Genomic DNA, 57671 nt, shown 5'->3' with positions numbered 1-57671 from the left:
CCATCCCCTCAAGCTTGTTCCCTTCAATCTGCAAAAGCAGCTGATGGAGAGTTTACTGGCCCGGGTTTTCAAAGAGGCTATCGAAGATGGCGATTTCGAGTTTCTGGCAGACAAGTGGCTGAAAGTCGAAGTCTCTGATCTGGAGCTGTGCTGGTTTATCAGTGAGCAGAATGGCCAGCTGGTGGTAGCTCGCGAGTGTGACAAGGCCGATGTCTGCTTCAGCGGTACCGCCAACGACCTGATCCTCATCGCTGGTCGCAAAGAGGATCCGGATTCGCTCTTTTTCCAGCGCAAGCTGAAGATAGAAGGGGATACCGAACTGGGTCTTGAGGTGAAAAACTTGATGGACAGTCTGGATCTCGATGGCTTGCCGAGCCTGATGAAGTATCCCCTGATGGATCTGGCGACGTTTATCGAACGCGCCCGCACCGAGTCAGCGCAGGCTCCGGTGCAGACGGCGCCGGGCGGGATCCCGTCTTAAGTGGACAATCACCCCATGGGCATGGCGACGATAATGGTGCCGTGCCCAGAGGCAACGACAGGCCCACAGACAGGGCACCAAGGCGATGAGTGCCGCAGGGGCGGACAGCTGTGACATGGCCAGCCCCGCAGCCAGCCAGATGAAGGGCTGCGCTTCATACAGCCACTCCGGCTGCAGCCAGCGTTTGCTCGGAAAGATAATCAGGTCGGTACGCCGGTAGCTGGAGCGCATCATCCAGGTCACCGCTCCGGCGATAAACAGCAAGGCGCCTGCAAACCAGAGCAGGGGCTGATCACTCAACGTAATAATGGCAATGGCTGCCAGCAGGTAGAGGCTGGGCAATCTCTCATAGATAAAGGGAGGAAGCATGGCGTTGTGTCTCCTGTGCCGTTTATCGGATATCCATCAAGTTTAGTCCCCCCCTCTCACTTCCCTCATGCTGGTTTGTTATACAAACGGGTGGTTTTGTTCTGAAATGGCTCGGCTTTTACGGTGCCAACATCGTGTTCTCTTATGTTACAATTGCGCGCCATTTTTGACTGAAGATTGACTGGGCATGTTGGATCAGATTCGTATCGTTTTGGTAAACACCTCTCATACCGGCAACATGGGGTCTGCGGCCCGCGCCATGAAGACCATGGGGTTGACCCAGCTGGTATTGGTTGATCCGCAAGCCTTGCCGGATGACAATGCCTTCGCCCTGGCGGCTGGTGCCTGCGATGTGCTTGCCAATGCCCGTATCGTCCCGACACTGGACGACGCGATCGCCGATTGTGGTCTGGTGATTGGCACCAGCGCCCGCTCGCGAACCCTGAGCTGGCCCATGCTCGATCCCCGTGAGGCCGGCGAAAAGTCGGTGGTTGAGGGGATGCAGCATCCGGTCGCGTTGGTGTTTGGTCGTGAGCGCACCGGTCTCACCAACGACGAATTGCAAAAGTGCCACTATCACATGGCCATTCCGGCCAATCCTGATTACAGCTCTCTCAATCTGGCCATGGCGGTGCAGACTCTCTGCTACGAAGTGCGGATGCGCTGGCTGCAGGGGCAGGCCGCCGAGCCTGAAGATGAGATGGCCTATCCGAGTGCCGCCCAGCTGGAAGGGTTTTATCAGCACCTGGAACAAACCCTGATGAAGACCGGTTTTATTGCTGATGACCATCCGGGTCATGTGATGAGCAAGCTGCGTCGCCTGTTCAATCGAGCTCGGCCGGAAGCGGCGGAGCTCAACATTCTGCGCGGTATTCTGACCTCGGTGCAGAAAGCGCGCGTACCGGATTAATCCGACTGATTTACTCAACCATATACTTGACTGATTTGGTCGGGTATGTGATCATGTGCCCCATTAAATTGCTTCGCAAGACGGTAAGGCACATGAGACTGACTTCAAAAGGACGTTACGCTGTAACCGCCATGCTCGACGTGGCGCTGCATGCAGAGCAGGGGCCCGTCCCCCTTGCCGATATTTCCGAGCGCCAGGGCATCTCGTTGTCCTATCTCGAGCAGCTCTTTGCCCGCCTGCGTAAACATGGTCTGGTGAGCAGCGTGCGTGGCCCGGGTGGTGGTTATCGCCTCGGGTTGGCCCCAGGCGAGATTTCGGTTGGTCAGGTGATCACTGCCGTCGATGAGTCGGTCGATGCAACCAAGTGCCTCGGCAAGGGCGGTTGCCACGGCGGTACCCAGTGCCTGACGCATTCCCTGTGGCGCGATCTGAGCGAGCGGATCTCCAGTTTCCTCGGGGATATCACCCTGGCCGAGCTGGTACGCCAGGCCGATGTGCGCCGCATTGCCGGCAAGCAAGATGAACAAATGAAGACCGTGTTGTCCCTGGTTGATCGGGCAGAACACGGCGATGTGAGCTTGAAAGTCCAACTATAAACGTGCTTTCCACAGCGGGACTCTGTATGACCCGGACTGTGACGGAGAAAAACATGAAACTGCCTATTTACCTTGATTATTCGGCAACCTGTCCGGTGGACCCGCGTGTCGCAGAAAAAATGATGCAGTGTCTCACCATGGATGGCCTGTTCGGCAATCCGGCTTCCCGTTCTCATCGCTTTGGCTGGCAAGCCGAAGAAGCGGTGGATCTGGCCCGTAATCAAGTGGCAGATCTGATCGGTGCCGATCCCCGCGAGATCGTCTTCACTTCCGGTGCGACCGAATCCAATAACCTGGCCATCAAGGGTGTTGCCCACTTCTATGCCAGCAAGGGCAAGCACATCATCACCTCCAAGACCGAACACAAGGCGGTGCTCGATACCTGTCGCCAGCTGGAGCGTGAAGGGTTCGAGGTGACCTATCTTGAGCCTATGCCAAACGGCCTGTTCACTATCGAGATGATCGAGAATGCCATGCGTGATGACACCATCCTGGTCAGCATCATGCATGTGAACAACGAAATCGGTGTGGTTCAGAACATTGCCGCCATCGGCGAGTTGTGCCGTTCCCGCAAGATCCTGCTGCACGTGGATGCCGTTCAGAGTGTGGGCAAGATCCCGGTAGATGTGGAGGCACTGAAAGTGGATCTGCTCTCCGTCTCTGCGCACAAGGTGTATGGTCCGAAAGGGATCGGTGCACTGTTTGTTCGCCGTAAACCCCGCGTTCGTCTGGAAGCCCAGATGCACGGTGGCGGCCACGAGCGCGGCATGCGTTCCGGTACTCTGCCGACCCACCAGATCGTCGGGATGGGCGAAGCTTTCCGCATCGCCAAAGAAGAGATGGTGAGTGAAGGCGAGCGCATCTTGGCTCTGCGCCAGCGTCTGTGGAATGGCATCAAGGATATTGAAGCCGTCTACATCAATGGCGATCTGGAGCAACGTGTTCCGGGCAACCTCAACGTCAGCTTTGCCTATGTGGAAGGGGAATCCCTCATCATGGCGCTGAAAGATTTGGCGGTCTCTTCCGGTTCGGCCTGTACCTCCGCCAGCCTGGAACCCTCCTATGTGCTGCGCGCACTGGGTCTGAACGACGAGCTGGCACACAGCTCCATCCGTTTCAGCATGGGTCGCTTCACCACCGAGGAAGAGATTGACTACGCGGTCAAGCTTATTCGTGACTCCATCGGTCGTCTGCGCGAGATGTCCCCACTGTGGGAGATGTACAAAGACGGCGTCGATCTGAACACGGTCGAATGGGCTCATCACTGATCCACCGGGTCAGTGAGCAACAGAATTAGCAGGAGTGAGATATGGCTTACAGTGAAAAAGTAATCGACCACTACGAGAATCCTCGCAACGTCGGTGGTTTCGACAAGAATGATCCCAGCGTTGCAACCGGCATGGTCGGTGCGCCCGCTTGTGGCGACGTGATGAAGCTGCAATTGAAGATCAGCGACGAAGGCATCATCGAAGATGCCAAGTTCAAGACCTACGGATGCGGTTCTGCCATCGCCTCCAGCTCCCTGGTGACCGAATGGGTCAAGGGCAAGACCCTGGACGAAGCGGCTGGCATCAAGAACACCGATATCGCTGAAGAGTTGGCCCTGCCACCGGTGAAGATCCACTGCTCCATTCTGGCTGAGGACGCCATCAAGGCCGCCATCGCCGATTACAAGCAGAAGAAAGGTCTCTAAGCGCCGGAGAGCAGTATGGCTATTACCATGACAGATGCCGCCGCGGCACGGGTTTCCTCTTTTCTGGCTAACCGGGGCAAGGGCATTGGCCTGCGCCTCGGCGTCAAAACCACCGGCTGCTCCGGTCTGGCCTACGTGCTTGAGTTCGTTGATGAACTGACCGATGAGGATCAGGTGTTTGAGCAGCAGGGCGTCAAGATTATTGTCGATGCCAAGAGCCTGATCCATCTGGATGGCACCGAGCTGGATTTCGTCAAGGAGGGCCTCAACGAGGGCTTCCAGTTCAATAATCCCAACGCCAAAGGCGAGTGTGGTTGCGGCGAAAGCTTCAGTGTCTGAGATGTTTGACGTCAATGATCCTTCGTCTGTGGTTGAGCGGGTCGCCCATGACCCGTTCAACCACATCTCATTTGCCAGGGGCGAGTGAGGTTGTGGCGAACGTTTCCAAGAGGTTTGCATGAATCATTTCGAGCTGTTTGGGCTAGTTGAAGGCTTCGAGCTCGATACCCGTCAGTTGGCTGATACCTACCGCCAGCTGCAAACCCAATTCCATCCTGATCGTTTTGCCACCGCCCCCGAACGGGAGCAGCTGGCTGCTGTGCAACGTGCCGCCCAGATCAATGAAGCATTCACCACCCTCAAGGCGCCGCTACGCCGTGCAGAATATCTGCTCTCCCTGCGTGGCACCGATATCCGTGGTGAACAGCAGACCCTGCAAGATACCGCATTTCTGATGCAGCAGCTGGAGTGGCGCGAGCGTCTGGCCGATCTGAAAGATGACGCCGACCCTGAGCGCGCCATCAAGGATTTTCGCAGCGAGATCAGGCATGATCACCAGATGTTGATGCAGCAGCTGACCGAGTCTCTTGCCGCCGGCAAAGATCTCGTTGCCGCTGATTGCGTTCGCAAACTCAAGTTTGTCGACAAGCTCCTCGAAGAGCTGGAACGATTCGAAGACTCGCTTCTCGAGTCTTGATCCTTTAACGCTGGAAGTTTCATTACCCATGGCATTACTGCAAATCGCCGAACCCGGCCAGAGCGCTGTTCCTCATCAGCACAAACGTGCCGTCGGCATCGATCTTGGCACCACCAACTCTCTCGTCGCTGCGGTTCGCAGTGGTCACGCCGATACCCTTTGCGATGAGCAAGGGCGCGACCTGCTCCCGTCAGTGGTGCACTATCAAAACGACGCCATTCGAGTCGGAATTGATGCCAAGCGCGAAGCGGCGCTCGATCCTCACAACACCATCGTCTCGGTCAAACGGATGATGGGCAAGGCGCTGGCCGATATCGATACCCGCCAGCAGCCCTACCAGTTCATCGCTGCCGACAATGGCATGCCGCAACTGCAAACCCGTCAGGGGCTGGTCAATCCGGTACAGGTCTCGGCCGAAATTCTCAAAAAGCTGGCCGAACGTGGCGCCCAGACACTCGGGGGCGATCTCGATGGCGTGGTCATTACCGTGCCCGCCTATTTCGATGATGCCCAGCGTCAGGGCACCAAGGATGCGGCCCGTCTGGCCGGTCTGCACGTGCTGCGGCTGCTCAACGAGCCGACCGCGGCTGCTATTGCCTATGGCCTTGACTCCGGTCAGGAAGGGGTGATCGCGGTTTACGATCTGGGGGGCGGCACCTTCGATATCTCCATCCTGCGTCTGCACCGCGGTGTGTTTGAAGTGATGGCGACCGGCGGCGATTCCGCCCTCGGCGGTGATGATTTTGATCACCTGCTGGCGGACTGGATCAAGGAGCAGGCGGGCCTCTCCGGTGAGCTGGATGCCCATCTGCAGCGCGAGCTGCTGGATGTGGCCGCGGCCGTCAAACACGGCCTGACCGATGCCGAGCAAGTGGCGTGCACCTTTGCTGGCTGGCAGGGTTCAGTGAGCCGCAGCCAGTTTGATGAACTCATCACCCCGCTGGTGAAACGGACCTTGCTGGCTTGTCGCCGCGCCCTGCGCGATGCCGGTCTCGAGCAGGTGGAAGTGCTGGAAGTGGTGATGGTCGGTGGCTCCACCCGGGTGCCGCTGGTGCGTGAACTGGTGGGCGAGTTCTTCCAGCGTACGCCGCTGACCAGTATCGATCCTGACAAGGTGGTCGCCATTGGCGCCGCCATCCAGGCCGATATTCTGGTGGGCAACAAGCCCGATGCCGAGATGCTGCTGCTGGACGTTATCCCCTTGTCGCTGGGTCTGGAGACCATGGGTGGTCTCGCCGAGAAAGTGATCCCGCGCAACACGACCATTCCGGTTGCCCGCGCCCAGGAGTTCACCACCTTCAAGGATGGTCAGACCGCCATGGCCATTCACGTGGTACAGGGTGAGCGCGAGTTGGTGGCCGATTGCCGCTCCCTGGCCCGCTTTACCCTGACTGGTATTCCGCCGATGGCAGCCGGCGCCGCCCATATTCGCGTCACCTTCCAGGTGGATGCGGATGGTCTGCTCTCGGTCAGCGCCATGGAGAAATCTTCCGGCGTGCAGGCCGAGATCCAGGTCAAGCCCTCTTACGGGCTGGCGGAGCAGGATATCCTCAACATGCTGAGTGCCTCCATCGAGAACGCCCAGCAGGATATGGATGCCCGCATGCTGGCCGAGCAGCAGGTTGAAGCCGACCGGGTGGTCGAGAGTCTCAATGCGGCGCTGGCCGCCGATGGCGATGCCCTGCTCAATGCTGCCGAGCGTGCCGAGATTGATGCCGCCATCGCCCATCTGCTGACCATACGCAACAGCGGCGCAACCCATCAAATCAAAGAAGCCATTGAGGCAGCCGATGCTGTCAGTGGCGAGTTTGCAGCCCGCCGGATGGACGCCTCCATCCGCAAGGTGCTGACCGGACAAAACGTCAACAAGGTGTAATATGCCAAAACTGATCATTCTTCCTCATCCCGTACTCTGTCCGGATGGCGCCGCCCTCGAGGGGCAAAGCGGCGAGACCATTCTGGATGTGGCGCTGCGCAACGGTATCGAAATCGAGCACGCCTGCGAGAAATCCTGTGCCTGCACCACCTGCCACTGCGTTGTGCGCGAAGGTTTCGACTCGCTCGAGCCGAGCGACGAGCTGGAAGACGACATGCTGGACAAGGCGTGGGGGCTGGAGCCGGAATCCCGTCTCAGCTGCCAGGCAAAACTGGCGGACGAGGATCTGGTGGTGGAACTGCCCAAGTACACCCTGAACCTTGCCTCTGAACGCCATTAATTACACATGAGTGAATTGCACGTGCAGCATCCTGTGGTGCTTCAGTGATATGGTGGAAGGCCGTGACCCTCGTGGGCACGGCCTTTTTTGTATTCGTTATTCTCTCTTTGCCAATAAGCTCTTTCCCATAAAGAGTGCTTATACATAGTGCCAGTAAAAAGGAAGCAAACACGATGGCTGACATGATGAAGGTAGCGTTATCCACCCAGGCTGCGGCCGCCTATTGGGGCGAGGGCGCCCAGCTCAGTTTCAATGGCGACGAGGCACTGATCCATCTTGGTGCCGCCGGTCAGGAGAAGGATGTTCTGCGCACCGTTCAGCGCGCCGCCCGTCGCCTCGAATCGAGCGGGATCAAGCGGGTGACGCTGGTCGGTGAAGGCTGGGATCTGGAGCGTCGCTATGCGTTCGCCCAGGGGTTCTACGCCGCCAAGGGAGCGCGTGAACTGGATTTTGGCCAGCAGAGCAACGCGGAAGCCCGTGAACTGGATGCGCTGCTCAAGGCGGCTCGCTGGGTACGTGACATCACCAATGGCTGTCCGGAAGAGATCTACCCCATGAGTCTGGCGGAATCGGCCCTGTTGCTCATTCGTGGTCTGGCTGGGGATCAGGTTACTGCCCGCATCACCGCCGGTGAAGCGCTGCGCGAGTCCGGCCATATCGGGATCTGGTCGGTTGGCCGTGGCAGCGAGCGCGAGCCTGTGCTGCTGGAGCTCGACTACAACCCGACCGGTGATCGCAATGCGCCCGTGGTGGCGGCGCTGGTGGGCAAGGGGATCACTTTTGATTCCGGTGGCTACTCCATGAAGTCCTCTGACAACATGCTGCCGATGAAGTCCGATATGGGCGGCGCGGCCATGGTGACCGGCGCGCTGGCGCTGGCTATCAGCCGCGGTCTGAACCAGCGGGTGAAGCTCATTCTCTGCTGCGCCGAGAACCTGGTCTCCGGCCACGCCTTCAAGCTGGGCGACATCCTCACTTACAAGAATGGGGTTTCGGTCGAGATCCAGAACACCGATGCGGAAGGTCGTCTGGTGCTGGCCGATGGCCTGATGGCGGCCTCCGACAGCGGTGCGGCTTATATCCTTGACGCAGCCACCCTGACCGGCGCCGCCAAGATGGCGCTGGGGCGCGACTACAATGCGGTGTTTGCCCTCGATGAGACCGAACAGCTGCGTGCGCTGGCCGCCGCCAAGGTGGAAAACGAACAGGCGTGGGCGCTTCCGCTGGAGCCCTGGCATGCCAGCCAGCTCACCTCGGCCTTTGCCGAGCTGGGCAACGTCGCCTCGGCAGAGGGCACGGCCGGTGCCACCACGGCTGCTGCGTTCCTTTCCCGCTTCGTGCGTGATGAGGGCAAGGGTTGGGTGCACCTGGATCTGGCAGCCTCCTATCAGAAATCGGGCAATGATCTCTGGGCGACCGGCGCCAAGGGGCACGGTCTGCGTACCATCGCCCGCTGGCTGCAGGAGGTAACCGCATGAATGTCTGGTTAAGTCGTGAATTTGCACCGGCCGAGTGGGGGGAGGGGGCGCTGCTCTCCCACCGTGCCGATGGCATGGTGATCCATCTGGTGACGGCCACGCCACTGGCCGATATTCAGCAGGGAGCACGGCGCCTCTGTCTGCAGGGGATCCAGAAAGTGACCCTGGCCGGACACTGGGAGCGCGAGCAGCAGTGGGCTTTTGCCCAAGGGCTGCAAACCCCCAAGGCGGAGGTGCAACTGCAGTGGGCCATGTCCTCGGAAGAGGACAGAGAGGAGCTGGAAGCTCGCTGGCTCTGTGGCCGCTGGGTGCGCGAGATGACCAATGCCACCCCGGAGCAGTTGGGCCCGCTGGAGCTGGCGGTGGAAGCGGCCTCCTTTATTACCGAGCTGGCGCCGGACAAGGTGAGTCATCGCATTTTGAAAGGCGAAGCGCTGCAACAGGCGGGCTGGGTCGGCCTTTACCAAGTGGGCCGCGGCAGTGCGCGCGAACCGGTATTGCTGGAGCTCGACTTCAACCCGGAGCGTGACCCCAAGGCGCCGGTGGCGGCAGCGCTGGTGGGCAAGGGGATCACCTTTGACTCCGGCGGCTACTCCATGAAGAGCTCCGAGGGGATGCTCACCATGAAGTGCGACATGGGGGGCGCGGCGATTGTCACCGGTGCGCTGGCGCTGGCTATGCTGCGCGGGCTCGACAAGCGGGTGAAGCTGATCCTGTGCTGCGCCGAGAACCTGGTCTCCGGCCACGCCTACAAGCTGGGCGACATCCTCACCTACAAGAACGGCACCACGGTCGAGATTGTGAATACCGATGCCGAGGGGCGGCTAGTACTGGCCGATGGCTTGCAACTGGCGAGCGAGTCCGGCGCACCGCTGATCATCGATGCCGCGACCCTGACCGGCGCAGCCGTGATGGCGCTGGGTGGGCGCTACAATGCTCTGTTCGGCCTCGACAAAGGGTTGGTAAGCCGCGCAATGACCTATGCCGATGCTGAGCATGAGCCTGCCTGGCCGCTGCCGCTGGAGCCTTGGCACCGCCAGCAGTGTCCCTCCCATTACGCCGACACGGCCAACAGCCGTCCGGTGAAGGGTGGCGGGCCGGGTGGCGCCTCCAACGCGGCGGGTTTCCTCTCCCGTTTCGTTGCCAACGAAGGGATGGGCTGGTTGCATATCGATCTGGCCGCCTGCTTCAGTGACAACGGCGATGCTCTCTGGGCGCCGGGAGCCAATACCCTGGGGATGCGCACCATAGCGCGGGCCCTGCTGGCTGAAGCCAAATAGGCGAGACAAGGCACCTTCGGGTGCCTTTTTCATGTTGTTCGAATTGTGAACAAAAGATGGGGTTTTGGCGGCTTAAGGTAACTATCGTGCGCAAGCGCACATATTTTCCGGCTCTGCTCGGTCAAGATGAGTGTGGATGTTGATTGCAAGGGAGTGATGTTTAATAAAAAGTTGCTTGTTTGTGTGTTTTTCCGGTTTTTGTTTACGTATAATCGCCAGCGAACATGGATTCTAACAATAAAACTCTGTAGTTAAGGAAAGATATCAATGGCCATCGAACGTACCTTCTCTATCGTTAAACCGGATGCTGTCAGCAAGAACCTGATCGGTGCCATCTATAGCCGTTTCGAAAGCGCAGGCTTGAAAGTGGTGGCATCCAAAATGCTGCACATGAGCAGTGAACAGGCTGCCGGTTTCTATGCCGAGCATCAGGGCAAGCCTTTTTATGACAATCTGGTCAGCTTCATGACCTCTGGCCCTGTCATGGTGCAGGTGCTGGAAGGGGAAGACGCCATCCGTCGCAATCGCGAGATCATGGGTGCTACCAACCCGAAAGAGGCGCTGGCTGGTACCTTGCGTGCCTGTTATGCCGAGAGCATCGATCGCAACGCAGTGCATGGCTCCGATGCACCGGCATCCGCGGCCCGCGAAATTGCCTACTTCTTCTCTGACAACGAGATCTGCCCGCGCGGCTGATTTTTGTGGATGATGACCCAAGGGAGCCTAGGCTCCCTTTGTTGTTTTCGCCGTTTACGCAATATCCCTCTATTCTCCAGGTGGAAAGCCAGACCCATTATTTGTACAATGCCGCCCCCTGACGTCGTCAGCCAATAATTGATGAAGTGTTTGAACTGAGGCCATTGATGAGCGAAACAAAAATCAACCTGCTGGATCTTGATCGGGATGCCATGCGTGCCTTTTTCGTCGAACTGGGCGAGAAGCCATTCCGGGCAGATCAGGTCATGAAGTGGATCTATCACTTTGGGTGTGATGATTTCGATCAGATGACCAACGTCAACAAGGTGCTCAAAGAGCGCCTCAAGGCGATCGCCGAGATCAAGGCGCCCGAGATCAGCCGCGAGCAGCGCTCTGCCGATGGCACCATCAAGTGGGCTCTGCAGGTGGGCGATCAGGAGGTCGAGACCGTCTACATCCCGGAAGATGACCGCGCGACCCTCTGCGTCTCCTCTCAAGTTGGCTGTGCGTTGGAGTGCAAGTTCTGCTCCACGGCTCAACAAGGCTTCAACCGCAATCTGAAAGTCTCCGAGATCATCGGTCAGGTGTGGCGTGCGGCCCGCGTGGTCGGTGGCAAGCGTCCCATCACCAACGTGGTGATGATGGGGATGGGCGAGCCGCTGCTCAACCTCGCCAATGTGGTGCCCGCCATGCGTCTGATGATGGATGACTACGGCTTTGGCATCTCCAAGCGCCGGGTGACCATCTCCACCTCTGGCGTGGTACCTGCGCTGGACAAGCTGGGTGACCAGATCGACGTGGCGCTGGCTATCTCCCTGCACGCCCCGAACGACAAGCTGCGTTCAGAGATCATGCCGATCAACGACAAGTACAACATCGAGGAGTTCCTCGCCGGTGTCCGTCGTTACCTGGCCAAATCCAATGCCAACGGTGGTCGGGTGACCGTCGAGTATGTGCTGCTCGATCATATCAATGACGATATGCAGCATGCGCACGAGCTGGCCAAGGTGCTCAAGGACACGCCGAGCAAGATCAACCTGATCCCGTTCAACCCCTTCCCGGGCAACCCTTACGGCAAGCCGAGCAACAGCCGTATCGATCGCTTCTCCAAGGTGCTGATGGAGTACGGTTTCACCGTAATTGTCCGCAAGACCCGTGGTGATGACATCGATGCCGCCTGTGGTCAGCTGGTGGGTGACGTGATTGACCGTACCAAGCGAACTATCAAAAATCGGATGCAACAGGATGGGATTTCCGTCAAAATGGTTTAAATGCTAAGCCATTGTATAGACAGGGAATGGATACACGTACATTGATCGTAGTGGCAGCGCTCTGCGCGCTGCCAGGCTGTGTGACCGAGACCACTTACGCTGGCCAGAACTCGACCCAGCGTGAAGTGGGTCCTGACCTCAAGGCGGCTGCCCAAACCCGCCTCGACCTGGGTATCCAGTACCTGCGTCAGGGCAATGCTGAGCAGGCCAAGTTCAATCTTGACCGCGCCCTCCAGTATGACCCCTCCAACCCCCAGATCCAGATCGGTTTTGCCTACTTTTACCAGAAGGTAGGAGATTTCAAGGCAGCCGAGACCCATTACAAGAACGCCCTTGCCATGGATCCGTCCAATGCTGACGCAATGAACAACTATGGTGCCTTCCTCTGTGATCGCGGCAGGTATGCCGAGGCAGATCAGGCGTTCAACCAGGCTGTTACTCAGCCAGGCTACGTAAAAATTGCCGATACCTATGAAAATGCGGCACTTTGTGCGCTGCAAAATCGCAGAAATGATAAAGCAGGCGAGTACTATCGCCTGGCCTTGGGGTATAATCCCCGCAATCCAGGGTTATTGCTGGACTTGGCCGAGCTTTCCATGAAAGATGGCAAGCTGCCTGATGTGCAGTCCTACCTCGCCCGTTTTGCCGATGTGTCAGACGAGAACGAGGAGAGTCTCTGGTTGAGACTTAGGCTGGCGCAGGCGATGGACAAGCCGGCATTACTTCACCAATTCGGGACTGAGCTGGTAAGGCAATATCCCACTTCGCAACAAGCCAAGCGTTATTTAGCCAATGACTATTGAACAGCAACACGATTTCCAAGACGACTCCCAGGCAGTAGGCCCAGGCCAATTGCTGCGCAACGCCCGTGAACAGCTTGGCTGGACACGAGAACAGGTTGCGTCCCGCATTCACCTTCGTCTGACCCTGATCGCCGCTATCGAATCGGATACCTACGACAAGCACACCTCCCATACCTTTATTCGGGGCTATCTGCGTACCTATGCCAAGCTGGTCGGGATCCCCGACGAGACCATTCTGGCTGCTTACGACAAGCTGGGTCTGACTCCTCCCGACAATATCGACATGCAGAGCTTCTCCCGTCGCTCCCGTCAGCAAGCCAACGACAGTCGGCTCAAGGTGGTGACCTGGCTGGTGATCCTGGTGTTGATTGCGCTCTCGGTCGCCTGGTGGTGGCAGAGTACTTCCCGTCGCTCCGCCGGTGATGAAGCGCTGGCTGCCACCGAGATGAGTGCAACCGGTTCGACTCCGGCTGAACCTGCCATCACGCCGCCCGATGCAATCAACACCGCTCCGGTGGAAGGCGCTACCATCGCACCGGCCGCCACGGACGTGGCTGCCCCTGCAGTTGTCTCCGATGCGACTGCTACCCTGGCGCCTGCTTCTGCGGCTGTTGCCCCGAGCGCTGTCAGCGCGGCTGTCGGCACTGCGACCGATGCAGCGGTATCCGGCGCCAATGGCACCGAATCTGAAGAGGCTGTCGTTGATCCGGCGACTGCGCCGCAACTGAAGATGAGCTTCACCGCCGATTGCTGGCTGGATGTGAAGGATGCCAACGGCAAGACCCTGTTCAGTGGTCTGAAGAAGGCCAACGACGAGCTGGTGCTGGAAGGCGCCGAGCCCCTGAAGTTCATCATTGGCGCGCCCATGGCCGTCAAGCTTGACTACAAGGGTCAGTCGTTTGATATGAGCCGTTACAACAACGGTCGTACAGCCCGCTTCTCACTGCCGCAGGAGTAATCTGTTTCCCATGTCTTCTCACGAATCACCCATCATTCGTCGTAAATCCAGACAGATCATGGTTGGTAATGTACCGGTTGGGGGCGATGCCCCCATTACCGTGCAGACCATGACCAATACCAAGACCACAGATGTCGCCGCCACCATCGAGCAGATCCAGCGGATCGAGCGGGTCGGTGCCGATATCGTCCGTGTCTCCGTGCCCACCATGGAAGCGGCGGAAGCCTTCCGGCTCATCAAACAGCAGACCCGCATCCCCATCGTTGCCGATATCCACTTCGACTATCGCATCGCCCTGAAAGTGGCCGAGTACGGTGCCGATTGCCTGCGTATCAACCCGGGCAACATCGGCAACGAGCAGCGGGTGCGCTCGGTGGTCGATTGTGCACGCGACCTCAATATCCCGATCCGTATCGGGGTCAATGGCGGGTCGCTGGAGAAAGATATCCAGGAGAAGTACGGCGAGCCGACCCCAGAGGCGCTGGTAGAGTCCGCCATGCGTCACGTGGACTATCTCGATCGTCTCGATTTCCAGGATTTCAAGGTGAGCGTCAAGGCCTCCGATGTGTTTCTGGCAGTCGGTGCCTATCGCCTGCTGGCCAAGCAGATTGAACAGCCGCTGCACCTTGGCATCACCGAAGCGGGCGGTTTCCGTGCCGGCGCGGTGAAGTCTGCCATCGGTCTGGGCATGCTGCTTACCGACGGCATCGGCGATACCCTGCGTATCTCGCTGGCGGCGGATCCTGTGGAGGAGGTGAAGGTCGGTTTCGATATCCTCAAGTCCCTGCGTATTCGCTCCCGTGGCATCAACTTTATCGCTTGCCCATCCTGCTCACGGCAGGAGTTCGATGTGATCGCCACCGTCAATGCTCTGGAAGAGCGGCTCGAAGATATCATCACCCCGATGGATGTCTCCATCATCGGTTGCGTGGTGAATGGCCCGGGCGAAGCACTGGTCTCCGACCTTGGTCTGGCGGGTGCCGCCAACAAGAGTGCCTTCTATGAAGGGGGCCAGCGGGTCGATCGGCTCGACAACAAGGATCTCATTCCAACTCTGGAGCGACGCATTCGCGCCCGCGCCGCCATGCTGGATCCCGCCAACCGGATCCCGATGGACAAGGAGTGAGCGAAACGGGGCCACATTGGGTGGCCCTTTTTCCAGGTGACTGATTTTAAATCCCGCATCCGGATTCCCTGATTTTACCTTGGGGGGGAAAATCCCTATAATGCGGCCAAATTTTACCTCTTTTTCTCGAGTATCAACGTGGCAAAACAGATCCAAGCTATTCGCGGTATGAATGATTGCCTGCCGGAGCAGAGCCCGGTATGGCAGAAGGTTGAACAGATCCTGCGCCAGGTCGTTGCCAGCTATGGCTACAGCGAAGTGCGCATGCCGATTGTCGAGCAGACTCATCTGTTCAAGCGCGCTATCGGTGAAGTGACCGACGTGGTCGAAAAAGAGATGTACACCTTTGAAGACCGCAACGGCGACAGCCTGAGCCTGCGTCCGGAAGGGACCGCCAGCTGCGTCCGTGCCGGTATCGAACACGGTCTGCTCTACAACCAGGAACGCCGGATGTGGTACATGGGCCCCATGTTCCGTCACGAGCGTCCCCAGAAGGGCCGTTATCGCCAGTTCCACCAGTTCGGTGTCGAGCTGTTTGGCATCAACGGGCCGGACATTGACGCTGAGCTGATCATGCTGACTCACCGTCTGTTGCGTCTGTTTGGCATCAGCGAGCATGTCACCCTGCAGCTCAACACCCTGGGTCAGAGCGCCGAGCGTGCCGCTTACCGCGATGCGCTGGTGGCCTATCTGGAGCAGTACAAGGAGCAGCTGGACGAAGAGAGCCAGCGCCGCATGTACAGTAACCCGCTGCGGGTGCTCGACTCCAAGGATGAAAAGGTGCAGGCCATTTTGGCGGGTGCCCCGCGTCTGTTCGACCATCTGGGCGAAGAGAGCCTGGCCCACTTCGAGGGGCTCAAGCGCCTGCTCGAGTCTGCCGGTATCAAATACGAAGTGAACGAGCGTCTGGTGCGTGGTCTCGACTACTACAACCTGACCGTGTTCGAGTGGGTCACCAGCAGTCTGGGTGCCCAGGGCACCGTCTGTGCCGGTGGTCGTTACGATGGTCTGGTGGAGCAGCTGGGCGGTCAACCGACCCCGGCCGTGGGCTTCGCCATGGGCATGGAGCGTCTGGTGCTGATGCTGGAAACTCTCGAGCTCAACGCCGATATCCGCCCGGCGGTGGATGTCTATCTGGCGATGGTGGGCGAGGGGACTGAGCAAGCTGGCTTCCAGCTGGCCGAGCGTCTGCGCGATGCCCTGCCGGACCTGCGCCTGATGAGCCACTGCGGTGGTGGCAACTTCAAGAAACAACTCAAACGTGCCGACAAGAGCGGCGCGGCAATCGCCCTGATCCTTGGTGAGACCGAGGTGCAAAACGGGGAGATCACTATCAAATATCTGCGTGGTCAGGCCGAGCAACAGACCGTCAAGGTTGACGCCGCCATTGCCCTGCTGGCAGCCAAAGGAGAGTAAGCTGTGGAAGTCTATACCACCGAAGAACAACAGGTTGAGGTTATCAAGGAGTGGTGGAAAGAGAACGGAACCTCGGTGATTGCCGGGACCGTGATCGGTCTGGTCGGTCTGTTCGGCTGGCGCTATTACAACCAGCACCAGCAAGAGACCATGGAGGCCTCCTCCCACTCTTACAACCAGGTGATTGAGCAGCTGGCCAAGGGCGATGCCGCCGGTTTCGAGCAGGCGCAGCAGTTTGTTACCGCCAACAAGGGTGACTCCTACGGTGAACTGGCCGCGTTGCAACTGGCTGCCGCTGCCGTCAAGGCGGGCAAGCTGGATCTGGCTGCCGAGCAGCTGGAGCTGGTGGCGACCACGGGTGACGAGAGCATTCGTCCCATCGTGGCGCTGCGTCTGGCCCGTGTACTGAATGATCAGGGCAAGGCAGATGAAGCACTGGCCAAGCTGGCGACCATCCAGAATGACGCCTTCAAGGCGCAGGTAGCCGAAGCCCGTGGTGATGTGCTGCAAAAGCAGGGCAAGACCGAAGAGGCTCGTGATGCCTATCAGGCGGCGGCCGATGCCGGCGGCCTGCAGGGTAGTGCCGAGCTCAAGCTGAAAATGGACGATCTGGCCCTGCCGGCCGTTGCGACTGGTGAGGCACCGGATGCGTAATCTATTCAAGATGGTGGCGCTGGGGGCTGCGGTCTCCTTCGCTCTGCAGGGTTGCTCCCTGTTCAGTTCCGAAGAGGATCTCAACCCGATGGCGCCGCTGCCCAAGGTTGAATCTGCCTTCACTGCCGACACCGCATGGTCATCTACTGTGGGTGATGGTATCGGTGACTTCTACTCCCAGCTCAAGCCGGTGGTGGAAGAGGATCGTATCTATGCGGCGGCCCGCGACGGCGATGTCAGCGCCTTTGACCGTGCCAGTGGCGATCGCCTCTGGACTGTCGATCTGGCAGACCTGCCGGTTAACGCCGACAAACGCAGTGCCCGCCTCTCTGGTGGTCTGGTCTCCCGTTACGGCAAGCTGTTCCTCGGCTCCGAGAACGGGGTGGTCTACGCCCTGAACGAAGAGAATGGTGAAGTGCTGTGGCAGACCAATGTGCCCGGCGAAGTGGTGGCAAGCCCCGCGGTGGAAGATGGCCGCGTGGTGGTGTTGACCACCTCCGGTCGCCTGATCGCCCTCGACACTGATGAAGGCAAGATGCAGTGGTCGCTCTCCGAAGAGCAGCCGCCGCTGACCCTGCGCAGTGCCGGTGCACCGGTGATCACCAATGGCGCCGTGATTTACGGTCGTGCCGATGGCAAGGTGGGCATCGCCCTGCTGAGCAATGGCCAGCCTGTGCGCCAGTCCAAGGTGGCTGATCCGCGCGGTGCTACCGAGCTGGACCGCATGGTTGACGTCGATGCCAGCCCGCTGATCGCCGGTGATGAGCTCTACGCCATCGCCTACAACGGTCAGTTGATGGCGCGCAAACTGATGACCGGCGATGAAGTGTGGAAGCGCAAGTATTCCGGCTATCGCGATCTGGCGATGACCGGAAATGCCATCGTGCTGACCGACAGTCGCAGCCACCTGTTTGCCATCGACCGTCGCAACGGTCTGGAGCTGTGGTCCAACACCCAGCTGGAAAATCGTACCGTCACTGCACCTGTCATCTTCGGTGACTATGTGGTGGTGGGTGATGTGGAAGGATACCTGTATTGGCTTGATCGTACCGACGGTACCATCAAGGCGATGCAGCAGCTCGATAGCAGTGGTCTCTACGCCGCCCCGCTGGTAGATGGCGAGACCCTGTATGTGCAGAGCCGTGACGGCAAGTTGTACGCCCTCAAGCGTCCTTGATCGTCAGATAATGTGAATATCCGGCTCCTGGTCTTCGGACCCGGAGCCTTTGTCGTCTTGAGAATGAGGCTTTTATGACTCCTGTAGTAGCCCTGGTGGGCCGCCCCAACGTGGGGAAATCCACCCTGTTTAACCGCTTGACCCGTACTCGGGATGCCCTGGTTGCCGATTTTCCCGGTCTGACCCGGGACCGTAAATACGGTCAGGCGAAGTTGGGCGAGCTGGAATTTATCGTGGTCGATACCGGCGGTATCGATGGCACCGAAGAGGGGATCGAGCTGAAGATGGCCGAGCAATCTCTGCTGGCCATCGAAGAAGCGGACGTCGTGCTGTTCATGGTGGATGCCCGTGCCGGCCTGACCGCGGCGGATCAAGCCATTGCCGAGCACCTGCGCAAGGCTCACAAGAAGGTATTTCTGGTGGCCAACAAGACCGACGGTATCGACGGTGATTCCGCGGTCTCCGAGTTCTACGGTCTGGCGCTGGGCGAGGTCTACCAGATCGCGGCCGCCCACGGTCGTGGCGTACTGAGCCTGCTGGAACTGGCCCTGGCTCCCCATCTGGAGACCCTGGTCGACTCCGCTACCGATGAAGATGCGCAGGATGAGGAAGAGGAGGACTTCGACGAAGAAGCCCTGCTGCGCATGGTGGCTGCCGGTGAACTCGATACCAAAGAGGACACCAAGGAGACCCCGTTCGCCGACCTGCCCATCAAGTTCGCCATCGTTGGTCGTCCCAACGTCGGTAAATCTACCCTGACCAACCGCATGCTGGGTGAAGATCGGGTCATCGTCTATGACATGCCCGGCACCACCCGTGACTCCGTTTACATTCCGATGGAGCGTGACGAGCAGAAGTATGTGGTCATCGACACCGCCGGTGTACGTCGTCGTGGCAAGGTGCACGAGACGGTGGAGAAGTTCTCCGTTATCAAGACCCTGAAAGCCATCGAAGATGCCAACGTCTGCCTGCTGGTGATCGACGCCCAGGAGACCATCACCGATCAGGACTTGAGCATCCTTGGCTATGTGCTCCACGCCGGTCGCTCCGTGGTGCTGGTGGTGAACAAGTGGGATGGTCTGGATCAGAAGGTGAAAGAGGATGTGAAGAACGAGCTGGATCGTCGCTTGGGCTTCATCGACTTCGCTCGCGTCCACTTCATCTCCGCCCTGCACGGCAGCGGTGTCGGCCATCTGTTTGAATCCATTCAGGAGGCTTACCAGTCCGCCACCCGTCGTACCAGCACGGCCATGCTGACCCGCATCATGCAGATGGCGCAGGAAGATCACCAGCCGCCGATGGTCAACGGTCGCCGCGTCAAGCTCAAGTATGCTCACGCCGGTGGCTACAACCCGCCGCGCATCGTGATCCACGGCAACCAGTTGAACGACTTGCCGGACTCCTACAAGCGGTATTTGATCAACTACTTCCGCAAGTCCCTCAAGATCATGGGCTCGCCGATCCGGGTCGAGTTCCAGGAGTCGGTCAACCCGTTTGAAGGGAAGAAGAACACCATGACCCTGAGTCAGGAACGTCAGCGCAAACGCCTGCTGAAGATGAAGAAGAAATAAGCCCTTGCGGCTGCCCTCACCGGCAGCCGCTTTGTTATCCTCGCCATGTTAAGGTGAGGAATAAGGGGAGGGGGATCTGCCATGGAACAAGACCATGGCAGATCCACTTTCGAGGAGTTGATTATGGAAGCCCTGTTTTGCCCGTCATGCCAGGCTGAACTGGATACCCGCAGCAAGGAGCAAACCTGTGGCCAGTGTCAGGCCAATGTCCGCGTCACGGCCATCTGCCCCACCTGCCAGCAGGAACTGGAGCGTCTCAAGGCGTGCGGCGCGGTGGATTACTTCTGCAACCACTGCAACTCGCTGATCTCCAAGCGGACGGTACAGTTCAAGGCGGCGCTGGTGTAAGACGATAATCAGGTGAGAAAGAAGATAAAAAAACCCGGCGAATGCCGGGTTTATGCTGTGTGCTCTGCAATAAGCAGGGTATAGGATCGATTTCTGCGCCACAGGTTGCGCTTGATGTCATTAAGCTTGAGTTTGCGTCTGGGGCTCCAGCTGCACTTCGCTTTTCTGACCAGACTGATTTTTCTACGTTTTTGCATCTTGGTCTCCTCCCAACTCAGGTGGCCATCCAGGCCTTGGGTCATTGATGGAGCCCATCCGAAATTGCTGTTATTTAATCTCTCAACATAATGAAAACAATGCGATTTCGGATAGGCTCCGATGTGAATCGATGGTAACAGAGAAGTTTGCGTGAAAACAGCCGAATAATGGCTGGTTAGCGCATGGTGATCTGATTGACCACTTCGGCGATGGCGGTGGGGCGCTCGGCCAGCTCGGGCTCGCTGTCGTTGTCGAGACTCTCCCGCTGATGTGCCTTCTGCTGCTCGTTGTCGAGCCAGAGCAGACTCTGGTAATACTGGCGCACGTTGTTGACATAGTTACGTGCCTCGCTGCCACGGGCATAGCCATAACGCACCTTGCGGTGCCAGCGCGCTTGCTGCAGCAGCGGCAGCACCTCTTTCACGTCGCTCCAGGCGTCAGGATTCTTGCCGAGCTCTTTGGTCAGGCGGCGGGCATCCATCATGTGGCCGTAACCGATGTTGTAGGCGGTGAGGGCAAACCACACCTTCTCGTCATCGGGCACCGAATCCGGCACCTTCTCCATCATCTGTTGCAGATAGAGGGAGCCACCCTTGATGCTCTCTTCCGGATGAAGCCGGTCGTTGACTCCCATCGCCTTGGCGGTGGGCTCGGTCAGCATCATCATGCCGCGCACGCCGGTGTAAGAGCGGGCCTGCGGGTCCCAGTGAGACTCCTGATAGCTGATGGCGGCGAGCAGACGCCAGTCGATATTCTTGGCGTGAGTCTGGAACAGCGGCTGGTACTTGGGCAGCAGGCTCTTGGCGCGCTTGAGGAAGGTGCGGGTATCGACAAAGTCGAAGTTCTGCACGTGGCCGAAGTACTTCTCGTCCAGCTTGGCGATGGCACCATCCATAAAGCGCTGACCGAAGAAGTCGATCACGCTGGCATAGAGGCTGTCATCGGGCAGCTTGCTCATGGCCCAGGCAACGGTCTGCTTCTGGGCCAGGGTCAGCCCCTCGGTGAGCTCCGGGTAGTAGCGCTGGGTACGGGCCAGCACGGTATCCTGCACCACCGTGTAGTCAATCTTGCCATCCACCACCTGCTTGAGCAGCTCCTCCACATCGGCGTTGTCGCTGGTGCTCCAGGCTAGTTTCGGATTTTCTTTGCTCATCTCTTTGAGCAGGTCTTCCCCGGTGGAGCCGGCGGCCACCACCAGCTTGCCCTTGATATCGTTCAATGAGGCCGGCTTGGGTTTGCCGTTGCGGTAGACCAGTTTGGGGGAGACCTGGTAGAAGCCCGGGCCGAAGCGAAACAGCTCGCGCCGCTCGGGAGTGACCATGATGGCGGCAGCCGCCAGATCGAGTTTGCCCTTTTTCAGCAGGGTGACAAGTTGATCAGTAGTGTCGACCGGGATGATGGTGAGTTTCACCCCCAACCAGTCGGCATAATTTTGCGCCAGCTCGTAATCGAACCCCTGGGCGAGGTCGTCACGCTGGTAATAGGAGGTGGGACCATAGATGGTGCCAACCCGGATCTCGCCTCGCTGGCGGATCTGCTCCAGCTGGCTGGAGGGGCTATAGAAGTCGCAGCCAACCAGCGTCAGCGTCAACAACAGCCCGATAAACAGTCGAAAAATGCAGCGCAAGTAGGTGAGTACCTTTGTTGAAAAAATCGGCATTTGTCAAAAAAGAGGCACCTTTATACCAGAGAGTGTGCGCAGAGTCACACTGCACGAAGTGAGAAAAACGTTTGTCCGCTGTGAGCCAGATCCCTATAATACGCGCGTCTCAATTCCCCCCCACTTTAAAACTTGGTGAGAAAGGTCATATGGATATCTTGCGTGGTGCCCCAGCACTGTCTGATTTTCGTGTCCAAAAACTGCTGCAACGCTTCGCACAGATGAGAAATGAGAGTGGAGTAGAGAGCGGAGTAGAGATAGAGGATGTCTATGCCGAGTATGTGCACTTTGCCGAGCTGACAAGCCCCCTCTCTCCCCCCGAGCGAGCGACCTTGGGCCAGCTCTTGCGCTACGGCCCGACCATCCCCGAACACACCCCCAGCGGTCAGCTGTTTCTTGTTACCCCCCGCCCCGGCACTATCTCCCCCTGGTCTTCCAAAGCAACCGACATCGCCCACAACTGCGGCCTGAAACAGGTCAAGCGGCTGGAGCGTGGTATTGCCTACTACCTGACCATCAAGGGGCTGGGTGAGCTGAGTGCCGCCCAGCGCAGCGCCATTGCCGCCGTGCTCCATGATCGAATGATGGAAGTGGTGTTTGCCGAGATGAGCGAAGCCGCCGCCCTGTTTGCTCACCACGAGCCGCGCCCCTTCACCCAGGTGGATGTGCTGGGCGGTGGTCGCGCAGCCCTGGCCGAAGCCAACGTGGCGCTTGGTCTGGCGCTGGCCGACGACGAAATCGACTATCTGGTGGAGAACTTCACCAAGTTGGGTCGCAACCCCAACGACATCGAGCTCTACATGTTCGCCCAGGCGAACTCCGAGCACTGCCGTCACAAGATCTTCAATGCCGACTGGACCATTGATGGCGAACAGCAGCCCAAGTCGCTGTTCAAGATGATCAAGAACACCTTCGAGCAGACGCCGGATCATGTCCTCTCTGCCTATAAAGACAACGCCGCCGTGATGGAAGGGAGCCTGGGTGGCCGCTTCTTCCCGAGCCCGGCCAACGGCGAATACCAGTATCACCAGGAACAGGTCGACATCCTGATGAAGGTGGAGACCCACAACCACCCGACCGCCATCTCCCCGTTCCCGGGCGCAGCTACCGGCTCCGGCGGCGAGATCCGCGACGAGGGTGCCACCGGTCGCGGTGCCAAGCCCAAGGCGGGTCTGGTCGGTTTCTCCGTCTCCAACCTGCGCATTCCCGGCTTCGAGCAGCCCTGGGAGCAGGATTTCGGCAAGCCGAGCCGCATTGTCAGCGCCTTTGACATCATGCAGGAGGGGCCGCTCGGCGGCGCCGCGTTTAACAACGAGTTCGGCCGTCCGGCCATTCTCGGCTACTTCCGTACCTTCGAAGAGGAGGTGCCGAGCCACAACGGCGTCGAGGTGCGTGGCTACCACAAACCCATCATGCTGGCTGGCGGCATCGGCAACATCCGCACCGAACATGTCCAGAAAGGGGATATCCCGGTCGGTGCGGCGCTGATCGTGCTGGGCGGCCCGGCGATGAACATCGGTCTGGGTGGTGGTGCCGCATCCTCCATGGCCTCCGGCCAGTCAGCCGAAGATCTCGACTTTGCCTCGGTGCAGCGTGATAACCCCGAGATGGAGCGCCGTTGCCAGGAGGTGATCGATCGCTGCTGGCAGCTGGGTGACGACAACCCTATCGTCTTTATCCACGATGTGGGGGCGGGCGGTCTTTCCAACGCCATGCCGGAGCTGGTCAACGACGGTGAGCGCGGTGGTCGTTTCGATCTGCGCGCCATCCAGAGCGATGAGCCGGGCATGAGCCCGCTGGAGATCTGGTGCAACGAATCCCAGGAGCGTTACGTGCTGGCGGTAGCGCAGGACAAGCTGCCGCTGTTCAAGGCGCTGTGCGAGCGTGAGCGCGCCCCCTATGCCGTGATCGGTACCGCGACCGAAGAGAAGCATCTGACCCTCTCTGACAGCCACTTTGACAATCAGCCCATCGATCTGCCGCTGGACGTGCTGCTCGGCAAGGCGCCCAAGATGCACCGCGACGTGGTGACTCTGCCTGCACAAGGCAAAGCGCTCCAGCTCGATGGCATCACTTTGAGTGACGCGGCCGAGCGGGTACTGCGCCTGCCGACCGTGGCGGAGAAGTCCTTCCTTATCACCATCGGCGATCGCAGCGTGACCGGTCTGGTCAATCGCGACCAGATGGTTGGCCCCTGGCAGATCCCGGTGGCCGATTGCGCCGTCACCGCTGCCACCTACGACAGCTATCACGGCGAAGCCATGTCCATGGGCGAGCGTACCCCGGTGGCGCTGCTCTCCCACGCCGCCTCCGCTCGCATGGCGGTGGCGGAAGCGCTCACCAACCTGGCGCCGGCTCATATCGGGTCGCTGAAGCGGGTCAAGCTCTCCGCCAACTGGATGGCCGCTGCCGGTCACCCGGGGGAAGATGCCGGTCTCTATGAGGCGGTCAAAGCGGTAGGTGAGGAGCTCTGCCCGGCCTTGGGCATCACCATTCCGGTGGGCAAGGACTCCATGTCCATGAAGACCCGCTGGCAGCAGGATGGCAAGGAGCACAGCGTCACCTCGCCGCTCTCCCTGCTCATCTCCGCCTTTGCCCGGGTCGAGGATGTGCGCAACACAGTCACGCCACAACTGCGTACCGATCTCGGTGAAACCGACCTTATCCTCATCGACCTTGGCAATGGCAAGCAGCGCCTCGGCGCCTCGGCGCTGGCGCAGGTCTATCGCCAGCTGGGTGATAAGGCGCCGGATCTCGACAATCCGGTCCAGCTCAAGGGCTTCTTCAACGCCATTCAGGCGCTGGTGGCCGATCGCAAGCTGATCGCCTACCACGACCGCTCCGACGGCGGCCTGTTCGTCACCCTGACCGAAATGGCGTTTGCCGGCCACTGCGGCCTCGACATCCAGCTCGATCGCATCGGCGGCGAGCTGCTGCCGGCGCTGTTCAACGAAGAGCTGGGCGCCGTCATTCAGGTGCGTCGTGAAGATAAAGAGGCGGTGATGACCCTGCTGGCCGGTCACGGTCTGGCGGCCTGCTCCCATGTGCTCGGTACCGTGCGCGAAGGGGACCTCATCACCCTGCAGCGGGGCGGTCAGGAGGTCTATCGTGCCAGCCGTACCGCACTTCGCACCATCTGGGGTGAGACCAGCTGGCAGATGCAGCGCCTGCGCGACAATCCCGAGTGTGCCGACAGTGAGCACGCGGCACGTCAGGACGCCACAGATCCGGGTCTGCATGCCAAGCTGACTTACAACCCGTCCGAGGATGTGGCAGCCCCTTACATTGCCCGCGGGGTCTCCCCCCGTCTGGCGGTGCTGCGCGAGCAGGGGGTCAACTCCCATGTGGAGATGGCGGCGGCGTTCGATCGTGCCGGTTTCGCGGCGGTCGATGTCCATATGAGCGACATTCTCTCCGGTCGCATCAAGCTGGAGGAGTTCCAGACCCTGGTGGCCTGTGGCGGCTTCTCCTACGGTGACGTGCTGGGTGCGGGGGAAGGCTGGGCCAAGTCCATCCTGTTCAACGACAACGCCCGCGAGCAGTTCCAGCGCTTCTTCGAGCGTGGTGATACCCTCTCTCTGGGTGTCTGCAACGGTTGCCAGATGATGTCCAACCTGCGAGACCTCATCCCGGGTGCCGATCTCTGGCCGCGCTTTGTGCGCAACCGCTCCGAGCGCTTCGAGGCCCGCTTCAGTCTGGTTGAGGTGCAGGAGTCCCCATCGGCCTTCTTCGCCGGCATGGCAGGCTCGGTGATGCCCATTGCCGTTTCCCACGGAGAAGGGCGTGTCGAGGTGCGCGATGCCGCTCACCTGAGCGCACTGCAGCAGAGCGGTCTGGTAGGGCTGCGCTTTGTCGACAACCGCGGCAGCGTGACCGAACAGTACCCGGCCAACCCGAATGGCTCGCCGGATGGTATCACCGCCGTGACCACTACCGATGGCCGTGCCACCATCATGATGCCGCACCCGGAGCGGGTGTTCCGCACCGTGGCCAACTCCTGGCACCCCGACAACTGGGGCGAGGACGGCGCCTGGATGCGGATGTTCCGCAACGCCCGGGTTCGTCTGGGTTAATAGAGACAGCACCAGCGCATAAAAACAGAAACCGGCCAATTGGCCGGTTTTTTATCCGTGTCGTTACGGCTTGCCGAGCGGTTGGGGGATAAAGTCTCCCCGGTCGAGGATCCGCAGACAGGCATCCACCACATCCGCATCGAGCTGATGGCCGCGCATCTGGATGATCTGCTCCCTGGCCTGGGGAATGCCGAGGGCGGCGCGATAGGGGCGATCCGAGGACATGGATTCGACGATATCGGCGACGGTGAGGATGCGGGCCTCCAGCAGGATCTCATCCCCCTTGAGTCCCAGCGGATAGCCGGAGCCATCGAGATACTCGTGGTGCTGGTGGATCATCCGGGCGATGGGCCAGGGGAAGTCGATATCCTTGAGCACCAGATAGCCGATGGCGGGGTGTTCCTTGACCAGCTCGAACTCCAGTGGCGTGAGGCGTTCCGGTTTGGTGAGAATTTCAGCCGGTACCTGGATCTTGCCGATATCGTGCACCATGGCGCCCAGATAGATCCCCCGCAGCCGCTTCTCTTCCAGCCTGAGCTCCCGGCCGATGGCTTGGGCCAGCTTGGCCACATGTTTCTGATGGCCAGCGGTATAGGGATCGCGCTGCTCCAGCACGGCGGCGATGGCACCCAGCGCATCTTCCAGTGCCAGCTCCAGCTGGCGGGCATGGAAGATCTTCTCCTGTTGCGAGCGCAGATAAGCCTGCTGGGTATGGCGCGCCTGCAGGCCATAGGTGAGGTAGTCGGTCAGCTGGATGAAGAGCTGCTCCTCCTCCTGGCTGAACAACCGCGGCTGGTCGCTGTGAATGATCAGCGCACCGGCCAGATCCTCCTGCAGTGGCAAGGGGATCAGCAGGCGGGAACGCAACGGGTGGTGGCCGGTATGGGGCCGCTCGTGGAAGATCACCTGATTGAGACGCCGCTGGTGGAGGATGGCCTGGGTGAGGGCCTCATCGTTCAACCACAGCGTTTGTTCCGAGGCATCGGCACTGCCTGCCTGCGCCACGATCCTCGGCGGTTGGGCGAGTTCGGGCTGGCCTTGCAGCACTGCCACCAGCGGAAAACGGTCATCGACGGCGATGGCATCGCAGATATCCTGCAGCAGTTGCGGCTCATCGCCCGGTTTGAGCAGGGCGTGGTGGGCGCGGCTGATCGCCTGCTGGGTCCAGCTGTACTGTTGCAGTTTCTCCTGCTGCCACTTCTGCTCGGTAATGTCTTCGAAGAAGACGCCGACCCCCACGATACTCCCCGCCTCATCACGCAGGGGAAACTTGGTGGTGCTGAGCCAGCGGGCTTCTCCCCCCTTCAGATAGGGCTCTTCGATGTGCTGGTGTATCCCCTCGCGCATGACTCGGGCGTCATCCTCCCGATAGCGTTGTACCAGTTCGGGGGGAAAGAAGTCGCAGTCATTCTTGCCCACCAGTGCCTCTGGGGAGAGGGCGAGATCCGCCGCCAGCAGGCGGTTGCCCGCAATGTAGCTGAATCGGGTGTCTTTGAGCAGCACCCGATAGGGAAGCTGATCCATCACCTGGGTCAGCAACAGCGCCGAGGAGGGGAGCGCATCGGTCAGTGGGTGGGGGAGTGCACAGGAGGTGAGAAGTTCGGACATCTTATCCCGCCTTGTCTGTAAGTTGACTGATGGGAGGGCCGAAGTGGTAGCCAGTCTGCCAGAGCACGATACAGCTGTTGACCACTTTTTCATCGTAATGGATCCCGGCATAGCGGGTCAGTTCGGCAATGGCGTCACTCAGGGGCATGGCCCGGCGGAACGGGCGATGGGAGGTCATGGCGATCAGCGAGTCGGCCACCCGGATAATGCGCGCCTCCAGGGTAATGGCGTTGCCCGCCAGCCCCTGCGGATAGCCGCTGCCATCGAGGTTTTCGTGGTGCTGCAGCACTATGGTGGCGATGGGCCAGGGGAAGTCGATCTGTTTGAGAATATCGTGGCCGGCCTGGGGGTGCTGCTTGATCAGTTCGAACTCCACCGGCCGCAATTCACGTGGGCGGGTGATGATCTCGGTGGGGATCTGCAGCAGGCCGATATTGTGCACCATGGCCGCCAGTCCTAGCGCATCCAGCCGCTCTTGCCGCAGTTGCATGGCCTGCCCGATGGCCAGTGCCAAATCGCGCACCCTCAGCTCATGGCCCGCACTGTTGCGATCCTTGTGGCTGATGGCGCTGGCGAGGGCACTGATGGTCTGGAACAGCAGCTCACGCTGGTGGCGCTCGCTCTCCTTGAGGCGGGTGATGTCGACCAGGGTGCCGATGATGCCGGCAACCATCCCCTGATGGTCATAGAAGAGATCCTTGAAGCAGATGACCTGATAGCGCATGCCATTGCGATCATGCAACTGCTGTTCGATGCACTGGGGCTGGCGACTTCGCAGCAACTCGGCTTCCCGCATGCTGTAGGCCTCGGCAAGCCCGACTGGCAGCAGCTCCTCGACCCGTCGACCCAGCAGCGCCTCCTTGCCGATGCCGATCACCTGATTGAAGGCCTGGTTGCAGCCCAGAAATCGCCCTTCGATATCTTTGTAGAACACCGGGATCGGGATAGCCTTGAGCAGGGATTCGTTGAAGTGTTTCAGATCCTTCAGTTCGGCCTGCTGACGCAGGGCGAGCAGCTCGCTGTCCTTGCACAGGGAAATGGCGCGGGCCAGGTTGCCGAGCACCGGGCTGAACAGATGACAGACCGGTACGATCTGCTGATGTGGCTGGGGGGCGAGCAGCAAGATGAGATAACCCCCTTCAACCTTGAGCCGATAGGCAAATTGGTAGGGACGGCTGCCTGGCAGGGGAAGCGTCTGTTGCAGCAGGCAGTGCTCCTCCTCGCTGACCCACCCAGGCAGTGGCAGGGTGGTGCCTGTGTGCTGGCGCAGCTGCTCGTCGCCGATCACCTTGAGCTGCTTGTATCCCTCCCGTTGTTGCTGCAATACCGCGCCAACCGGCGTGGCGCAGTGATGCATGAAGCGTTGCAGTACCTTGGTGAGCAGCGCATCCAGCGTGACTTCACGCCCGATGCAGAGCGCCAGATCGCAGACGATGGCCATGGCGTGGTCGTTGTTCATATCACTGCCCCGTTACAGAGAATGGCGCCGTTATGAAATTGGGGGTAATCCCCATGGCGCACGCTGCCAATTTCGCCAAGGGAGAGGGCTCCTGCCAGATCGCCGGCCCCCGAGTGGGTCAGCAGGGTGCGCAGCTCGGTCACCGTCTGCTGGTCGAAGTGCAGCTGGCGTCCTGCGCAGTAGTAGACCTCCAGCAAGTGTGCCCGGGTGAGGGTTTGTTGCTGGTTGAGGCGCCTGGCCAGTGAGCAGGCATGTTCGGTGGCACTCTCCGGTGCCTTCAGCAGGGTGAGGATGCTGTGCTCCGCGACCTCGCCGGCGCAGAGCAGGGCGCCGTCATCGTTTGCCTCGACGGGGATCCTGACAATCACATCCCCGTTGGCCCGCAGCAGGCCCAGTGGCATGTGCACCACGAAACGGTAGAGCTCCTCGCGTACCATAGTGTGCTGGAATTGCTGGCGGATCAGCCCCTGATATTTTTGAAAGGCCGGTTGCCAGTCGATGTAGGCAATCTTGTTCGCTTCACTGCTGGTGGCCAGCATCGGTTGGGCCGAGAGTTGGTAACCATGTTCCAGAAAGGGAAAGCTGTTGCTGGGCAGCAGCGTGCAGGTGACCCCGTAGGCAAGTTGCCGTTGATTGTCGAACAGGCAGGCAAGGGGGGTGAAGCTGCCGCTGCCTGCGTTGGCGCCGGCATAGTTGATGCGATTGGCCAGTTGCAGATAAAGCGCATCCAGAATGGAGGCGATATTGGGAATGAGGTTGTCGAAGGTCAGAAACAGGGTTGGTGGCGGCGAAGGGGTTGGCCAGGTGGCCAGCATGCTCTCCACCTGTTCCGCAATCCGGTGGGCAAGGGATGCAGCGCTGGCCTGCGATGTCAGGGGCAGCAGTGTGGCGTGATAGGGGTTGGCTCTGGGCAGTAGCCAGGCCCCTTGCGGCAACAATCCTTGCGCACCGATCAGCTGGGGGAAAATGGCGCCATCCAGGGCGATGTTGAAGTCGCGGCACAACTGCTGCAACAGGGGAACCTGCGCGCAATCCTGTTCGGCCAGCAGTATGGTCAGCTTGCCTCCTTGCAAGGGTGCCAGCGTGGCGGCCAGTTCTGTCGGGTTAAATTGGCAAACGTAGAGTTGCTTCATCAATCTGAACTCCATTCCAGAATATAACCAATATATCAATAAGGAATTCAAGAGGGTATGAGGATCTCGCCCGGTTCTGGTTGTATGGCAAAAACCATGATGGGTATCACCCTCGCTGACTGATCTGTCATTTGCTGGCTCGCGGAGTGCGCGATGCTGTCGGACCGGAAATAGAAAACCGGCAGCCAAGGCTGCCGGTTTTGCGGGTAATGAGGGGGAGTGACGGTAAAGGTTACTGCAATACCACGTGCTGGAACCCTTGTACCAGGCTGATGACCGGCTGGGGATAGAGCCCCAGCAACACCACCAGCGCTGCAGAGAGCAGCACTACCAAACCACCGGAGGAGAGTGCCCAGTCGGCGCTGGCATCGCGCTGCTGCATACCCGGTTCGCGCAGATAGAGGGTCACCATCACCTTGAGGTAGTAGTAGAGACCCAGTGCGCTGCCGAGCACGATGGCACCGGAGAGCCACCAGAGCTGGGCTTCGACCGTCACCCCGATAAGGTAGAACTTGCCGATAAAGCCGAGGGTCATCGGGATGCCCGCGAGTGACAACATCATCACCGTCAGTACGGCAGTCAGATAGGGGCGCTTCCAGAACAGGCCGCGATAGCTGTGCAGGGAGTCTGCATCCTTGCCGCGATAGGGGCTCGACATCATGCTCACCACCCCAAAGGCACCCAGGCTGGTGAACAGATACATCAGCAGGTAGACCCCGGCTGCTTCCACCGGCATCTGGCCGAATCGGCTCGCCACGATCACCGCCAGCAGGTAACCGAAGTGGGAGATGGAGGAGTAACCCAGCATCCGTTTGACGTTGGTCTGCACCAGGGCCAGTAGGTTGCCGACCATGATGGAGATGACCGCCATGGCTGCCAGCAGCCAGTGGATCATGGGATCGCTCGCCGCTGGTACCGCCAGATAGAAGCGCAGCAGCACGGCAAAGACCGCCACCTTGCTGACGGTGGCGAGGAAGGTGGCGACCGGTGCCGGGGCACCTTCGTAGACATCCGGGGTCCAGAGATGGAAGGGGGCCAGGGAGAGTTTAAAGGCAAAGCCGACCAGCATTAACCCCAAACCGCCCATCAGCAGCGGATGGTGAGCCGGGCTCTCGGCCAGGGTCTGCCCCAGGGCTGCAAAGCTCAGGCTGCCTGCCTGCGCATAGAGCAGCGCCATGCCAAACAACAGGAAGGCGGTGGCGGCGGCAGAGAGCACCATGTATTTCACCGCGGCTTCCAGCGAGTGGCGCTCGCGGTAGGCGTAACCCACCAGACCGAACATTGGCAGGGTCAGCATCTCGATCCCGATAAAGAGAGAGGCGAGGTGACGGGAGCTGGCTAGCACCAGACCACCAGCGGTGGCGATCAGCAGCAGCAGGAAGAACTCCTCCCGGTTGTCCGGGTAGGTTTTCAGCCAAGATTGACCGAAGGTACAGGTGGCCAGGGCGCCGATGAGCACCAGTCCCATGTAGAAGACGGCGTAACTGTCCACTTGCAGCAGCGGGGTGACCCCCTGATCCCCCTGCGCCATCACGATGGGCAGCGAGAACAGAGCAAGGTTGAGGCCAACAATGGTCACGGTAAAGGCGGTGGTGACACAGCGGCGCCAGGCGATGGCCAGCATCAGGGCCGCCATGGCCCCGGTGGTCAACAGCAGGGGAAGCAGTGCCAGCAGTTGGGAAGCGGAGAAAGTCATTGCAGGGCTCCAGCAGTCGGCAGCAGATACCAGTGCAGCACGTTGATAAGGCTGCTGCTGGCGGTGTCAATCACGGGTTGGGGATAGAGGCCAAGCAGAACCAGCAGGCCCGCGATCACCATCATCATGGTCAGCTCGCGGCGATCCAGTCCCTTGAGCATGCTCTCATCCTTGGCGGGGCCAAAGCAGGCGCGCTGCAACATGATGAGAGAGTAGACCGAGGCCAGTACCAGACCGAAGGTGGCGACTGCCGTGATGACAGGGGCAACCTGGAAGCTGCCGACCAGGATCAGGAACTCGCCGACAAAGTTGCCGGTGCCCGGCATGCCGAGCGACGCCACCGAGAAGAAGAGCATCACGCCGGGCAGATAGCGCAGGCGTCCCCACAGGCCGCCCATCTGGCGCAGATCCCGGGTGTGCAACCGCTCGTAGAGCTGACCGCAGAGGATAAAGAGGCCGGCAGCCGAGAGACCGTGGGCGATCATCTGCACCACGGCGCCCTGCAGGGCCAGCTCGCTACCCGAGTAGATAGCGATCATCACAAAACCCATGTGGGAGATGCTGGTGTAGGCTACCAGCCGTTTGATGTCGGTCTGGGCAAAGGCCACGATGGCACCGTAGACGATCCCGATCAGGCCAAGCACCATGGCGTAGGGAGCAAATTCGGCGGACGCTTCGGGGAAGAGCGGCAAGGCAAAGCGCAGCAGACCGTAGGCGGCGGTTTTCAGCAAAATACCGGCGAGATCCACCGAACCTGCGGTCGGCGCCTGACTGTGGGCATCCGGCAGCCAGCCGTGCAGCGGTACCAGCGGCATCTTGACCGCGAAGGCGATAAAGAATCCCAGCATCAGCAGCCACTGAACGCCCTTGCTCATCGGGGTATTGAGCAGCTCCAGATAGTTGAAGGTGAAGACTCCGGTGGCATGCTGGTGGGTCAGCACCAGCCCGATGATGGCCACCAGCATGATAAGGCCGCTCACCTGGGTGTAGATGAAGAACTTGGTTGCGGCGTTGATCCGTGATTTGCCGTCAGTGACCGAGTGGCCCCAGAGCGCAATCAGGAAGTACATGGGAACCAGCATCATCTCCCAGAAGAAGAAGAAGAGGAACAGATCCAGCGCCATAAAGACCCCGAGCACGCCACCCAGGATCCAGAGCAGGTTCAGATGGAAGAAGCCGATGCGCTGCACGATCTCTTTCCACGAACAGAGAATGGCCAGTACTCCGATAAAGCAGGTGAGGATCACCATCAAGAGCGACAGGCCATCCACCGCCAGATGCAAAGAGATGCCGAAGCGGGGGATCCACGGCAGGCGCCACTCGGCGGCCCAGGCGGAGGCAGCACCGGAGACGCCCGCGCTGTCGAGGCCGGTCGTGGCAAGGGAGAAATCACCACTTAGCCAGATGGCACAGGAGAGCAGCAGGCTGGCGCTCATGGAGAGCAGGGCAACCCAGCGGACAAACTGCCCGCCGAGACGCTCCATCTGCCAGCAGAGCAAGCCGCCGATAAAAGGAATTAGCAAGATCCAGAGTAAGGTCACGGTATCAGCTCTCGTTCAAGTTCATATGAGATTGCGCTCCCTGTTCCATCAGGGAGAGCAAACAGCCTGGCTGTATGATTGTCCGGTTGTTCATCGCGTTACCCCAGCAGCAACAGCGCCAGCACCAGCACGGCGCCGATCCCCATGGAGGCGGCATACCAGCGCAACTTGCCGGTCACGGTCCAGGCCAGCAGCTGGTTGCCACGCAGGGCAAACCAGGCGGGCAGGCCCATCATCCAGTCCAGCGGGTCTCGGGCCAGCAGCCGGGTCGCCAGCAGATAGGGTTTGACCCACAGCTGGTCGTAGAGCCAGTCAAAGCCCCAGGCGTTGAACCAGAGGGTGCTGAGCAGGCGGCCCGGCGCGCTGTTGGCAATGGAGGTGGCCAGACGGCGCTCACCAAGGAACAGAAACGCGGCCAGCACAATGCCAGCAATGGCAATGATGCCGGAGGCTACCTCCAGCGCATGGCGACCCTCTTCGATATGGTCCCCCGGGCCTGCGGGTAGTACACCTGCCAGTGGCGGGGTGATCAGCGCGCCTATGCCGGTGGAGAGCACCAGCAATACCAGCAGCGGCAGATGGTGAGCCAGACCGTGGCCCGCATGTGCTTTGGTCTGCTCTTTGCCATGGAAGGCGATAAAGATCAGCCGGAAGGTGTAGAGCGAGGTGAGGAATGCCCCTAGCAGACCTGCCCACAGCAGCGCGCTTTGGCCAGAGGCTTCTACTTGCCACAGGATGGCGTCCTTACTGTAGAAACCGGAAGTGACCAGCGGCAACGCCGCCAGCGCAGAGCCCCCCACCAGGAAGCAGGCATAGACCAGTGGCAAACTCTTGCGCAGGCCCCCCATCTTGAAGATGTTCTGCTCGTGGTGGGTCGCGACGATGACGGCACCGGCGGAGAGGAACAGCAGCGCCTTGAAGAAGGCGTGGGTCATCAGGTGGAAGATGGCCCCTTCCCATGCGCCGACACCCAGTGCCAGAAACATGTAGCCAATCTGGCTCATGGTGGAGTAGGCGAGGATCCGCTTGATATCGGTCTGAACCAGCGCGGCAAAGCCTGCCAGCACTAGGGTGATAGCGCCAACCAGCCCGACCAGATGGAGGATCTCTGGCGCCAGCAGGAACAGGCCGTGGGTACGGGCAATCAGGTAGACACCGGCGGTCACCATGGTGGCGGCGTGGATCAGCGCTGAGACAGGGGTCGGGCCTGCCATCGCATCCGCCAGCCAGGTTTGCAGCGGCAGCTGTGCCGATTTGCCGACCGCGCCGCCCAAGAGCATCAGGCAGGCCAGCGACAGGGCAGGGGAGCCCTCGGCAAACAGGGTCGGGGCACGAACCAGCAGCTCGTGGATATTGAGGGTGCCCAGCTCCCGATAGAGGATAAACAGGCCGATGGCGAGGAAGACATCACCCACCCGGGTCACGACAAATGCCTTGAGGGCCGCTGCGCCGTTCTTGCGATCCTTGTAGTAGAAGCCGATCAGCAGATAGCTGCACAGCCCTACCCCTTCCCAGCCGAGGTAGACAAACAGCAGGTCATCAGCCAACACCAGAAACAGCATGCTGGCGATAAAGAGGTTGGTGTAGGTAAAGAAGCGGGAGTAGCCCTCTTCACCGCGCATATACCAGGAGGCGAACAGGTGGATAAAGAAACCGACCCCGGTCACCACCCCCAGCATGGTCAGCGACAGGCCATCCAGTGCCAGCGAGAAGCTCGGGGTAAAGTTGCCCACCGCCATCCATTGCCACAGGCGCTGGATATAGACGCCCCCCTCTGGCGGGTTGCCCAGAAAGTCGATGCCCACCCACAGGGTAGTGAGGGCCGACAGGCCAATGGAGCCTACCCCGATCAGCGCCGAGGTACGCTCGCCAAACCGGCCGAGGGAGAAGGCCAACACCAGCCATCCCAGCAGCGGAAATAGAAAAGTCAGATATAAGAGGCTCATCCGCGCATCTCGCTCACAGTGTCCACGTTCAGGGTGTGGTAACGACGATAGAGCAGCAGTAACAGGGCAAGGCCGATACTGGCCTCCGCTGCCGCCAGAGAAATCACCAGGATATACATGATCTGGCCATCGGCTTGGGCCCAGCGGCTACCCGCCACCACAAACGCCAGTGCCGAGGCATTCATCATGATCTCGATACTCATCAGGATGTAGAGCAGGTTGCGGCGGATCAGCAGACCGCACAAGCCGATGCAGAAGAGCACCGCGGCCAGCAGGAGGCCGTGCTCCATAGGGATTCCATTCATTGCTGACCTCCTTCTTGTGCAGAGCGGGATGCTGTGCGGGGGACGGAGAGCACTTCACCGCTCTTCTCTTCCCGACCCAGGTGATAGGCGGTTACCAGACCCGCCAGCAGCAGGATGGAGGCAAGCTCCACTGCCAGCACATAGGGGCCAAAGAGCTCGACACCTACCTGCTTGGCGGTCACCTCGGTCACTCCGGTCAGGCCCCCGGTCACTCCGAGAATGCCGTGGGCCAGAAAGCCCAGCAGGATCAGCGAGAGCAGGGCTGGGCCCCCCCAGGTCATGGGGGTGAGCCACTTTTTCTCCTGTGCCTGGGCACTCCCCAGGTTCAGCATCATCACCACGAACACGAACAGCACCATGATGGCGCCGGCGTAGACGATCACCTGCAGGGCGCCCGCAAAGGCGGCACCCAGGCAGAAGAAGATCATGGCCACGGCGATGAGGGAGATGATGAGATTGAGCAGCGCATGCATGGGATTGCTGGTGCTGATCACCCGCAGCGTGCTGTAAATGGCCACCAGGGCCGAGGCATAAAATGCCAGTTCCATGATTGACTCCTCAGGGCAGCAGGCTCTTGACATCGATGGGCTTGGCTTCGTTTTCGGCATCCCCTTTCGGCTTGCCGTCGATGGCCATCCCGCTCATGCGATAGAAGTTGTAGTCCGGGTATTTGCCGGGCCCGCTGATCAGCAGATCTTCCTTCTCGTACACTAGATCCTGGCGGCGATACTCACCCATCTCGAAATCCGGTGTCAGCTGGATGGCGGTGGTGGGGCAAGCCTCTTCACACAGGCCGCAGAAGATGCAGCGAGAGAAGTTGATGCGAAAGAACTCCGGATACCAGCGACCATCTTCCCGCTCGGATTTTTGTAGCGAGATGCAGCCGACCGGGCAGGCAACTGCGCAGAGGTTGCAGGCCACGCAGCGCTCGTCCCCGTCGGGGTCGCGGGTCAGCACGATGCGACCGCGGTAGCGGGGGGCGGCATAGACTGCCTGCTCCGGATAGTTGAGGGTTTCACGGGGCCGCCAGGCATGGGAGAAGACCATGGCCAGACTGCGTAACTGGGTGCCGACACCCTGAATAATGCTCACAATTTTCATATTGAGTGCCTCACTGCGCACTTATCAGTACAACTGCCGCGGTGACCAGCATATTGATCAGGGTCAGCGGCAAGCAGACTTTCCAGCCAAACGACATCACCTGGTCAAAGCGCGGGCGAGGCAGGGAGGCCCGCAGCAGGATGAAGAACACCATGAAACAGGCGGTCTTCAGGGCAAACCAGATGAAGGGGGGCAGCCAGGGGCCGTGCCAGCCACCGAAGAAGAGGGTCACGATGAGCGAGGAGATCAGCACGATGCCGATATATTCGCCCACGAAGAAGAGACCCCACTTCATCCCCGCATACTCGATGTGATAGCCGTCGGCGAGCTCCTGCTCGGCTTCTGGCTGATCGAACGGGTGACGGTGGGTGACGGCGACACCGGCAAACAGGAAGGTGACAAAGCCCAGGATCTGGGGCACCACGTTCCACAAGTCTGCCTGTGCCTCGACGATATCCCGCAGGTTGAAACTGCCGGTCTGGATCACAATCCCCATCAGCGACAAGCCCAGAAACACCTCGTAGGAGAGGGTCTGGGCCGAGGCGCGCAAGCTGCCGAGCAATGAGTATTTGTTGTTGCTCGACCAGCCGGCGAACAGCACCGCATAGACCGCCAGCCCCGCGATGGCCAGGCTGTAGAGCAGCCCCACATTGAGATCCGCCACGCCCCAGGTGGGGGTGATGGGCACCACCGCAAACGCCAGAATAAAGGCAGTGAAGGCGATGATGGGGGCCAGGATAAAGATCCGCCGATCAGCGAACGGCGGGATCCAGTCCTCCTTGAAGAACATCTTGATCATGTCGGCGGCCAGCTGGAGCAGACCAAACGGCCCCACTCGGTTGGGGCCGTAGCGATCCTGCCACAGGGCCAGCAGACGGCGCTCGATGAAGCTCATGAAGGCGCCAGCCCCCACGATCCCCACCAGCACGATCAGTGCCTTGCCCACCTCCAGCAACAGATCGATCAGCGACTCGCTCATGCGATCACCTCCTGCAGGTTAGTGATTGAGGCTTGTTGCAGGGCCGTCGGCAGGCCGTTCACCCCAAGGGGGAGCCCCACCAGACCGGCGCTCAGTTGCTCGCTCAGGCGCAGACGCAGTTGCCAGTGGCTACCGCCCCAGGAGAAGGAGACCTGACTGCCCCCGTGGAGGGCCAGACGCTGCGCATCAAGGGGATTGAGCACCAGCTCGGGTTCGTTCATCCGGGCCTGAATAACCGGGCTGCGAGCGGAGAGCTCCTCGCCGCCAAACAGCTGGGCATAATTGACCACTTGCAGCGCCTCTGCGGCCTTGAAGGGGGCGGGGATGGTGGTGAACCAGCCGAGCAGCTCCTTGCCTTCTGCTTTTTTGTCACTCACTTCCAGCAGACGGCGACCCGGATCGCCAGCACGCAGTTTGCCACCCACTTCATCCTGGAACTTGTTCCAGGCGGAGGGAGAGTTCCAGCCCGGCGCCCAGGCGAACGGTACTTGCGGCAGCGGCTGACGGGCTCCGGCATACCCTTCCATGGAGAAGTTGAAGGGGGAGTCGGGATCTTGCGCTACCCGCGGTTCGCTGACGTTCTGATCCGCCAGCATGGAGGTGCGACCACTGTAGCGGTGTGGCTCACGGGCCAGTCGCATGCCACGGATCCGCAAGCCTGCGTTGGGCGCCGCTTCCAGCATGGTAGCGAGCAGCGGATTGCTGGTGGCGCAGTCATGGTTGACCTGGTCGAAGTTCTGCCAGCGCAGCGGCTTGCGTCCGATCGCCCCTTGCAGCGCCGCCAGCCAGCGCCACCCTTCACGCACCTGAATATCGGCGTTGTAAAAGGCGGGTGCATAGACCTGGAAGAAGCGCTGGGCGCGCCCTTCCATGTTCACCAGCGTGCCATCGGCTTCGGCAAAACTGGCCGCTGGCAGCACCAGATCAGCCTTGTTGGCGGTCGGGGTCGCCTGATGGTCGATGACCAGCAGGTGCTGCAGCCGTGCCAGCGCAGCATCCACCCGGTTGCGCGGCGCGCGGCGGTAGAGATCGTTCTCCAGGGTGACCAGCGCCAACCCCTCTTCGGCCTCGATACGCGCAAGGGCGGCTTCGAGTGGCTTGTCTGTCAAGGTCTGAGCGCCCAGCATGGCCAGACCCAGCGAGTTGGCCTCCTGGCCAACCAGCGCGATGTTGGCTTCCTGTCCACGGCCTTTCAGGGCGCGGGCAATGTTGCTGGCCGCCTCAAGCAGCGCCACATCGCGGGCAGTGGAGCCTGCAATGATGAGCGGCTTCTTGGCGTTGCCGAGCAGCTCGGCCCAGCGAGTCGCTTGTGCCTGCAGCTCGGGACAGAGGTCGGCCACGGCCGATGCTACTGGGTCGAGCAGGTTGGCGATGGCAAAGCCAAGGCGCGCCTGATCGGCATAGGGGGCGTGCAGCTTGTCGGCCGCCACATCGTCCAGACGGGTGGTGTCGAGGCTGGTGATGAGCAGCGGGTAGCGCTCGTTCTGACCCAGGGTCTGAACGGCGGCGACTTGCCACAGATCCACCTTCATCTTGCGGGCCAGCTCGCGAGCCTTGCCCTTGACGGCTTGGCGCAGCGCCAACGCGATACGGGCGGCGCTCATGGTGACATCCTCGCCGAGCACCAGAATGGCGTCGGCCTCTTCCATGTCCCGCAGGCTCGGGGTTGGCACGCCGCCCTGTTGCAGGATCTGCAGCATCTTCAGCTGACAGGCCCACTCGGCCTGCTCGACGCCTGCGTAGAAGTTGGCTTCACCCACCAGCTCGCGCAGGGCAAAGTTGCTCTCTAGCGAGGCGCGGGGCGAGCCGATGCCGATGAGGCCGCGGGCCGTGCGCAGGGCATCGGCGGCGCGGTTGAGGGCGCCATCGGCTGTGATGGTCAGCTGGTCGTTGCCATCTTTGAGCAGCGGTTGGCGCGGGCGGTCGGCCAGATTGACATAGCCATAGCCAAAGCGGCCACGGTCACAAAGGAAGTAGTGGTTGACGCTGCCGTGGAAGCGGTTTTCGATGCGGCGCAGCTCGCCATAACGCTCGCCCGGACTGATGTTGCAGCCCACGGAGCATTGCTGGCAGATGCTGGGGGCAAATTGCATGTCCCACTTGCGGTTGTAACGTTCGGAGTGGGTCTTGTCGGTGAAGACGCCGGTGGGGCAGACCTCCACCAGGTTGCCGGAAAATTCACTCTCCAGGGTGCCATCCTCGACCCGCCCGAAATAGACGTTGTCGTGGGCACCATAGACCCCGAGATCCTCGCCACCGGCATAATCCTTGTAGTAACGGACGCAGCGGTAGCAGGCGATACAGCGGTTCATCTCGTGACCGATGAAGGGGCCCAGCTCCTGATTCTGGTGGGTGCGTTTGGTGAAACGGTAGCGACGGCTGTTGTGGCCGGTCATCACCGTCATGTCCTGCAGGTGGCAGGCGCCGCCCTCTTCACACACCGGGCAGTCGTGAGGGTGGTTGGTCATCAACCACTCCACCACGCTCTTGCGAAATTCTTTAGCCTCTTCATCCTCGATGGCGATGTAGCTGCCATCGGTGGCCGGGGTCATGCAGGACATGACCAGACGGCCGCGCTTGTCATCGGCATTCTGATACTGTTTCACCGCACACTGGCGGCAGGCGCCAACGCTACCCAGCGCCGGATGCCAGCAGAAATAGGGGACGTCCAGACCCAGCGACAGACAGGCTTGCAGCAGGTTATCTGCTCCGTCTACCTCGTACTCTTTGCCGTCTACATAAATGGTTGCCATACAACTTCCCTGAAACCTGTTTTGTGAAATCTGTGGTGTCGTTACCAGCGCTCGCCCAGCAGATTGGGCTGGATCCCTTTGACCGGCTTGCGGTTATCACCGCTGCCCTTGATCCCGGCCTCGAATTCGGAGCGGAAATATTTGATGGCGCTGGCCAGCGGCTCGACGGCGCCCGGTGCGTGGGCGCAGAAGGTCTTGCCCGGGCCAAGGAAACCGCAGAGTTGCTCCAGGGTCGCCAGATCGCCGGATTGCCCTTCGCCACGTTCCAGTGCCCGCAGCAGCTTGACGCTCCAGGGCAGGCCGTCGCGGCAGGGCGTGCACCAGCCACACGACTCGCGGGCGAAGAACTCCTCCATGTTGCGCAGCAGGGAGACCATGCTGATGGAGTCATCCACCGCCATGGCGAGGCCAGTCCCCATCCGGGTACCTACCTTGCCGATACCGGCGGTATACATCTGGGCATCGAGGTGCTCCGGCAGCAGGAAGCCGGTGCCCGCGCCGCCCGGTTGCCAGGCTTTCAGGCGATAGCCGCTCTTCATTCCGCCGGCGTAGTTTTCAAACAGCTCGCGGGCGGTGATGCCAAACGGCAGCTCCCAGACGCCGGGGTTGTTCACCTTGCCGGAGAAGCCCATCAGCTTGGTGCCGTGATCTTCCGAGCCCGGCAGCGCCAGTCCGTGATACCAGGCCACCCCGTTGCCGATGATGGCGGGCACGTTGCAGAGGGTCTCGACGTTGTTGACGCAGGTGGGCTTGCCCCAGACGCCGGAGACGGCGGGGAAGGGGGGTTTGGCACGCGGGTTGGCGCGGCGCCCTTCCAGCGAGTTGATAAGGGCCGTCTCTTCACCACAGATGTAGCGACCGGCGCCGGTGTGGACGAACAGCTCGAAGTCAAAACCGGATCCCAGAATGTTCTTGCCCAGTAGACCGGCGGCCTTGGCCTCTTCCACCGCACGGCGCAGGTGGATGGCAGCATCCACATACTCGCCGCGCAGGAAGATATAGCCGCGATAGGCCTTGAGCGCCCGGGCACTGATGATCATCCCCTCGATCAGCAGGTGGGGCAGTTGCTCCATCAGCAGGCGATCTTTCCAGGTGTTGGGTTCCATCTCGTCGGCGTTGCAGAGCAGGTAACGGATGTTCATGCTCTCGTCTTTGGGCATCAGCCCCCACTTCACGCCAGTGGGGAAGCCCGCGCCGCCACGCCCCTTGAGGCCGGCATCCTTGACGGTGCTGACGATCTCGTCCGGGCTCATCTGGCCGAGCGCCTTGTGGGCGGCTTCATAGCCCTGTTTGGCCTGATACTCCTCCATCCACACCGGCTGGCCGTCATCCCGCAGCCGCCAGGTGAGCGGGTGGGTCTCGGGGGCACGCGGGGTGCGATTGGCGGTGCCAAGAGAGGCGAGGATCTTGTTCTGCGGCAGGCTCATGGGTAAGCCTCCAGCGTTTTCAGCAAGGTCACCGGATCGAGGCCGCCATAGGTGTCGTCATCGATCATGATCGCTGGCCCCTTGTCGCAGTTGCCAAGGCAGCAGACCGGCAGCAGGGTGAAGCGGCCATCCGGGGAGGTTTGACCGGGGCCGAGGTTCATCACCTCCTTGAGACCGGCCAGCAGATCTTCATGGCCATTGATGTAGCAGACCATGCTGTCGCAGACGCGAATGATGTGGCGCCCCACCGGCTGGCGGAAGATCTGGCTATAGAAGGTGGCGACCCCCTCCACGTCGCTGGCGGGAATGCCGAGCTCGGCCGCGATGGCGTGAATGGCACCGTCGGGTACCCAGCCTCTGGCCTGCTGCACGATCTTGAGCGCTTCGATGCTGGCGGCGCGGGGATCTTCGTAGTGGTGTTTCTCGTGTTCGATGGCATCGCGTTCAGCCTGGCTCAGAACGAAGTCGTCCTGTTTGCTGCTGCATGCCCCTTGCCCCTGTGGGGTCTGATTATTGTGACACTGACATTGCTGGCTCATGACTTGACCTTTGGTGGCTTGTCCTTTTACTGCTCGTCCGGCGATCCCAATTCCCGGCCATGGCCGGGAGGGCGGATCACTTAACGGTCCACATCCGACATAACAAAATCGATACTGCCCAGATAGACGATGAGGTCCGACACCATGTTGCCCTTGATCACCGAGGGGATCTGCTGCAGGTGAGCAAAGCTCGGGGTGCGGATCCGGGTCCGGTAGCTCATGGTGGAGCCGTCACTGGTCAGGTAGTAACTGTTGACCCCCTTGGTCGCCTCAATCATCTGGAACGACTCGGCAGCGGGCATCACCGGGCCCCAAGACACTTGCAGGAAGTGGTTGATCAGGGTCTCGATGTGCTGCAGGGTGCGCTCTTTGGGCGGCGGGGTGGTGAGGGGGTGATCCGCCTTGAAGGGGCCCTCCGGCATGTTTTTCATGCACTGCTCGATGATCGACATGCTCTGGCGGATCTCCTCGATCCGCACGGTGGCTCTGTCGTAGGCATCGCCATTGCTGCCGACCGGCACTTCAAAGTCGAACTGATCGTAACCGGAGTAGGGGCGCCACTTGCGCACGTCGAAGTTGAGGCCGGTGGCGCGCAATCCGGCCCCCGTGGTGCCCCAGGACAACGCCTGCTCGGTGGTGTAGGCAGAGACGCCTATGGTTCGACCGCGCAGAATGCTGTTGCGCATCGCCGCTTTTTCGTAATCCATCAAGCGCTTGGGCAACCAGCTCAACAGGTTGTCCTGCACCAGCCGTTGCCATCCCTTCGGCAGGTCGTGGGCCACACCGCCGATACGGAACCAGGCCGGGTGCATGCGGGCACCGGTGATCGCTTCGATGATGGTGTAGATCTTCTGCCGATCGGTGAAGGTGAAGAAGACCGGGGTCATGGCCCCCACGTCCTGAATATAGGTACCGAGGAACAAGAGGTGGCTCTGGATGCGGAACAGCTCCGCCATCATTACCCGGATCATGTCGACCCGCTGCGGCACCTTGATGCCGGCCAGCTTCTCGACCGCCAGCACATAGGGGAGGTTGTTCATCACCCCGCCCAGATACTCGACCCGGTCGGTATAGGGGATGTAACTGTGCCAGGATTGGCGCTCGCCCATCTTCTCGGCACCGCGATGGTGGTAGCCGATGTCGGGCACGCAGTTGCGGATCTCCTCGCCATCGAGCTGCAACACCAACCGGAAGGCGCCGTGGGCAGAGGGGTGGTTGGGGCCGAGGTTCAAGAACATGTAGTCCTCATTCTCGTTGCCGCGGGCCAGCCCCCACTCTTCCGGTTTGAACAGCAGGTTCTCCTGCTCCATGTCCTGTTTGGCTGCATCGAGCATGAAGGGATCGAATTCGGTAGCGCGCGCCGGGTAATCCTTGCGCAGCGGGTGACCCTGCCAGCTCTTGGGCATCATGATCCGGGTCAGATGGGGATGGCCATCGAAGGTGATTCCCATCAGATCCCACACTTCCCGCTCGTACCAGTTGGCATTGGGGAAGTGGTTGGTGATGGTGGGCAGATGCAGGTCACTCTCGGCCAGCGCAACTTTCAACATCACATCGGCGTTACGGTCGATGGAGATGAGGTGATAGAAGACGGTGAAATCGCTCTGGGGCAGACCGTCGCGATGGCTGCGCAGCCGCTCGTCGGTGGCGCTGAGATCAAACAGCATCACAAACGGGGAGGGCACCTTGCGCAAAAAGCCCATCACATCCTGAAGCAGTTCGCGGGGAAGCCAGACCACCGGCACGCCGGTGCGCGTGGTCTGCACGGTGAAGTGCTCGGCCCCGAAGTGGGCAAACAGTTCGCCAATGACTTTGGCATCCTTGTGGTCGCTGGGCTGCCACTGGGCCATGGCGTAATTGCTGGGAAAATCACGAGTCAGTTTCATGGTCAGATCTCATCCGGCGTGCGCAGGTTGGTCACATTGATCCGTTCGCCGCGCTTGCGCTCTTTTTCGGCCTGCATCTGGGGACGGTAGATCCCCTGATCGCCCACCACCCAGGAGAGGGGGCGGCGCTCTTTGCCGATGGAATCCTGCAGCAGCATCAGGGCTTGCAAAAAGGCTTCGGGACGGGGCGGGCAACCCGGAATGTAGACGTCGACCGGCAGGAACTTGTCCACCCCCTGCACCACGGAATAGATGTCATACATGCCGCCGGAGTTGGCACAGGCCCCCATGGAGATCACCCACTTGGGTTCGAGCAGCTGTTCATACAGGCGCTGGATGACTGGCGCCATCTTGATGAAGGGAGTCCCTGCAATCACCATGAAATCGGCCTGACGGGGCGAAGCGCGGATAACTTCGGCGCCGAAGCGGGCCACATCGTGGGGGGAGGTGAAGGCGGTACACATCTCCACGTAGCAGCAGGAGATGCCGAAGTTGTAAGGCCAGAGGGAGTTTTTGCGGCCCCAGTTGACTGTGTCTTGCAGCACCTCCTCGAGGCGGCCCATCATGATGCCGCGCGTCGCTTCTTGCGCCAGTGGGTCATCGACGGTCTGGCGCTGCTCCTGGGGGTAGCGCTCAACGGGTGCATCCGGGTCAATCCGGGTCAGGGTGTACTTCATGGTGCAACCTCAAGGAAAGGGTCTGTGGTTCAATCACTGTTTTTGTTGTTCAGCTGCGGTTTGCGCGGTGACCAGTCCAGTGCGCCGATGCGCCAGAGGTAGATCAGGCCGATAAGCAGCAGTCCGATGAAAATGGTGGCTTCAATAAAGCCGACCCAGCCGCTCTCCCGCACGGAGACAGACCAGGCAAACAGGTAGAGCGCCTCGACGTCGAAGATGACGAAGAACATGGCGACCAGATAGAACTTGGCGGAAAAACGCAGGCGGGCACTGCCGACCGAGTCGACACCAGATTCAAATGGCTTGTTCTTGGTGCGGCCGTAGGCACGACCTCCCAGCAGGGCGGCGAGGCCTATCATCACCAGACAGATGGTGATGGCACCGATGACATAAATGGCAAAAGCCCAATGTTGAGCAGAAATATCAGCAAACATAGAGGTTTTTCCTAACCAAATTAATCAAGCGACTTAACAATAATGTTACGCATTATGACACTTTCGCACTGATTTACATGTCATTTTTACGGGTTAATTATTAATCGGTTAACCGGTAATTAAATTTTGTTAAGAAGCGCACTTTTTTGCTGGTTATGGCGGGTGGGAAAGGCCTGGAAAGCGCAGAGAGCTGCTCCTCGTCATCACCTGAAAGGGGTAAATGCCGCGGGCGAAGCCGGATCAGGTCGATATCACGTGCAGGGGGCACAGGCGGGAGAAGAGCATGATGGCGGGTGAGGTAGAGGGGGCGGCAAGAGCAATAAAAAGAGAGGCTTTCAAGCCTCTCCTGTCATCGCGCTCCGGTTTCGAGCGTGGGGCGGTCAGGGTTTATTGGCGACCAACAAGACCTGATCCGGGTAGGCGCCAATGGAGCGAAGACCGATATCTCCCGAGGTAATATCCAGATACGCCCGCTGACCATTGGCGGAGGTTACCGTGCTGCTCATCAGATAGACATAGCCCTCATTGACCTCTTTACCGCCCCCCGCCATGGCGCGCGGGAAAATGGCTTCATTGAGAGAGGGCTTGTAGCAGGCGTGCTCGACCAGGGTCGCCAGCTCCTTGATGTCGGGCAGACGCCACTGGCTGATACCGCCGAAGTGATAGAGAGCATGGCTGCTGTCACTGCGGATCCGCTCCGCCACTTGCAGCCCCTGCTGCCAGTAGTAAACGGTCGGTTCCCCCAGGCAACTGCTGCCACTCCATGTCTGTCCCAGTTTGCAGCGCATCCAGGTGAGGCCGGTGTGTTGATCCGTGACGGTGCCGTTGCCATGGTCAAGAAAACGGGCAGAGGGGGCGGTGCGATCCATAGTGTCATCACAAATGGCAGCACCGTGGGCCAGGGGGGCCAGCAGTGCCAGCATGGCGAATGAAAAGCGATAAAGGCTCATGATATTCCTCGGATTATTGGGGAGTGGCGACCAGTCGTACCTGCATCAGCTCGATATAGGTATCTTGCTGCACCAATGCGGGATAGGTGGTGCCCGCATCTTCTCCCAGGAGCAGGACTGTGCGTTTGCTGATGGGGCCACCGGAGAAGCGCTGGGCGGTGTTGCTGGTGGCGCTCCAGTAGTAGCCATGGTAGGTGTCATCTTCCGAGGAGGCGATATCCGGGAAGTAACGGGTATCCACGATGATGCGCTGACCCAGCGGGTCCTTGGCCAGGCTACCGTAGTGCATCAGTGACATCAGCTCACCCATGGTGGGCAGCCGCCACTGGCTGATGCCGCAGTGCTGCTCGCCATTGAGCCACTGCTGATACGCGCGGGTGGTCAGCATGGAGGTCAGCGCCTGTGCCCGGGCGAGGGCCGCCAGATCTCCTTCGGCGGTGAGCTGTTCGATCCTCTTATGAATATGCTGGTAGGCCGCTTGCTGCTCGCCTGCGGTCGCCTTGAACTGCTCATCCTCATAGGCAAAGGGTCTGCTTTTCCAGGCCGGGCTCAAGGGATCATCCGATTTGACCTCCCACACCAGACCGGTATTGAGATCCTTGACGCACTGCCAGCTCGGCGCGTTGTCGGGGAGAATCTGACCACGATCATCGAGCTTGCGATAGGCAAGTTGGGGACGAGTGCGATTCCAGCTGGCATCTTGTCCCGGATAGTCGTCGGGCTCCTGTTCCAGCAGCGGATCGTTGCCATCGCTGAAGGTGGTGACGCCGGTGACGGTCAGCAGGTTGCGTGGCTGCTGTTGCACCAGCAGGGTCAGCAGCTCGCTTTGGGTCTCTTCGGCAAACTGGCCGTTGCGCTGCCACTCCTGAGCCAATTGCTCCAGCATCAGGCTGATGGCGCGATAGCTGGTGGTGAGCAACTGGGTCTCCTTGGCGTTGGCAAGTCGTGCGCGGGCCTGTTGCTGCAAGCTGATCGCCACCTGCTGCAGCGCCTGATCAAACTGGCCGAGACCCGCGAGGGCCGCGCGGTCGCTGCCCGGTTGCAGCGGCGCGAGATCGGCCAACAGCTGCGCCAGTGCGCGATCGGCGGCCACCCCTTCGGCAATGCGGCTCTGCCACAGGGTACTGAGCAGGGTCGGTTGCAGCCGTTGTGGATCCCCTTTGGCGGCCGGATGTGCCAGCAGCAGGCCTCCGCTCCTCGGTACGAAAAGCAGGGGCGAGTTGACGATGTTGGCCGAACGGCTGACCAGGGCCACAGCGCCTTCGCCGCTGACGGCAGGATCGGCGGGATCACATTGCCAGTTCTGATCCAGATCGGCGCACAGGGTACCGGCAGTCGGCAGGGCGACATCGACCCGGTAGTCCGGGATCGCCAGTGGTGCGTTATCTTCCCCGCCGCCACAGGCGCTGAGCAGGGCTGAGAGGGTTGCAATAACCAGTACGGATGGTTTCACTTCACATTCCTTGATTCGGTCACAGGTTCACGGGGGCGGTAACCCCCGTGGTACAGGATTCAACGGCGCGGGGTGCTCCGACGCCAGAGGCGGTGCCAGAGGGCCAGCAACAGCAGCAGGGGGGAAGTCGTGCCGCCACCCCCTTCATCCTGCTCAAGGGGAATGATGCCGGTGTTGGGCAGGGCTTCATCCTTGTCACAGCGGGCGCCGACTTGCTGGGCTACCCGCCAGTTGCGCAACTGACCGGTGTCACCGGCGCTGGTGTCGTTGATCTCCAGCAGCCAGCGGCCAGCGAGCGGTTCGCCGTGCAGCTTATCGAGTGATTCGAACGGTACCAGTTCACGGGGGAACTCCCCATTGAGCCGGGTATGGCTGGCGTAACCCTTGTTCCACAGGCTGATCCGGGTGCCGTAAGGGGAGGTGAGCCAGATCTCCAGCTGCTCCAGCTTGCTGTGCTCCAGATCGAGGGCAACCACGAATCCGCTGTCGATGCGGGCCTTGCTCTCGGGCAGGGTGAGAGTGAAGCGGGACAGGCCGTGCCGCTCACCGCTCACCGCATCTTTGATCTGGCCACCCTGGCCGATGGCCCGCTGCCAGAGCGGTTCACCGATCGGCAGTTGCAGGTCAAGGCTGGTCTGGCGCTCGGTGGGGCTGGGCAGGGTGAGCTGGAACTGCAGCGGCAAGGTGACTGCCTCGCCACAGGTCAGGTTGCTCGCTGCTTCCAGCGGCAGGGTCCAGCGGGCGGTGCCATCGGCGTTGAGCGCTCCCTGCCAGTGACCGTCACCCATGAGCCCCTTGGTCGGGAGCAGGCTGGCGTCAGCCACGGTCAGGGGGCGGCCGCTCTGGTTGGTCAATTCGATGGCTAGGCTCTTTTTCTCCCCGGGCAGCAGGTAGCTGTCATCGGCAAGGCGGGCCGCGATGGGAGTGGGCAGCAGGGCGTGGTGGCGGAAGGCCTGCTCCAGCAGCTTGCCATAGCTGCGGTCCGGATAGAGGCGGTTGGCGGTATCCACGGTGACCCGCGCCAGCTGGGGCATCCGCACCTGCGGGCCGAGGCCGAAGTGGGATTCAATCAGCAGGGTATCGAACTCGTCACGGGCTACCTCGCCATATTGTTCAACGGCCTGGCGCAGCGCGGTGAAGAGCGGGGTGCCCCACAGCTGATCGCCGTTGCTGCCGTTGATGGTGAGGTGAGCCGGATAGAGGAAGCCCGGATGATAGCGCGCCCGCAGATCATCGAGCTGACGGGGCGTCCGGCCGCTGATCCTGGCATCCCAGTTGAAGACCATGAAAGGCTCGAACTGGCGAGCCTCTGGACTACGCTGGCGCCAGCTGGCGGCCAGATAGTCGCTAAAGCCCTCGCCGATGGCGCCCCAGTCACCCTCTTCTCCCATGTCGGGCAGGATATGGTGCTGCACCGCATGGCCAAACTCGTGCCAGATCACCATGGGATCTTCCGCGTCGGGCACCCCTATCCGGCCAATTTCCAACCGGCGCAGGAAGGGGTCATAGAGGGAGTTGTCCTGCTCCCCGGCATCGGTATCGATGGCCAGGGGGCCGCCCATCAGCGTTGGGTAGCCAAGGGATTCCACATGGCGCTGGGCCAGATCCAGATGGTAGTAGCCATTGATATCGAGGAAGGCGGGCTGCTGGTGATCCAGCTGGAAGCCATCGGCATCAGGGCTGCTAAAGGGGGCAGTTTCCGGCGCCGTGCCGTCCACGACCCGGGCGCGTGGGCCATTTAGCTGGTAGGTGTCATCCACCTTTTGTACCGTGAGCGGCACGGTGCGATAGGCCCGGTTGTCCAGCACCAGATCGTGGCGCCACAGCAGGTTGCCATCTTGCAGTTGGGTGCGTGGGTCGAGGGCAAAGATGCGGGCCTGCACCGTAGCCGCTTCCCCTGCCAGCGGGATCGCTTCGGCACGGGTGTTGGCCTCTTGCAGCGTGCGCCCCAGCAGGGCGCTGCCATCGCAGGTGACAAACAGTTGCCAGTAGCTGCTCTTGCTGTTGCCCGGCTGGCTTTCCACCGCCAGCAGACGCCAGGCCGCAGTCAGTGTGTCGCCATCCTGCCAGTACCAAGGCTGGGCTTCGTCACTGCCAGCGAATTTCCACACCGTACCATCCAGCGTGGCGGTATAGGCATCCACCCCGGCGCGGCTTGCTTCATCACATGGCGTCGCCTGTGCCTGCATCAGCCGGGTATTGTGATAAAGGCGCCACGGGCGACCCTGCTCATCGAGACTGACGGCGGCCATCAGGCCGGCGATCGGTGCGCCATTGAGCTGCTGACGATAATGCAGATAGTGGCCCAGCTTGCCTTGGCGCTGATAGGCCGGGGCATCACTCAGGGTGACGCCGAGCTGCTGTTCGAGCCAGAGGCGGGTATCGGCCGGGGCGTCCTGTTCGACAAAACGCAGTTCGGCGGCCTGAGTGGAAAAGCCAGCCAGCCCCAGCAAGAGGGCGGGCAACAGGGGTTTCATAGTGGTACTCCCAATCAGCGGCAGGGTCATTGATTTATCCCCGCCAGATGCAACAAGAAGGCAAATTCACGAGCCCGATCGCCACCACCGGCGCGGTGGCCTCCCTCCAGTTCGGTCAGCAGCAGGTAGGGGCCGGAGCCCGTGCTGTGCTCCCGCAGGCGGGCCAGCCACTTGACCTGCTCCCAGTAGGGCACCTGGCTATCGTGCAGGGCGGTAGTGACCAGCAGGGGCGGGTAGGGGGCGCGGTGCAGGTTGTCGTAGGGGCTGATGCGGCGCATCGCCTGATACTCTGCGGGCTTGGCCGGGTTGCCCCACTCCTGATACTCCTGACGGGTCAAGGGGAGGGCAGGATCGCTCATGGTGCCGAGCATATCGACGAAGGGAACCTGCAACACTGCGCCACTAAAGAGTGTAGGTTGCTGGTTGAGGGCCGCAGCAACCAGCGTGCCCCCCGCGCTGCCCCCCATGGCAAACAGGGGCAGGGGAGCAGAGTCGGGCGACCAGTGGCGCAGGGCGTGACCGGCTGCGATAAAGTCGCTGATGCCGTTCTGCTTGTGGATGCCCCGTCCGTCGCGGGTCCACTGCTCCCCCAGCATGCCGCCGCCGCGCACATGGGCGATGGCGTAGACAAAACCCCGATCCAGCAGGCTTAACAGCTCTTTCTGGTAGTAGGGGCGCATCGGCGTGCCATAGGCGCCATAGCCGTAGAGCAGCACGGCGTGGGGGGCCAGATCCTTGCGCCACACCAGCGAGACAGGCACCCGGGTGCCATCGGCAGAGGTGATCCAGCGCCGCTCGCTCTGATAGGGCAATGCTTTATTGCCTGCGGTGTGCTGGTCGTTGATCCACTGGCCGCTGGTCAAATCCAGCCAGCGTTGGCCGGGGGGCTGGCTCAAGCCCTGACTGCGCACCAGAATACGGTCGCTGGCTGGGTCATGTTCTCCTTGCAGCCAGCCGGTTCCTGCGCCACTGGCCAGCGGCAGGCGCTGGCGTTCATGGCCGTTGCGATCGAGCAGGGCGAGCCAATCCTCCCCCTGTTGGCGAAACTGCACCACCAGATGGCGATCAAACAGTCGCCACTTTTCGGGATCGCCGAGATCCTCCCCTTTGGCGGGCCACAGGCGCTGCCACTCACCGAGCGGCGTGTTGGCTGAGTAGAGGGCAAATGCCCCCTCCCGGTTGCTCTTGATCACCCAGCCGGATTGACTGTCCAGATAGTATTCCTCCCCGCGCTGGCGGGGTTTGACCTGCTGCGGCTTGCCCGAGTCGAGCAGGTATTGCTCCGAGCTGTCGTGGTTGTTGCCCTGCAACACCAGATGCTGGCCATCCGTGGTGCGATAGAGGCTGAGCAGCCAGGCGGGATCCTGCTCCTCATAGAGAGTCTGCTCCTGGCCATCCTGCCAGCCGCGCAGTTGCCAGGGGCGCAGGGTGTTGCGCTCGTTGGCGATGGTGTAGAGGGTGCGACCATCTTGTGACCAGGCGAGATCAGCGCTGCGCTGCGCCAAACTGGCCAGCGCCTTGCCGCTCTGGAGATCGAGCAGGGTGACCTGATAGTCGAGATCGCCGCGCCTGTCTTCGGCGATGGCCAGCGTGCGGTTATCCGGGCTCAGGGCCCAGCCGCCCGCTTCGTAATAGCCCTCACCCGCTCTGGTGGGAAGCCGCTGCTGCACCTTGCCCCCGTGGCGTTGCCAGAGTGAGCCATCCGGGCGCAGTTGCCATGCCTGATCGCCGCGGACAAGCCAGTTGTCTGGCACAGATTCCCCCGCCGGATGACGGGCAAACTCGGCGCGCAAGGTTGCTTCCAGCGGCTGCTGCGCGGCGAGTTGCTGCTCGCTCCAGCGATTTTGCTGCTTGAGCAGGGCGAGAATGGCCGTGTTGCTGCGGCTCTCGTCCCGCAACCAGAAGTAGGGATCCTGGCGTACGGGATTGCCTGAAATCAGGTGTGGCTGGGACGGGATCGGCGGTGGCAGGGCCTCTTGCGCCCACGCCAACGGGACGGCTAACAGGGCCGCCATGATTGCATGATGTTTCATCACATCCCCACGAAACGGTAGCTGAGGCTGGCTGACAGGTAGCGGCCGCTCTGGCTGTAGAGGGAGGTGTCGCTGCCAGCCGGGAGTCCGGCCACATCCTGATAGCGGACGTAGCGGGTATCGAGCAGGTTGCCGATGGTGGCATTGACCTTGAGCGCCTCGGTGATCTGCCAGTCGCCGGTGAGGTCCAGGCTGAACCAGCCTGCGCTGCTCTGGCAGGCACCGTTGTAGCCAGTCTGCGCATTGGCGCACTGGGGCACCTTGGTCATGGCGGCGGCATAGTTGCCACTGAGCTCAACCCCCCAGTCGAGCTGTTGCCAGCGCAGGGTGGTGTTGCCTTCCAGCGGTGTCTGGGTGCGCAGCGGCTCACCGCGGTGATCCTTGCCATCCATCCAGGCCAGATTGGTCGAAAGCTCCCACTCGTCGCTCAGCCAGAGGCTGGCGGCCAGCTCGGCGCCCCAGGTTTCTGCTTTGGCAACGTTGCGATATTGGCGCAGGAAGACACCGTCATCGAGGCGAAAACCGGTCTGGCGCCAGTCGATGAAGTTGTAGTAGCGGTTGTAGAAAACGGCCGGTTTGACGCTCCAGTTGTCGCTTTGGCCATTCACTCCCCACTCCAGACTGTGGCTGGTCTCCTCCTTGAGGTTGGGGTTGGCAATGATCTCGAATGGCGGCATGGCAAAGTAGTGAGGAATGTTGCCGTAAACCTGATCGTAAGCGGGGGCGCGGAAGCCGTTGGCATAGCTGAGCCAGCTGCGCCATGTCTCGTTGAAGCGGTAACTGGCTGCCACACTGGGGGAGATGTGGTCGCTGTGGTTCTCGGCCAGATTGCTGTCCGGTGCGCGCAGGCGCTGGCGGTCAAAGCGCAGGGTCGGGGTAAACTGCCAGCTGCCCAGATCGATCACATCGCTCAGCCAGATGCCATCGCGGCGGGTCTCGGCCTTGCTGAAGGGGGCTTTCTGTCCCTGGGTGGTGATGCCATCTTCCAGGGTCAGATTGTTGACCGGCCGCTCGTGGTTGGCCTGCTCCAGCTCCACACCGTAGCTGAAGGTGTGATCCAGCGAGCCGGTGCTCAGCTTGCTCTGCAGCTCCAGCTCACTGCCAAGGCGCAGCTCCTCGAATGTGGAGAGGGTGCGCTGGCTGCGATATCTGGGATAGCCGCTCAGGGCATCGTTGCGCAGCAGCTGGCGCTGGTTGGCTTCGTTGCGTGACTGATTGCCAAACAGGCTCCAGTTGAGGGTATCGACCATGCCCAGATCGCTGGCTTCCCAGCTGAACTTGCCGCCCTGGGTGCGCTGATCGCCATCTTCCTGAAAACCGATCACGTCCCAGCTGCCATCGGGTTGGGGCACCGCCTTTGGGCCCATCTGGCGTTTGGCGTGATCCTCGTAGTAGTCCAGCTCCAGCCGCAGAGCGTGATGGGCATTGAGGGGGAGGCGGCTGCTGGTGGAGGCACTCATGCCATCCAGATCCGCCGGAATGCGGCTCTCTTCAAAGTTGGCGGTTTCGTTGCCGCGCCAGCCGGAGAGGCGCAACAGATGTTCGCTCTCCAACGCCCGCACAGCGCCGGTCATGCTGAGCTTCTTCTTGTTGCTGTCGCCACCGTAGAGGGTTTTGGCCGCCAGATAGCTATCTTGCTGTTGCAGATAATCTTCCGGCTGCTTGGTATTCATCACCACGGTGCCGCCGATGGCATCGGAGCCATGCAGGGAGGAACCGGCCCCCTTGGCCACCTCAATCTGCTTGATGTCGTCGAGATCGAAGTTGAAGCGACCCACCTTGTCATTGATGTTGTCGGCGCCAAAGCCGTCGCTGACGCGCACTCCATCCTTGATCAGCAGGATGCGGTTGCCACCGATGCCGCGCACGCTGATGTTTTGCGGTCGTCCAGCAGAGCCGGTGACCGAGACACCGGGGATCTTGCGAAACACATGGGTCAGCTCGCTGGCGACCTGACGGTCCAGCTCTTCCTGGGTGATGACGGTAATGGAGCCGGAAACATCGGAGAGTTTCTGTTGTACCCGTTGCCCGGTGACAATGATGGTGTCGTCGCTGCGAGCCTTCTCCACAGGGGGAAGATCGGCCGCGCCAGCGGAGGCACACAGGAGTGCCGGCCATGCCTGAAGCAGTTTGTTCATAATGATAATTGTTTTTATTTAAGCCTGAGGGGCGGCATTATTGCAGAGGCCTGACCACTTGACAATAAATGGCAATCATTATCATTAAGATCTTATGGTGTTGATATTATTGAGTTATTTATTTTTAGAAAGAGACTCCCGCGCGAAGCGGGAGCGGGGGGATTAGGGCTTGAGCAGTTGCAGCGACTCTTCTGCGGCCTTGCCTTGGGAGAGGGTGATATCGACCCGGCGGTTCGCCTGGCGATGTTCGGGGGTGTCATTGGCAAAGCGGGGTTGGGTGTCGGCAACACCCTGAGCGATGACTCGTTTGGCATCCAGCTGGGGGTTGGTCAGCATGGTCTGCACGATGGAAGAGGCCCGCAGCACCGAGAGCTCCCAGTTGTTGCGATAGAGCTCCACCGGCGCTTGGGAGTTGTCGGTATGACCGGTGACCACTACCTGCCCCGGGATGTTGGCCAAAATGCCGGCGATCTTGTTGACCAGCGGGATGAACTGGGGCTGCAGGAACGCCGAATCGGCGGGAAACAGCGCCTTCTCGCCGACGCGGATCACCAGCTGACTGCCAAGCTGCTCGACCTCAAGATCCTTCGATTCAATCTGAGCCTTTAGCTGCTGCTCCAGCTTCTGCTTGGTCACCTGCACCCACTCCTGCTCCCGGGTCTTGTGGGGCCAGGCTTCGGTGGCGCTCGGTTTTTCCGAGGCACCTATGGTCTCGTTGAAGGGGTCCGATGCCGCCATGGGGGCATCTTTCTCCAGCACAGTCTCCTCTTTCGGGCTGCTCGGCGTAGTTTTTGATTCTGGCTCGAGAATCCCTGTGCCCCCCTGCATCAAGGGGGAGCCGGCAGGCGGGGAGATGAGGCCGATTTTACCCAGCGACTCGATAAAGCCCTGGATAAGCACCCGGGTTTCGGACTGTTTGGCCATGGCAAAGGAGTAGAGCACCACAAACAGGGCGAACAGCAGGGTCATGAAGTCGGCATAGGAGACCAGCCAGCGTTCATGGTTCTCCGGTGCTTCAGCCTTTTTCTTTTTGGCCACCGTGACCTCCCAGATAAGGTTCGAGGGTAACTTGCAGGCGCGCTTGGGATTCGCCATCCACGATGCAGAGAATGCCGGTCAGGGTCATCTCCTTGTAGTGGCGGATCTGGTGGGCAAACCCTTTGTAGCGGTTGCCGAACGGCAAGAAGATCAGGTTGGCGGCGGATACCCCGTAGATGGTGGCGATAAAGGCCACCGCGATGGCGCCGCCCAGCTTGTCGGGGGCATCCAGCAGACCCATGGCGTGGATCAGGCCAAATACCGCCCCGACAATCCCCATGGTCGGGCAGTAGCCGCCCATGGCTTCATAGAATTTGACCGTCTGTTCGAGATCTTCCTGTTCAAATTCGATCTCGTTCTCCAGCACCTCGTGGATTTTGGCCTTCTCGTAGCCATCGACCATCATCTGCACCCCTTTCTTCAGGAAGGGATCCTTGATCTCCTCGATCATCCCTTCCAGCGCCAGCATACCGCTGCGGCGGGCGTTGCCTGCCAGGGTCTCCAGCAACTGTGCCTGTTCCAGCAGGTCGAGTTTGAGGGGAGAGAGCAGCCATTTGAAACGCCTCATGGTGCTGCCGACGACGGAGAAAGGGAACTGGGTCAGAGCAGCACCTATGGTGCCACCTATCACGATAAGAAATGCGGGCAGATCGAGCAGTGCACTGGGATGACCACCCTCGATCATGTTGCCGCCAAGGATGGCGATCAACGCCAGTACCAAGCCAATCAAGCTCATCTTTTACACGTCCCTGCATGTTGATAATGGCTAGTGTAGCTACTTAAGTATCAGTTTTTCAAAATGAAATCCAATCACTGAGCAATTAATGGGCGCTGGGTAACTTCCATAAAAGAAGGCGTGTTGCGGTCATAAGATGGTCTTGCAATCACCAGGTTTCCCCAGTTGTGACAGGAAGGAACGCTTGTCGGGTGGGGCAATCACAAAAGCAAGGTAGGGGGCGGGAGCTGGCAATACGAAAAGCAGTGATGTTCCATCAGTGCTTTGCAAACCGGGGGATGAGTGCGTGGATGATCTGCCAGGGCGGGATCGCACTTTGTTAATGAAATTTGAACAGGCAGATCGTCTGTGATCTAATCGCGTCTCCATGCAGGAGGCACGCGCTATGACGTTGATTGAACACCTTACCCTTGTCGAAGAAACTCGCTCTGAGATCAATCGTAAACATAACCTGGTTGATGTCATGTTCCTTGTCATCAGTGCCATCATGAGTGGTGCCGAGGGCTGGAATGACATCGAAACCTATGGCGATTCAAAGATCGATTGGCTCCGTCAGCATCGCCCCTTTGCCAACGGCATCCCGCGGCGTCACACGGTTGCCCGCATTCTGCGCTGCATTGTCATCGATACCTTGCTTGAAGCGTTGCTGTGCTGGGTCAATGAACAGCGCACTCATCAGGGCAAACCCATCATTGCCTTTGATGGCAAGGTGTTACGCGGCTCCTTTCGGGGAAATGCCAAGGATGCGCTTCAGTTGGTCACGGCTTACGATACCGAAAATGGGCTGGTGTTAAGCCAGAAAGCAACCCCTAACAAGAAGGGGGAAATCGAAACCGTCAAAGATATGCTGGACATTCTTGAGCTAAAAGGAGCCGTTGTCACACTCGATGCGTTGCATTGTCAGCGTGAGACACTGGAGAAAATCAGCGAGAAGAAGGCTCATGTAGTGGTACAGGTCAAGAATAATCAACCGAAGCTGTATCAAGCGGTTCAATCGCAATTCCAGTCACTGTTTGACGCCCAGAAAGAGAAGATTGTCGTCGAGCACAAAGAGAGTGGACATGGCCGCCAGGAAGAGCGTTATGTGTTTCAATTAAAAGCCAAATTACCGCCAGAGTTGACGGAGAAATGGCCGACAATCCGCAGCATCATTGCCGTTGAGCGTCACCGCAGCGCCAACGGAAAAGGAACGGTAGATACCTCTTACTATGTCAGCTCGTTATCCCCCAAGCACAAGCTGCTAGGGCACTATATACGGCAGCACTGGCGGATAGAGAACAGCCAGCATTACATTCTTGATGTGGTGTTCAACGAGGATGCTTCCAGGATAGCGATGGAGGATGCGGTCGAGAATATGGCGCTATTCCGGCGGTTCGTATTGAATATCGTAAAACAGAGCAATTGTGGTGCTC

Annotated in this window: 48 protein-coding genes (1 of these 48 running past the window's edge); 23 read left to right on the top strand and 25 right to left on the bottom strand. The window is 60.4% G+C overall.

The window, feature by feature from the left end; all coding sequences use genetic code 11:
* On the top strand, positions 1–481 hold the 3' portion of the coding sequence (locus AB5Y90_RS14005) for an SCP2 domain-containing protein (protein ID WP_005344837.1). The gene continues 53 nt to the left of window position 1, outside the view; the window shows 481 of its 534 coding nt (coding positions 54–534); the start codon falls outside the window, past its left edge; the stop codon is at positions 479–481.
* On the opposite strand, the gene AB5Y90_RS14000 is transcribed toward AB5Y90_RS14005, so the two are convergent.
* On the bottom strand, positions 434–850 hold the full coding sequence (locus tag AB5Y90_RS14000; protein ID WP_139463849.1) for a hypothetical protein: 417 nt from the start codon (positions 848–850) through the stop codon (positions 434–436). The two genes, AB5Y90_RS14005 and AB5Y90_RS14000, sit on opposite strands and share 48 nt — an antisense overlap.
* 187 nt (positions 851–1037) lie before the next feature.
* Here AB5Y90_RS14000 and trmJ point away from each other — a divergent pair, with 187 nt between their 5' ends.
* From trmJ to AB5Y90_RS13900, 20 genes are all read left to right on the top strand, one after another.
* A complete protein-coding gene (trmJ, locus tag AB5Y90_RS13995; protein ID WP_368167022.1) occupies positions 1038–1760 on the top strand; it encodes a tRNA (cytosine(32)/uridine(32)-2'-O)-methyltransferase TrmJ in 723 nt (240 codons plus the stop codon).
* A gap of 92 nt (positions 1761–1852) precedes the next feature.
* Positions 1853–2356, top strand: a complete 504-nt coding sequence (gene iscR, locus AB5Y90_RS13990; RefSeq protein ID WP_026035025.1) for a Fe-S cluster assembly transcriptional regulator IscR — start codon at positions 1853–1855, stop codon at positions 2354–2356.
* A gap of 53 nt (positions 2357–2409) precedes the next feature.
* Positions 2410–3624 carry an IscS subfamily cysteine desulfurase gene (locus tag AB5Y90_RS13985; protein ID WP_013723838.1) on the top strand — a complete coding sequence of 405 codons (1215 nt, stop codon included), beginning with the start codon at positions 2410–2412 and terminating at the stop codon, positions 3622–3624.
* A 41-nt stretch (positions 3625–3665) separates the two neighbouring features.
* Entirely contained in the window at positions 3666–4049 is a 384-nt protein-coding gene (gene iscU / locus AB5Y90_RS13980) for a Fe-S cluster assembly scaffold IscU (RefSeq protein WP_005333813.1), read from the top strand.
* A 15-nt stretch (positions 4050–4064) separates the two neighbouring features.
* Positions 4065–4388, top strand: a complete 324-nt coding sequence (gene iscA / locus AB5Y90_RS13975; RefSeq protein WP_005333812.1) for an iron-sulfur cluster assembly protein IscA — start codon at positions 4065–4067, stop codon at positions 4386–4388.
* Positions 4389–4506: 118 nt separating this feature from the next.
* Positions 4507–5025, top strand: coding sequence for a co-chaperone HscB (hscB, locus tag AB5Y90_RS13970; RefSeq protein WP_042013204.1), 519 nt, complete (start codon positions 4507–4509; stop codon positions 5023–5025).
* A 28-nt stretch (positions 5026–5053) separates the two neighbouring features.
* Positions 5054–6901 (top strand): Fe-S protein assembly chaperone HscA, encoded by a 1848-nt coding sequence (gene hscA / locus AB5Y90_RS13965; protein WP_368167021.1) that lies wholly within the window; start codon positions 5054–5056, stop codon positions 6899–6901.
* Position 6902: 1 nt separating this feature from the next.
* Positions 6903–7241 carry an ISC system 2Fe-2S type ferredoxin gene (fdx, locus tag AB5Y90_RS13960; RefSeq protein ID WP_005333808.1) on the top strand — a complete coding sequence of 113 codons (339 nt, stop codon included), beginning with the start codon at positions 6903–6905 and terminating at the stop codon, positions 7239–7241.
* Between the two features lie 173 nt (positions 7242–7414).
* Complete coding sequence (gene pepB / locus AB5Y90_RS13955; protein WP_368167019.1) at positions 7415–8719, top strand: aminopeptidase PepB; 1305 nt, start codon at positions 7415–7417, stop codon at positions 8717–8719.
* Entirely contained in the window at positions 8716–9999 is a 1284-nt protein-coding gene (pepB, locus tag AB5Y90_RS13950) for an aminopeptidase PepB (RefSeq protein WP_368167017.1), read from the top strand. The genes pepB (AB5Y90_RS13955) and pepB (AB5Y90_RS13950) overlap by 4 nt, the downstream gene beginning before the upstream one ends.
* Before the next feature lie 267 nt (positions 10000–10266).
* On the top strand, positions 10267–10695 hold the full coding sequence (gene ndk / locus AB5Y90_RS13945; RefSeq protein ID WP_005333805.1) for a nucleoside-diphosphate kinase: 429 nt from the start codon (positions 10267–10269) through the stop codon (positions 10693–10695).
* A gap of 167 nt (positions 10696–10862) precedes the next feature.
* Entirely contained in the window at positions 10863–11966 is a 1104-nt protein-coding gene (locus tag AB5Y90_RS13940; protein WP_005344856.1) for a bifunctional tRNA (adenosine(37)-C2)-methyltransferase TrmG/ribosomal RNA large subunit methyltransferase RlmN, read from the top strand.
* An 11-nt stretch (positions 11967–11977) separates the two neighbouring features.
* Positions 11978–12769, top strand: a complete 792-nt coding sequence (tapF, locus tag AB5Y90_RS13935) for a PilW family type IVa pilus biogenesis/stability lipoprotein TapF (RefSeq protein WP_368167016.1) — start codon at positions 11978–11980, stop codon at positions 12767–12769.
* Positions 12759–13727, top strand: coding sequence for a cytoskeleton protein RodZ (rodZ, locus tag AB5Y90_RS13930; protein ID WP_167565143.1), 969 nt, complete (start codon positions 12759–12761; stop codon positions 13725–13727). Before tapF ends, rodZ begins: the two co-directional genes overlap by 11 nt.
* A gap of 10 nt (positions 13728–13737) precedes the next feature.
* The gene (ispG, locus tag AB5Y90_RS13925; RefSeq protein ID WP_005333801.1) at positions 13738–14853 is read left to right on the top strand and encodes a flavodoxin-dependent (E)-4-hydroxy-3-methylbut-2-enyl-diphosphate synthase; all 1116 of its coding nucleotides are present in this window, start codon (positions 13738–13740) and stop codon (positions 14851–14853) included.
* A gap of 138 nt (positions 14854–14991) precedes the next feature.
* Positions 14992–16269 carry a histidine--tRNA ligase gene (gene hisS / locus AB5Y90_RS13920; RefSeq protein ID WP_368167014.1) on the top strand — a complete coding sequence of 426 codons (1278 nt, stop codon included), beginning with the start codon at positions 14992–14994 and terminating at the stop codon, positions 16267–16269.
* 3 nt (positions 16270–16272) lie between these two features.
* Positions 16273–16923, top strand: a complete 651-nt coding sequence (locus AB5Y90_RS13915) for a YfgM family protein (protein WP_368167012.1) — start codon at positions 16273–16275, stop codon at positions 16921–16923.
* Positions 16916–18100: an outer membrane protein assembly factor BamB gene (gene bamB, locus AB5Y90_RS13910; RefSeq protein WP_005333796.1), complete on the top strand. Its 1185-nt coding sequence runs from the start codon at positions 16916–16918 to the stop codon at positions 18098–18100. Before AB5Y90_RS13915 ends, bamB begins: the two co-directional genes overlap by 8 nt.
* Positions 18101–18174: 74 nt before the next feature.
* Positions 18175–19671, top strand: coding sequence for a ribosome biogenesis GTPase Der (gene der / locus AB5Y90_RS13905; protein ID WP_005333794.1), 1497 nt, complete (start codon positions 18175–18177; stop codon positions 19669–19671).
* A 123-nt stretch (positions 19672–19794) separates the two neighbouring features.
* Positions 19795–20019, top strand: a complete 225-nt coding sequence (locus tag AB5Y90_RS13900) for a zinc ribbon domain-containing protein (protein WP_307896631.1) — start codon at positions 19795–19797, stop codon at positions 20017–20019.
* Between the two features lie 373 nt (positions 20020–20392).
* Here AB5Y90_RS13900 and mltF read toward each other — a convergent pair whose 3' ends face one another.
* Entirely contained in the window at positions 20393–21877 is a 1485-nt protein-coding gene (gene mltF, locus AB5Y90_RS13895) for a membrane-bound lytic murein transglycosylase MltF (RefSeq protein ID WP_005344877.1), read from the bottom strand.
* 149 nt (positions 21878–22026) lie between these two features.
* On the opposite strand from mltF, the gene purL reads away from it, so the two are divergent.
* On the top strand, positions 22027–25950 hold the full coding sequence (gene purL, locus AB5Y90_RS13890; RefSeq protein ID WP_368167010.1) for a phosphoribosylformylglycinamidine synthase: 3924 nt from the start codon (positions 22027–22029) through the stop codon (positions 25948–25950).
* Between the two features lie 63 nt (positions 25951–26013).
* On the opposite strand, the gene AB5Y90_RS13885 is transcribed toward purL, so the two are convergent.
* The 23 genes from AB5Y90_RS13885 to AB5Y90_RS13775 all read right to left on the bottom strand — a co-directional run bounded on the left by AB5Y90_RS13885 (position 26014) and on the right by AB5Y90_RS13775 (position 56259).
* Positions 26014–27558 (bottom strand): HD domain-containing phosphohydrolase, encoded by a 1545-nt coding sequence (locus AB5Y90_RS13885; protein WP_307896633.1) that lies wholly within the window; start codon positions 27556–27558, stop codon positions 26014–26016.
* 1 nt (position 27559) lies between these two features.
* Entirely contained in the window at positions 27560–29017 is a 1458-nt protein-coding gene (locus AB5Y90_RS13880) for an HD-GYP domain-containing protein (protein ID WP_307896634.1), read from the bottom strand.
* Positions 29014–30150 (bottom strand): FIST signal transduction protein, encoded by a 1137-nt coding sequence (locus tag AB5Y90_RS13875; protein ID WP_307896635.1) that lies wholly within the window; start codon positions 30148–30150, stop codon positions 29014–29016. The genes AB5Y90_RS13880 and AB5Y90_RS13875 overlap by 4 nt, the downstream gene beginning before the upstream one ends.
* Positions 30151–30382: 232 nt before the next feature.
* Positions 30383–31846, bottom strand: a complete 1464-nt coding sequence (gene nuoN, locus AB5Y90_RS13870) for an NADH-quinone oxidoreductase subunit NuoN (RefSeq protein WP_307896636.1) — start codon at positions 31844–31846, stop codon at positions 30383–30385.
* On the bottom strand, positions 31843–33387 hold the full coding sequence (gene nuoM / locus AB5Y90_RS13865) for an NADH-quinone oxidoreductase subunit M (RefSeq protein WP_005337249.1): 1545 nt from the start codon (positions 33385–33387) through the stop codon (positions 31843–31845). The genes nuoN and nuoM overlap by 4 nt, the downstream gene beginning before the upstream one ends.
* Before the next feature lie 98 nt (positions 33388–33485).
* Complete coding sequence (nuoL, locus tag AB5Y90_RS13860) at positions 33486–35333, bottom strand: NADH-quinone oxidoreductase subunit L (RefSeq protein WP_307896637.1); 1848 nt, start codon at positions 35331–35333, stop codon at positions 33486–33488.
* A complete protein-coding gene (gene nuoK, locus AB5Y90_RS13855; RefSeq protein WP_005337247.1) occupies positions 35330–35638 on the bottom strand; it encodes an NADH-quinone oxidoreductase subunit NuoK in 309 nt (102 codons plus the stop codon). The genes nuoL and nuoK overlap by 4 nt, the downstream gene beginning before the upstream one ends.
* A complete protein-coding gene (nuoJ, locus tag AB5Y90_RS13850; RefSeq protein ID WP_245130678.1) occupies positions 35635–36186 on the bottom strand; it encodes an NADH-quinone oxidoreductase subunit J in 552 nt (183 codons plus the stop codon). The genes nuoK and nuoJ overlap by 4 nt, the downstream gene beginning before the upstream one ends.
* Positions 36187–36196: 10 nt before the next feature.
* Entirely contained in the window at positions 36197–36739 is a 543-nt protein-coding gene (gene nuoI, locus AB5Y90_RS13845) for an NADH-quinone oxidoreductase subunit NuoI (RefSeq protein ID WP_005337245.1), read from the bottom strand.
* A 10-nt stretch (positions 36740–36749) separates the two neighbouring features.
* Positions 36750–37718 (bottom strand): NADH-quinone oxidoreductase subunit NuoH, encoded by a 969-nt coding sequence (gene nuoH, locus AB5Y90_RS13840; protein WP_307896638.1) that lies wholly within the window; start codon positions 37716–37718, stop codon positions 36750–36752.
* Positions 37715–40471 carry an NADH-quinone oxidoreductase subunit NuoG gene (gene nuoG, locus AB5Y90_RS13835; protein ID WP_307896639.1) on the bottom strand — a complete coding sequence of 919 codons (2757 nt, stop codon included), beginning with the start codon at positions 40469–40471 and terminating at the stop codon, positions 37715–37717. The genes nuoH and nuoG overlap by 4 nt, the downstream gene beginning before the upstream one ends.
* A 41-nt stretch (positions 40472–40512) precedes the next feature.
* Positions 40513–41898, bottom strand: coding sequence for an NADH-quinone oxidoreductase subunit NuoF (gene nuoF / locus AB5Y90_RS13830; RefSeq protein WP_307896640.1), 1386 nt, complete (start codon positions 41896–41898; stop codon positions 40513–40515).
* Positions 41895–42437: an NADH-quinone oxidoreductase subunit NuoE gene (gene nuoE / locus AB5Y90_RS13825; RefSeq protein WP_236563533.1), complete on the bottom strand. Its 543-nt coding sequence runs from the start codon at positions 42435–42437 to the stop codon at positions 41895–41897. Before nuoE ends, nuoF begins: the two co-directional genes overlap by 4 nt.
* A gap of 80 nt (positions 42438–42517) precedes the next feature.
* A complete protein-coding gene (nuoC, locus tag AB5Y90_RS13820; RefSeq protein WP_307896641.1) occupies positions 42518–44323 on the bottom strand; it encodes an NADH-quinone oxidoreductase subunit C/D in 1806 nt (601 codons plus the stop codon).
* 2 nt (positions 44324–44325) lie between these two features.
* Positions 44326–45000: an NADH-quinone oxidoreductase subunit B family protein gene (locus AB5Y90_RS13815; protein WP_005344917.1), complete on the bottom strand. Its 675-nt coding sequence runs from the start codon at positions 44998–45000 to the stop codon at positions 44326–44328.
* 29 nt (positions 45001–45029) lie between these two features.
* On the bottom strand, positions 45030–45434 hold the full coding sequence (locus tag AB5Y90_RS13810; RefSeq protein WP_005344919.1) for an NADH-quinone oxidoreductase subunit A: 405 nt from the start codon (positions 45432–45434) through the stop codon (positions 45030–45032).
* Positions 45435–45814: 380 nt separating this feature from the next.
* Entirely contained in the window at positions 45815–46384 is a 570-nt protein-coding gene (locus AB5Y90_RS13805) for a DUF1566 domain-containing protein (RefSeq protein WP_005351118.1), read from the bottom strand.
* A 13-nt stretch (positions 46385–46397) separates the two neighbouring features.
* Positions 46398–47837: a DUF1566 domain-containing protein gene (locus AB5Y90_RS13800; RefSeq protein ID WP_307896642.1), complete on the bottom strand. Its 1440-nt coding sequence runs from the start codon at positions 47835–47837 to the stop codon at positions 46398–46400.
* A 59-nt stretch (positions 47838–47896) separates the two neighbouring features.
* On the bottom strand, positions 47897–50344 hold the full coding sequence (locus tag AB5Y90_RS13795) for a proprotein convertase P-domain-containing protein (RefSeq protein ID WP_307896643.1): 2448 nt from the start codon (positions 50342–50344) through the stop codon (positions 47897–47899).
* Positions 50341–52347 carry a prolyl oligopeptidase family serine peptidase gene (locus AB5Y90_RS13790; protein ID WP_307896644.1) on the bottom strand — a complete coding sequence of 669 codons (2007 nt, stop codon included), beginning with the start codon at positions 52345–52347 and terminating at the stop codon, positions 50341–50343. Before AB5Y90_RS13790 ends, AB5Y90_RS13795 begins: the two co-directional genes overlap by 4 nt.
* Positions 52347–54485, bottom strand: a complete 2139-nt coding sequence (locus AB5Y90_RS13785; RefSeq protein ID WP_307896645.1) for a TonB-dependent hemoglobin/transferrin/lactoferrin family receptor — start codon at positions 54483–54485, stop codon at positions 52347–52349. The genes AB5Y90_RS13790 and AB5Y90_RS13785 overlap by 1 nt, the downstream gene beginning before the upstream one ends.
* A 162-nt stretch (positions 54486–54647) precedes the next feature.
* Complete coding sequence (locus AB5Y90_RS13780) at positions 54648–55523, bottom strand: flagellar motor protein MotB (protein ID WP_307896646.1); 876 nt, start codon at positions 55521–55523, stop codon at positions 54648–54650.
* Positions 55501–56259: a flagellar motor protein gene (locus AB5Y90_RS13775; RefSeq protein ID WP_005351127.1), complete on the bottom strand. Its 759-nt coding sequence runs from the start codon at positions 56257–56259 to the stop codon at positions 55501–55503. The genes AB5Y90_RS13780 and AB5Y90_RS13775 overlap by 23 nt, the downstream gene beginning before the upstream one ends.
* Positions 56260–56644: 385 nt before the next feature.
* On the opposite strand from AB5Y90_RS13775, the gene AB5Y90_RS13770 reads away from it, so the two are divergent.
* Positions 56645–57671, top strand: a 1027-nt coding sequence (locus AB5Y90_RS13770; protein WP_368166602.1) for an ISAs1-like element ISAs1 family transposase, incomplete at its 3' end; no start/stop codon positions are given.

This window comes from Aeromonas sp. R4-1, assembly GCF_040908325.1.
Lineage (GTDB): Bacteria > Pseudomonadota > Gammaproteobacteria > Enterobacterales > Aeromonadaceae > Aeromonas > Aeromonas veronii.
Note: the sequence above shows the minus strand (reverse complement) of the source record. Positions and strands in the feature narration are given on the sequence as shown.

What these genes read in the sequence shown, in the direction of transcription:
- AB5Y90_RS14000 (WP_139463849.1), bottom strand. Translation starts at nt 850, where the DNA reads ATGCTTCCTCCCTTTATCTATGAGAGATTGCCCAGCCTCTACCTGCTG.
- trmJ (WP_368167022.1), top strand. Translation starts at nt 1,038, where the DNA reads ATGTTGGATCAGATTCGTATCGTTTTGGTAAACACCTCTCATACCGGC.
- iscR (WP_026035025.1), top strand. Translation starts at nt 1,853, where the DNA reads ATGAGACTGACTTCAAAAGGACGTTACGCTGTAACCGCCATGCTCGAC.
- AB5Y90_RS13985 (WP_013723838.1), top strand. Translation starts at nt 2,410, where the DNA reads ATGAAACTGCCTATTTACCTTGATTATTCGGCAACCTGTCCGGTGGAC.
- iscU (WP_005333813.1), top strand. Translation starts at nt 3,666, where the DNA reads ATGGCTTACAGTGAAAAAGTAATCGACCACTACGAGAATCCTCGCAAC.
- iscA (WP_005333812.1), top strand. Translation starts at nt 4,065, where the DNA reads ATGGCTATTACCATGACAGATGCCGCCGCGGCACGGGTTTCCTCTTTT.
- hscB (WP_042013204.1), top strand. Translation starts at nt 4,507, where the DNA reads ATGAATCATTTCGAGCTGTTTGGGCTAGTTGAAGGCTTCGAGCTCGAT.
- hscA (WP_368167021.1), top strand. Translation starts at nt 5,054, where the DNA reads ATGGCATTACTGCAAATCGCCGAACCCGGCCAGAGCGCTGTTCCTCAT.
- fdx (WP_005333808.1), top strand. Translation starts at nt 6,903, where the DNA reads ATGCCAAAACTGATCATTCTTCCTCATCCCGTACTCTGTCCGGATGGC.
- pepB (WP_368167019.1), top strand. Translation starts at nt 7,415, where the DNA reads ATGGCTGACATGATGAAGGTAGCGTTATCCACCCAGGCTGCGGCCGCC.
- pepB (WP_368167017.1), top strand. Translation starts at nt 8,716, where the DNA reads ATGAATGTCTGGTTAAGTCGTGAATTTGCACCGGCCGAGTGGGGGGAG.
- ndk (WP_005333805.1), top strand. Translation starts at nt 10,267, where the DNA reads ATGGCCATCGAACGTACCTTCTCTATCGTTAAACCGGATGCTGTCAGC.
- AB5Y90_RS13940 (WP_005344856.1), top strand. Translation starts at nt 10,863, where the DNA reads ATGAGCGAAACAAAAATCAACCTGCTGGATCTTGATCGGGATGCCATG.
- rodZ (WP_167565143.1), top strand. Translation starts at nt 12,759, where the DNA reads ATGACTATTGAACAGCAACACGATTTCCAAGACGACTCCCAGGCAGTA.
- ispG (WP_005333801.1), top strand. Translation starts at nt 13,738, where the DNA reads ATGTCTTCTCACGAATCACCCATCATTCGTCGTAAATCCAGACAGATC.
- bamB (WP_005333796.1), top strand. Translation starts at nt 16,916, where the DNA reads ATGCGTAATCTATTCAAGATGGTGGCGCTGGGGGCTGCGGTCTCCTTC.
- der (WP_005333794.1), top strand. Translation starts at nt 18,175, where the DNA reads ATGACTCCTGTAGTAGCCCTGGTGGGCCGCCCCAACGTGGGGAAATCC.
- AB5Y90_RS13900 (WP_307896631.1), top strand. Translation starts at nt 19,795, where the DNA reads ATGGAAGCCCTGTTTTGCCCGTCATGCCAGGCTGAACTGGATACCCGC.
- mltF (WP_005344877.1), bottom strand. Translation starts at nt 21,877, where the DNA reads ATGCCGATTTTTTCAACAAAGGTACTCACCTACTTGCGCTGCATTTTT.
- purL (WP_368167010.1), top strand. Translation starts at nt 22,027, where the DNA reads ATGGATATCTTGCGTGGTGCCCCAGCACTGTCTGATTTTCGTGTCCAA.
- AB5Y90_RS13885 (WP_307896633.1), bottom strand. Translation starts at nt 27,558, where the DNA reads ATGTCCGAACTTCTCACCTCCTGTGCACTCCCCCACCCACTGACCGAT.
- AB5Y90_RS13880 (WP_307896634.1), bottom strand. Translation starts at nt 29,017, where the DNA reads ATGAACAACGACCACGCCATGGCCATCGTCTGCGATCTGGCGCTCTGC.
- AB5Y90_RS13875 (WP_307896635.1), bottom strand. Translation starts at nt 30,150, where the DNA reads ATGAAGCAACTCTACGTTTGCCAATTTAACCCGACAGAACTGGCCGCC.
- nuoN (WP_307896636.1), bottom strand. Translation starts at nt 31,846, where the DNA reads ATGACTTTCTCCGCTTCCCAACTGCTGGCACTGCTTCCCCTGCTGTTG.
- nuoL (WP_307896637.1), bottom strand. Translation starts at nt 35,333, where the DNA reads ATGAGCCTCTTATATCTGACTTTTCTATTTCCGCTGCTGGGATGGCTG.
- nuoK (WP_005337247.1), bottom strand. Translation starts at nt 35,638, where the DNA reads ATGAATGGAATCCCTATGGAGCACGGCCTCCTGCTGGCCGCGGTGCTC.
- nuoJ (WP_245130678.1), bottom strand. Translation starts at nt 36,186, where the DNA reads ATGGAACTGGCATTTTATGCCTCGGCCCTGGTGGCCATTTACAGCACG.
- nuoI (WP_005337245.1), bottom strand. Translation starts at nt 36,739, where the DNA reads ATGAAAATTGTGAGCATTATTCAGGGTGTCGGCACCCAGTTACGCAGT.
- nuoH (WP_307896638.1), bottom strand. Translation starts at nt 37,718, where the DNA reads ATGAGCGAGTCGCTGATCGATCTGTTGCTGGAGGTGGGCAAGGCACTG.
- nuoG (WP_307896639.1), bottom strand. Translation starts at nt 40,471, where the DNA reads ATGGCAACCATTTATGTAGACGGCAAAGAGTACGAGGTAGACGGAGCA.
- nuoF (WP_307896640.1), bottom strand. Translation starts at nt 41,898, where the DNA reads ATGAGCCTGCCGCAGAACAAGATCCTCGCCTCTCTTGGCACCGCCAAT.
- nuoE (WP_236563533.1), bottom strand. Translation starts at nt 42,437, where the DNA reads ATGAGCCAGCAATGTCAGTGTCACAATAATCAGACCCCACAGGGGCAA.
- nuoC (WP_307896641.1), bottom strand. Translation starts at nt 44,323, where the DNA reads ATGAAACTGACTCGTGATTTTCCCAGCAATTACGCCATGGCCCAGTGG.
- AB5Y90_RS13815 (WP_005344917.1), bottom strand. Translation starts at nt 45,000, where the DNA reads ATGAAGTACACCCTGACCCGGATTGACCCGGATGCACCCGTTGAGCGC.
- AB5Y90_RS13810 (WP_005344919.1), bottom strand. Translation starts at nt 45,434, where the DNA reads ATGTTTGCTGATATTTCTGCTCAACATTGGGCTTTTGCCATTTATGTC.
- AB5Y90_RS13805 (WP_005351118.1), bottom strand. Translation starts at nt 46,384, where the DNA reads ATGAGCCTTTATCGCTTTTCATTCGCCATGCTGGCACTGCTGGCCCCC.
- AB5Y90_RS13795 (WP_307896643.1), bottom strand. Translation starts at nt 50,344, where the DNA reads ATGACCCTGCCGCTGATTGGGAGTACCACTATGAAACCCCTGTTGCCC.
- AB5Y90_RS13790 (WP_307896644.1), bottom strand. Translation starts at nt 52,347, where the DNA reads ATGAAACATCATGCAATCATGGCGGCCCTGTTAGCCGTCCCGTTGGCG.
- AB5Y90_RS13785 (WP_307896645.1), bottom strand. Translation starts at nt 54,485, where the DNA reads ATGAACAAACTGCTTCAGGCATGGCCGGCACTCCTGTGTGCCTCCGCT.
- AB5Y90_RS13775 (WP_005351127.1), bottom strand. Translation starts at nt 56,259, where the DNA reads ATGAGCTTGATTGGCTTGGTACTGGCGTTGATCGCCATCCTTGGCGGC.